General features: G+C 35.3%; 53 protein-coding genes and 2 tRNA genes (1 of these 55 running past the window's edge). 24 read left to right on the top strand and 31 right to left on the bottom strand.

Annotated elements, in window-relative coordinates; genetic code table 11:
• Nucleotides 1-1,145: 1,145 nt before the first annotated feature.
• The 5 genes from ACHRV5_RS08735 to ACHRV5_RS08755 all read left to right on the top strand — a co-directional run bounded on the left by ACHRV5_RS08735 (nt 1,146) and on the right by ACHRV5_RS08755 (nt 6,768).
• A tRNA-Asp gene (locus ACHRV5_RS08735) sits at nt 1,146-1,219 on the top strand.
• 210 nt (nt 1,220-1,429) lie between these two features.
• Complete coding sequence (locus tag ACHRV5_RS08740; RefSeq protein ID WP_047777711.1) at nt 1,430-2,254, top strand: AraC family transcriptional regulator; 825 nt, start codon at nt 1,430-1,432, stop codon at nt 2,252-2,254.
• A gap of 553 nt (nt 2,255-2,807) precedes the next feature.
• Nucleotides 2,808-4,118: a TolC family protein gene (locus ACHRV5_RS08745; protein WP_395426485.1), complete on the top strand. Its 1,311-nt coding sequence runs from the start codon at nt 2,808-2,810 to the stop codon at nt 4,116-4,118.
• 18 nt (nt 4,119-4,136) lie between these two features.
• On the top strand, nt 4,137-5,183 hold the full coding sequence (locus tag ACHRV5_RS08750) for an HlyD family secretion protein (protein ID WP_395426487.1): 1,047 nt from the start codon (nt 4,137-4,139) through the stop codon (nt 5,181-5,183).
• A gap of 1 nt (nt 5,184) precedes the next feature.
• Entirely contained in the window at nt 5,185-6,768 is a 1,584-nt protein-coding gene (locus ACHRV5_RS08755) for an MFS transporter (protein ID WP_395426488.1), read from the top strand.
• Nucleotides 6,769-6,902: 134 nt separating this feature from the next.
• Here the strand turns inward: ACHRV5_RS08755 and ACHRV5_RS08760 are convergent, their stop codons facing one another.
• A complete protein-coding gene (locus ACHRV5_RS08760; RefSeq protein WP_395426489.1) occupies nt 6,903-7,670 on the bottom strand; it encodes a hypothetical protein in 768 nt (255 codons plus the stop codon).
• 350 nt (nt 7,671-8,020) lie between these two features.
• Between ACHRV5_RS08760 and ACHRV5_RS08765 the strand changes: the two genes are divergently transcribed.
• A complete protein-coding gene (locus ACHRV5_RS08765; protein ID WP_395426490.1) occupies nt 8,021-8,242 on the top strand; it encodes a hypothetical protein in 222 nt (73 codons plus the stop codon).
• Between the two features lie 366 nt (nt 8,243-8,608).
• On the opposite strand, the gene ACHRV5_RS08770 is transcribed toward ACHRV5_RS08765, so the two are convergent.
• The 3 genes from ACHRV5_RS08770 to ACHRV5_RS08780 all read right to left on the bottom strand — a co-directional run bounded on the left by ACHRV5_RS08770 (nt 8,609) and on the right by ACHRV5_RS08780 (nt 9,845).
• Entirely contained in the window at nt 8,609-8,779 is a 171-nt protein-coding gene (locus ACHRV5_RS08770; RefSeq protein ID WP_395426491.1) for a hypothetical protein, read from the bottom strand.
• Between the two features lie 60 nt (nt 8,780-8,839).
• Nucleotides 8,840-9,379 carry a DUF6934 family protein gene (locus ACHRV5_RS08775; RefSeq protein WP_047777721.1) on the bottom strand — a complete coding sequence of 180 codons (540 nt, stop codon included), beginning with the start codon at nt 9,377-9,379 and terminating at the stop codon, nt 8,840-8,842.
• A 384-nt stretch (nt 9,380-9,763) separates the two neighbouring features.
• Nucleotides 9,764-9,845: transfer RNA gene (locus ACHRV5_RS08780), tRNA-Leu, on the bottom strand.
• A gap of 109 nt (nt 9,846-9,954) precedes the next feature.
• Between ACHRV5_RS08780 and ACHRV5_RS08785 the strand changes: the two genes are divergently transcribed.
• From ACHRV5_RS08785 to ACHRV5_RS08805, 5 genes are all read left to right on the top strand, one after another.
• Nucleotides 9,955-11,343: a dipeptidase gene (locus ACHRV5_RS08785; RefSeq protein ID WP_395426492.1), complete on the top strand. Its 1,389-nt coding sequence runs from the start codon at nt 9,955-9,957 to the stop codon at nt 11,341-11,343.
• Between the two features lie 283 nt (nt 11,344-11,626).
• A complete protein-coding gene (locus tag ACHRV5_RS08790; RefSeq protein ID WP_395426493.1) occupies nt 11,627-12,052 on the top strand; it encodes a hypothetical protein in 426 nt (141 codons plus the stop codon).
• 11 nt (nt 12,053-12,063) lie between these two features.
• Complete coding sequence (locus ACHRV5_RS08795; RefSeq protein WP_395426495.1) at nt 12,064-13,023, top strand: DUF6624 domain-containing protein; 960 nt, start codon at nt 12,064-12,066, stop codon at nt 13,021-13,023.
• 2 nt (nt 13,024-13,025) lie between these two features.
• Complete coding sequence (locus tag ACHRV5_RS08800; RefSeq protein ID WP_205625362.1) at nt 13,026-13,397, top strand: BlaI/MecI/CopY family transcriptional regulator; 372 nt, start codon at nt 13,026-13,028, stop codon at nt 13,395-13,397.
• Complete coding sequence (locus ACHRV5_RS08805) at nt 13,394-14,869, top strand: M56 family metallopeptidase (RefSeq protein WP_395426496.1); 1,476 nt, start codon at nt 13,394-13,396, stop codon at nt 14,867-14,869. The genes ACHRV5_RS08800 and ACHRV5_RS08805 overlap by 4 nt, the downstream gene beginning before the upstream one ends.
• A gap of 87 nt (nt 14,870-14,956) precedes the next feature.
• Here the strand turns inward: ACHRV5_RS08805 and ACHRV5_RS08810 are convergent, their stop codons facing one another.
• On the bottom strand, nt 14,957-16,321 hold the full coding sequence (locus ACHRV5_RS08810) for a saccharopine dehydrogenase family protein (protein ID WP_395426497.1): 1,365 nt from the start codon (nt 16,319-16,321) through the stop codon (nt 14,957-14,959).
• Between the two features lie 193 nt (nt 16,322-16,514).
• Between ACHRV5_RS08810 and ACHRV5_RS08815 the strand changes: the two genes are divergently transcribed.
• Nucleotides 16,515-16,901: a DUF423 domain-containing protein gene (locus tag ACHRV5_RS08815; RefSeq protein ID WP_047777732.1), complete on the top strand. Its 387-nt coding sequence runs from the start codon at nt 16,515-16,517 to the stop codon at nt 16,899-16,901.
• 209 nt (nt 16,902-17,110) lie between these two features.
• The gene (gene pckA / locus ACHRV5_RS08820) at nt 17,111-18,715 is read left to right on the top strand and encodes a phosphoenolpyruvate carboxykinase (ATP) (protein WP_230004346.1); all 1,605 of its coding nucleotides are present in this window, start codon (nt 17,111-17,113) and stop codon (nt 18,713-18,715) included.
• A gap of 126 nt (nt 18,716-18,841) precedes the next feature.
• On the opposite strand, the gene ACHRV5_RS08825 is transcribed toward pckA, so the two are convergent.
• Complete coding sequence (locus ACHRV5_RS08825; RefSeq protein ID WP_395426498.1) at nt 18,842-19,900, bottom strand: phytase; 1,059 nt, start codon at nt 19,898-19,900, stop codon at nt 18,842-18,844.
• Nucleotides 19,901-19,975: 75 nt separating this feature from the next.
• Entirely contained in the window at nt 19,976-22,786 is a 2,811-nt protein-coding gene (locus ACHRV5_RS08830; protein WP_395426499.1) for a TonB-dependent receptor, read from the bottom strand.
• Between the two features lie 241 nt (nt 22,787-23,027).
• Here ACHRV5_RS08830 and ACHRV5_RS08835 point away from each other — a divergent pair, with 241 nt between their 5' ends.
• Nucleotides 23,028-24,128 carry a DUF4407 domain-containing protein gene (locus tag ACHRV5_RS08835; protein WP_395426500.1) on the top strand — a complete coding sequence of 367 codons (1,101 nt, stop codon included), beginning with the start codon at nt 23,028-23,030 and terminating at the stop codon, nt 24,126-24,128.
• A 306-nt stretch (nt 24,129-24,434) separates the two neighbouring features.
• Here the strand turns inward: ACHRV5_RS08835 and ACHRV5_RS08840 are convergent, their stop codons facing one another.
• The 8 genes from ACHRV5_RS08840 to ruvC form a co-directional block, all read right to left on the bottom strand.
• A complete protein-coding gene (locus ACHRV5_RS08840) occupies nt 24,435-25,139 on the bottom strand; it encodes a PH domain-containing protein (RefSeq protein ID WP_395426501.1) in 705 nt (234 codons plus the stop codon).
• Nucleotides 25,140-25,211: 72 nt separating this feature from the next.
• On the bottom strand, nt 25,212-25,583 hold the full coding sequence (locus ACHRV5_RS08845; RefSeq protein WP_395426502.1) for an MmcQ/YjbR family DNA-binding protein: 372 nt from the start codon (nt 25,581-25,583) through the stop codon (nt 25,212-25,214).
• A 4-nt stretch (nt 25,584-25,587) separates the two neighbouring features.
• Nucleotides 25,588-26,649: a DUF4421 family protein gene (locus ACHRV5_RS08850; protein WP_395426503.1), complete on the bottom strand. Its 1,062-nt coding sequence runs from the start codon at nt 26,647-26,649 to the stop codon at nt 25,588-25,590.
• 93 nt (nt 26,650-26,742) lie between these two features.
• Nucleotides 26,743-27,096, bottom strand: coding sequence for a DUF4260 domain-containing protein (locus ACHRV5_RS08855; RefSeq protein ID WP_395426504.1), 354 nt, complete (start codon nt 27,094-27,096; stop codon nt 26,743-26,745).
• Nucleotides 27,093-27,494, bottom strand: a complete 402-nt coding sequence (locus ACHRV5_RS08860; protein ID WP_395426505.1) for a GNAT family N-acetyltransferase — start codon at nt 27,492-27,494, stop codon at nt 27,093-27,095. Before ACHRV5_RS08860 ends, ACHRV5_RS08855 begins: the two co-directional genes overlap by 4 nt.
• A gap of 49 nt (nt 27,495-27,543) precedes the next feature.
• Nucleotides 27,544-28,326, bottom strand: coding sequence for a cyclase family protein (locus tag ACHRV5_RS08865; protein ID WP_395426506.1), 783 nt, complete (start codon nt 28,324-28,326; stop codon nt 27,544-27,546).
• An 87-nt stretch (nt 28,327-28,413) separates the two neighbouring features.
• On the bottom strand, nt 28,414-29,571 hold the full coding sequence (hemW, locus tag ACHRV5_RS08870) for a radical SAM family heme chaperone HemW (RefSeq protein WP_395426507.1): 1,158 nt from the start codon (nt 29,569-29,571) through the stop codon (nt 28,414-28,416).
• A gap of 62 nt (nt 29,572-29,633) precedes the next feature.
• Nucleotides 29,634-30,188 (bottom strand): crossover junction endodeoxyribonuclease RuvC, encoded by a 555-nt coding sequence (gene ruvC, locus ACHRV5_RS08875; RefSeq protein WP_082210647.1) that lies wholly within the window; start codon nt 30,186-30,188, stop codon nt 29,634-29,636.
• Nucleotides 30,189-30,380: 192 nt separating this feature from the next.
• On the opposite strand from ruvC, the gene ACHRV5_RS08880 reads away from it, so the two are divergent.
• Nucleotides 30,381-31,325, top strand: a complete 945-nt coding sequence (locus ACHRV5_RS08880; protein WP_395426508.1) for a lysylphosphatidylglycerol synthase domain-containing protein — start codon at nt 30,381-30,383, stop codon at nt 31,323-31,325.
• On the top strand, nt 31,322-32,425 hold the full coding sequence (locus ACHRV5_RS08885) for a glycosyltransferase (RefSeq protein ID WP_395426509.1): 1,104 nt from the start codon (nt 31,322-31,324) through the stop codon (nt 32,423-32,425). Before ACHRV5_RS08880 ends, ACHRV5_RS08885 begins: the two co-directional genes overlap by 4 nt.
• Before the next feature lie 124 nt (nt 32,426-32,549).
• Here ACHRV5_RS08885 and ACHRV5_RS08890 read toward each other — a convergent pair whose 3' ends face one another.
• Entirely contained in the window at nt 32,550-33,035 is a 486-nt protein-coding gene (locus tag ACHRV5_RS08890; protein WP_047777755.1) for a hypothetical protein, read from the bottom strand.
• A gap of 48 nt (nt 33,036-33,083) precedes the next feature.
• Nucleotides 33,084-33,422 (bottom strand): hypothetical protein, encoded by a 339-nt coding sequence (locus ACHRV5_RS08895; RefSeq protein ID WP_047777756.1) that lies wholly within the window; start codon nt 33,420-33,422, stop codon nt 33,084-33,086.
• Between the two features lie 93 nt (nt 33,423-33,515).
• Here ACHRV5_RS08895 and ACHRV5_RS08900 point away from each other — a divergent pair, with 93 nt between their 5' ends.
• The gene (locus tag ACHRV5_RS08900; RefSeq protein ID WP_395426510.1) at nt 33,516-34,016 is read left to right on the top strand and encodes a DUF456 domain-containing protein; all 501 of its coding nucleotides are present in this window, start codon (nt 33,516-33,518) and stop codon (nt 34,014-34,016) included.
• A 284-nt stretch (nt 34,017-34,300) separates the two neighbouring features.
• Nucleotides 34,301-34,900 (top strand): DUF937 domain-containing protein, encoded by a 600-nt coding sequence (locus tag ACHRV5_RS08905; RefSeq protein WP_047777760.1) that lies wholly within the window; start codon nt 34,301-34,303, stop codon nt 34,898-34,900.
• An 87-nt stretch (nt 34,901-34,987) separates the two neighbouring features.
• On the opposite strand, the gene ACHRV5_RS08910 is transcribed toward ACHRV5_RS08905, so the two are convergent.
• The 7 genes from ACHRV5_RS08910 to ACHRV5_RS08940 form a co-directional block, all read right to left on the bottom strand.
• Nucleotides 34,988-35,896 carry a pseudouridine synthase gene (locus ACHRV5_RS08910; protein ID WP_047777762.1) on the bottom strand — a complete coding sequence of 303 codons (909 nt, stop codon included), beginning with the start codon at nt 35,894-35,896 and terminating at the stop codon, nt 34,988-34,990.
• Nucleotides 35,897-36,083: 187 nt separating this feature from the next.
• Entirely contained in the window at nt 36,084-37,040 is a 957-nt protein-coding gene (locus ACHRV5_RS08915) for a geranylgeranylglycerol-phosphate geranylgeranyltransferase (RefSeq protein WP_395426511.1), read from the bottom strand.
• 50 nt (nt 37,041-37,090) lie between these two features.
• A complete protein-coding gene (locus tag ACHRV5_RS08920; RefSeq protein WP_230004362.1) occupies nt 37,091-37,681 on the bottom strand; it encodes a DUF502 domain-containing protein in 591 nt (196 codons plus the stop codon).
• A gap of 117 nt (nt 37,682-37,798) precedes the next feature.
• Entirely contained in the window at nt 37,799-38,737 is a 939-nt protein-coding gene (locus tag ACHRV5_RS08925) for a mevalonate kinase (RefSeq protein ID WP_047777768.1), read from the bottom strand.
• A 3-nt stretch (nt 38,738-38,740) separates the two neighbouring features.
• Nucleotides 38,741-39,043: a type II toxin-antitoxin system RelE/ParE family toxin gene (locus ACHRV5_RS08930; protein WP_230004363.1), complete on the bottom strand. Its 303-nt coding sequence runs from the start codon at nt 39,041-39,043 to the stop codon at nt 38,741-38,743.
• Between the two features lie 10 nt (nt 39,044-39,053).
• A complete protein-coding gene (locus ACHRV5_RS08935) occupies nt 39,054-39,272 on the bottom strand; it encodes a hypothetical protein (RefSeq protein ID WP_230004364.1) in 219 nt (72 codons plus the stop codon).
• Between the two features lie 30 nt (nt 39,273-39,302).
• A complete protein-coding gene (locus tag ACHRV5_RS08940; protein ID WP_395426512.1) occupies nt 39,303-40,406 on the bottom strand; it encodes a diphosphomevalonate/mevalonate 3,5-bisphosphate decarboxylase family protein in 1,104 nt (367 codons plus the stop codon).
• A 413-nt stretch (nt 40,407-40,819) separates the two neighbouring features.
• On the opposite strand from ACHRV5_RS08940, the gene ACHRV5_RS08945 reads away from it, so the two are divergent.
• Entirely contained in the window at nt 40,820-41,293 is a 474-nt protein-coding gene (locus tag ACHRV5_RS08945; protein WP_395426513.1) for a TspO/MBR family protein, read from the top strand.
• 194 nt (nt 41,294-41,487) lie between these two features.
• Here the strand turns inward: ACHRV5_RS08945 and ACHRV5_RS08950 are convergent, their stop codons facing one another.
• The gene (locus tag ACHRV5_RS08950) at nt 41,488-42,651 is read right to left on the bottom strand and encodes a substrate-binding domain-containing protein (protein WP_395426514.1); all 1,164 of its coding nucleotides are present in this window, start codon (nt 42,649-42,651) and stop codon (nt 41,488-41,490) included.
• A gap of 372 nt (nt 42,652-43,023) precedes the next feature.
• Here ACHRV5_RS08950 and ACHRV5_RS08955 point away from each other — a divergent pair, with 372 nt between their 5' ends.
• From ACHRV5_RS08955 to ACHRV5_RS08975, 5 genes are all read left to right on the top strand, one after another.
• Nucleotides 43,024-45,636 (top strand): glycosyl hydrolase 2 galactose-binding domain-containing protein, encoded by a 2,613-nt coding sequence (locus ACHRV5_RS08955; RefSeq protein ID WP_395426515.1) that lies wholly within the window; start codon nt 43,024-43,026, stop codon nt 45,634-45,636.
• 136 nt (nt 45,637-45,772) lie between these two features.
• Nucleotides 45,773-47,032, top strand: coding sequence for an MFS transporter (locus tag ACHRV5_RS08960; protein ID WP_395426516.1), 1,260 nt, complete (start codon nt 45,773-45,775; stop codon nt 47,030-47,032).
• Nucleotides 47,033-47,050: 18 nt separating this feature from the next.
• Nucleotides 47,051-47,908: an ROK family protein gene (locus ACHRV5_RS08965; RefSeq protein ID WP_395426517.1), complete on the top strand. Its 858-nt coding sequence runs from the start codon at nt 47,051-47,053 to the stop codon at nt 47,906-47,908.
• A gap of 81 nt (nt 47,909-47,989) precedes the next feature.
• Nucleotides 47,990-51,031: a SusC/RagA family TonB-linked outer membrane protein gene (locus ACHRV5_RS08970; RefSeq protein WP_395426518.1), complete on the top strand. Its 3,042-nt coding sequence runs from the start codon at nt 47,990-47,992 to the stop codon at nt 51,029-51,031.
• 11 nt (nt 51,032-51,042) lie between these two features.
• Nucleotides 51,043-52,602 (top strand): RagB/SusD family nutrient uptake outer membrane protein, encoded by a 1,560-nt coding sequence (locus tag ACHRV5_RS08975; protein WP_395426519.1) that lies wholly within the window; start codon nt 51,043-51,045, stop codon nt 52,600-52,602.
• A gap of 313 nt (nt 52,603-52,915) precedes the next feature.
• Here the strand turns inward: ACHRV5_RS08975 and ACHRV5_RS08980 are convergent, their stop codons facing one another.
• The 6 genes from ACHRV5_RS08980 to ACHRV5_RS09005 form a co-directional block, all read right to left on the bottom strand.
• The gene (locus tag ACHRV5_RS08980) at nt 52,916-53,641 is read right to left on the bottom strand and encodes a hypothetical protein (RefSeq protein ID WP_395426521.1); all 726 of its coding nucleotides are present in this window, start codon (nt 53,639-53,641) and stop codon (nt 52,916-52,918) included.
• Nucleotides 53,642-53,763: 122 nt separating this feature from the next.
• Nucleotides 53,764-54,435, bottom strand: a complete 672-nt coding sequence (locus ACHRV5_RS08985) for an MBL fold metallo-hydrolase (protein ID WP_395426522.1) — start codon at nt 54,433-54,435, stop codon at nt 53,764-53,766.
• Between the two features lie 60 nt (nt 54,436-54,495).
• Complete coding sequence (locus ACHRV5_RS08990; protein WP_395426523.1) at nt 54,496-55,068, bottom strand: Crp/Fnr family transcriptional regulator; 573 nt, start codon at nt 55,066-55,068, stop codon at nt 54,496-54,498.
• Between the two features lie 10 nt (nt 55,069-55,078).
• Complete coding sequence (locus ACHRV5_RS08995; RefSeq protein WP_395426524.1) at nt 55,079-56,287, bottom strand: NAD(P)/FAD-dependent oxidoreductase; 1,209 nt, start codon at nt 56,285-56,287, stop codon at nt 55,079-55,081.
• A 139-nt stretch (nt 56,288-56,426) separates the two neighbouring features.
• A complete protein-coding gene (locus ACHRV5_RS09000) occupies nt 56,427-57,104 on the bottom strand; it encodes a glycerophosphodiester phosphodiesterase (protein ID WP_395426525.1) in 678 nt (225 codons plus the stop codon).
• 316 nt (nt 57,105-57,420) lie between these two features.
• Nucleotides 57,421-57,671, bottom strand: the end of a protein-coding gene (locus ACHRV5_RS09005; protein WP_395426526.1) for a glycoside hydrolase family 13 protein. 1,612 nt of this gene lie beyond the right edge of the window; only the last 251 of its 1,863 coding nucleotides appear in the window; its start codon lies off the right edge, out of view — the gene reads right to left on this strand; the stop codon is at nt 57,421-57,423.

The raw sequence follows: 57,671 nt of genomic DNA on the forward strand, positions 1-57,671 counted from the left end.
TAATTTTTTGCACGCAGATTTAGTTTATCTAAAAAAGACACACACACGGTTTGTCCTTTCGACGAAGGAGAAATCTCCGCAAGAAACTCCGTAAAAACAAGCTCAGCAAACGCAGATTTATTCCTTTGAAGTTTCTATTGCGTAATTTGGATTAAATGAACTTATATCACTTATATGGTGAAGAGAATAATTTGTTTTATAAATTCCAATCTTTTGAAATCCCAAATTCCAAAATTGTGTCGAAATTTTAACCGCTAGGTTCGCAAAGTTTAATTGTAGCAATATGAATCCTTTTAATTTTATGACTAATTTTTTGCACGCAGATTTAGTTTATCTAAAAAAGACACACACACGGTTTGTCCTTTCGACGAAGGAGAAATCTCCGCAAGAAACTCCGTAAAAACAAGCTCAGCAAACGCAGATTTATTCCTTTCAAGTTTCTATTGTGTAATTTGGATTAAATGAACTTACATCACTTATATGGTGAAGAGAATTATTTATCTTAGAAATTCCAATCTTTTAAAATTCCAAAACCCAATATTGTGTCGAAATTTTAACCGCTAGGTTCGCAAAGTTTAATTGTAGCAATATGAATCCTTTTAATTTTATGACTAATTTTTTGCACGCAGATTTAGTTTGTCTAAAAAAAAGACACACACACGGTTTGTCCTTTCGACGAAGGAGAAATCTCCGCAAGAAACTCCGCAAAAACAAGCTCAGCAAACGCAGATTTATTCCTTTCAAGTTTCTATTGCGTAATTTGGATTAAATGAACTTACATCACTTATATGGTGAAGAGAATTATTTGTTTCTATAAATCACAATCTTTTAAAATTCCAAAACCCAAAATTGTGCGGAAATCTTAACCGCCAGTTCCGCAAAGATTGCGCAAAGCACGCAAACAAGAAAATTTTCAAATGAACTTACATCACTTATATGGTAAAAAAAAACATTTACAGCGTAAAAAAGAAGACTTTTCATCCCCAAAATTGGAATTTGGGATTTTAAAAGATTGGGATTTTAATTTCAACGAATCTAATTATCAGGGTGTTCGAAAAATTAACATTTTTATTTGTTTAAAAAACGTGAAAAAGCTTGTGAAATCAGAACTTCTGTCGTAGTTTTGCACCCACAATAACGCAGTTGGTTTGGTAGTTCAGTTGGTTAGAATACATGCCTGTCACGCATGGGGTCGCGGGTTCGAGTCCCGTCCAGACCGCAATATTGGAAGAAGCCTTTCTTAACGGAAAGGCTTTTTTATTTTTAGTACTTTCGATCGTCTCATTTTCTTCCTTATATTTAATAGGTAATAAATTAAACTGCAAAAAGCGTTTGGATTTAAACAAGTTTGTAAAGCTGTAATGGTTGTATTTTGTGAACCTTGCAATTTTTCCTTTGTGCTTCTTGCGGTTGAAATCTTTATTTTTCGATGGAACAAACAAATCATAAAGTAGATAAGTATTACATCAAAAAAGTAGATGCCGATCAAAAAAGCATTTACTGTCATCATGATGTAATGGGCGAATTATTTGTTCCGACGCATAAACATGACAAAGCACAGTTGCTTTATGCCGAAGGTGATGTGGTGTTTGTTACTACCGAAACCAAAACCTATTTTTTACCCGCACGACATTTTATATGGATTCCGGGTGGAGTAGAGCACAGCATTCATCCAAAATCTGAAAATGTGATGATGCGAAATTTATATTTCCCTGTTGAAAAGAACGAAAATGATTTTTATCAAAATGAAGGAATCTATCCCGTAAATAATCTGCTGCTTCAAATGATGCTTTTTACGAATCAATGGAACGGTGATCTTAAGGATGGAAGTCCAAATTTTGTAATTGCCAAAGCGATAAAAGCGATTCTTCCTCAAATCTGTCTGATTAATTTACCTTTAGAATTGCCTTTGCCTAAAGACCCGCGATTGGGTAAAATTCTGCGACACATAGAAAACAATCTGGGAGAAACCATTTTGTTTGCTGAGGTTGCGCACGAATTTGGGTATAGCGAACGCTCTTTGTATCGCTTGTTTCAAAAGGATCTTAAGATGTCATTCATTCAATATTATACAATCAGGAGAATCTTAAAAGCAATTGAGCTTTTATTAGAAAGAAAGCTTTCTGTAAAAGAAGTGGCTCAGGAAGTGGGCTATAATAGTGTTCCCACGTTTAGCAATACTTTTTTTAAGATTTTAGGACAACGCCCGTCCGATTATCTGGGGGGTGAGGAGATTTTGGTACGAACTAGGTAGGGAATGTTTCATGCGGATTTAGCAGATTGGGCGGATTTTTATTGTTTCGATGAAGGGAGAAATCGCATCCAGTATTTGGAAGAGGAAGAATTCTGGTTGGTTACTAATATATCACACCGGAAAGTTCCGCCTTTAGTAAGATTAAAAAAAATCTGCTAAATCTGCGAGAGAAGTTTCACGCAGATTTAGCAGATTGGGCGGATTTTTATTGTTTCGACGAAGGAGAAATCGCATTTGAATATTTGGAAGAGGAAGAATCCTGGTTGGTTACTAACATCTCAGACCGCAAAGTTCCGCCTTTAGTAAGATTAAAAGGATCTGCTTAATCTGCCAAATCTGCGTGAGAGTTTAGCGCATTATTTTTCAATAGTTTAAAAACGGTTTCGCTTAAAATAAGAATTTTTGGAAATGTCCGAAATGAATATGTTATTGACTTTTTAGAAGTATCAGTCATTAAAAAAATGCAGGAACTTTGCACCATAATTTATTTTATGTATTCATGTTCCTTATAAAACCGATTTCCACACCGGAAAAATCCCTTAAAAGATTGACTTTGTTTCTTTTTTTTATAGGATTTACCACTTCATACGCTCAGCAGGTTGCTACGATTTCATTAAAAGAAGCAATTAAAATAGCCAGAGAGCACAACAGAAATATTCTCAAATCCAATCTTGAAGTTACGCTTTCAGAAGAAAATATTAAAGAAAACAAAGAACTTCGTTTACCTGAAGTTGAATTGAACGGAATGTATTCCCGAATCACCAATTTAACAGAATTCAAAGGGGGATTCCTGAAAGACAAAGAAGTTACCAATACAATTCCTGAAATCTATCAGGTTGGTACTGCGGTTAAAATGCCAATTTATGTTGGGAATAAAATCAACAATGCTATTAAGATTGCCAATCAGGAAAGTAAAATCGCCCTTATAAAAAAGGAGAAATCAGAAAATGATATTCAATTAGAAGTCATTGGAACCTATTTGGGGATTTACAAAATGATGCAACTTCAGAAAATCATTGAAGAGAATATCAAAGAAGAATACAACCGACTCAAAGAAGTTCAATCGCTGCAAAAACACGGTACGGTAACTAAAAACGAAGTGATTCGCGCTGAGTTGCAACTCTCGGATCGGGAATTGAATGCGCTGACAAATTCTAAAAATATCAAAATTGCACTTCATGATTTCAAAACGCTGCTTCAAGTATCCGAAGAGCAGGAAATCGCTATTGATACAACGGCGGATATTGATGAAATGAACAGTATTGATCCGTATGACTCTTATATGACTCATGCTTTGCAAAACGAAGAAATGAGGATTTCCAGTCAGGAACTTGCAGTCAAAAAAACAGAATTGAATTTGGTAAAAGGGAATTATTACCCAAGTATTCATTTCTTTGGAAATTACAGTTTAAACTATCCGAATTATAAGTTCTTCCCGCCAGATCCGTATCTGTATTCATTGGGACAGGTTGGTATCGCAGCCAGTTTTGATCTTTCGGGGCTGTATAAAAACAGAACCAAAGTAGAGATCGCGAATACCAAAATTCAGTGGCAGGTCCTGCAATCCGAAATTGTAAAAGACAAGGTAAAAGACGAATTGTATAGAAACCATACCCAATATCAGGAAATCCTCGAAAGATTTAAAGTGGTCGATAAGGCTTTGGAACTGGCTAATGAGAATTACCGAATTGTAAAACTGAAATACTTCAATCAGTTGGTTTTGGTGACCGAAATGGTCGATGCAGATAATGCTTTATTACAAGCTAAATTCAATAAAATTTCAACCCGTATTGACGCGGCAATGAAACATTACGAATTGTTGCGCACGGCAGGAATGCTAAAAGAAGAGTTTAAAATTCAATAAAAATTAGGAATAGAATTTATGGCAAATAAAGGAAAAAAGACCGGTGCGTTTTTTCATGTTTTTGTAAAATTAGTAGCAATTGTGCTTATTGTGAGCGGAATTAGTTTGGGAATTTGGTTTTATGTTTTTACTAAAAGCCACGAAGAAACCAACGATGCACAAATAGAGCAATATGTTACCCCGATTATGTCCCGAATTACAGGTTATGTTCAGGAAGTTCGTTACGAAGAAAATCAGTTGGTACATAAAGGCGATACGCTGGTTGTGGTAGATAACAGAGAATATAAATCAAAGTTGGATGTGGCTTTGGCCGATGTTCAAAATGCGAAACAAAATAGTGTTGTTGCCGAAAAAAATGTGAAAACAACATCTGGGACTTCGGCGATTAGTGAATCGCAATTATTGGCTGCGAAAACCGATTTATGGAAGGCAAAATCAGAGTACGATCGATACAGAGCTTTGGTAAAAGAAGAAGCGGCAACGCAACAACAATTAGAAAAAGTGAAAGCAGATTACGAATTGGCTCAGGCGCATTGTCAGGAGATCAAAAACCGAATTCAATTGGCAAGTTTAAGTACTTCTCAGGCAGCGGCAAATGTTCCTACTGCGACAACTGTGATTCATTCGAAGCAAGCAATCGCAGACAATGCGGCTTTGTATTTGTCTTATACGGTTGTTACTGCGCCTTATGACGGTTGGGTTGGAAAAAGAACAATTCAGCCCGGACAACTGATTAAAGAAGGGCAATCGTTGGTTGCGATTGTGAGTAAAGAAAAATGGGTGACAGCAAATTTTAAAGAAACACAACTGCAATACTTAAAAGTAGGACAGCAAGTCACTGTTAAAGCAGATGCGGTAAAAGGAAGAGATTTTGTTGGGGTGATTACCTCGTTGTCACCTGCAAGTGGCGCGCGATTTTCATTATTGCCACCGGATAACGCTACCGGAAATTTTGTGAAAATTGAACAAAGAATTCCAGTAAAAATAAAACTTCAGGAGAACGATGCGCAAACAGATTTTCTAAGAGCCGGAATGAATACAACCGTTATTGCTCAACACGATTAAAATGAATGACCAAGACATTTTTAAATCCTGGGTTCCCAATTGGGCAATTGTAATTATTCTGTTTGTTTGTTTACTGCATTCAATGATTTTGCTTGGAGTGTATACTTCAAACGTAACCTATGCGGCAAGTTTTCTGGATATTGAACCCGAAGATTTGCAGTTCGCAATGTGTGTGACCTACGGAACCTTGCTGGCAACAATTTTGATTGAAGCCCGATTTTCCAGTTTTTTTCCGACCAAAAACTACCTTATGGCGGTTTATTCCTTGGTGGGAATTACGATAGTTTCGTCAGCATACGTTACTAATTTTACTGTTTTTTTGCTACTCAGGGTCTTCGAAGGAATTCTAATGGCGTTACCCGTAATTACTATTAGACAATTGTTGATAGGACGTTTTAATTCTAAAAATGCAATTGTAATTGGATTCTCCTTTTATTATGGAGCGTTATTATTGTCTACGCCATTTATTATGAATATTGCCGTTTGGTTTCTGGATCATTACGACTGGAAATACATGTTGTACGTTTCGGGAATGCTGCAAGTTTTGAATGTCTTTTTGATTTGGATTACGTTTAAAGGTCATCGGATCACAAAGAAAATTCCGCTATATCAGATCGATTGGATAAGTTATGTTTTGGTGTTGACAGCAATTCTCACAGGAGCTTATTTTTTTGTGTATGCGGAGAAAAAATACTGGTTTGAATCGTCTCAAATGATTCTTATGTTGATGATTGCTTTGATTACGGCGGGTTTGTTTGTTTTTAAAGAGCTTTCGGTAAAACGACCGAGTTTTAACTTCGAAGTTTTTAAATATGCCAATCTTCGAATCGGATTTTTATTGTTTTTCCTTTTTTATATCAGCAGAGCAACGCTTAGTCTTTGTCATGCTGCTATGTTCCAGATTTGGAATTGGGATCCGTCCCGCGTGGCCGGAGTGCAATACATTAACGGACTGGGAAATGTAATCGGATTAATTCTGGCGGCTTTCTTTTTGATAAAATCAATATCCACAAAGTATATTTTTTTAATCGGTTTTTCGCTTATAGCCTTGTTTCATTTTTGGTTCACGTTTCTTTTTGTGCCCGACGTTGCTTTGAGTGATATTATAATTCCGTATGTTTTGCAAGGAATCGGAGTTGGACTTTTGTTTGTGCCTTTGATTTTGTTCACAACATCATCAGTGCCGCCTAAAATGGCTGCGTCATCAGGAATTATTGGGGTTTCAGGACGTTTCTGGGGTAGTACCATTGGTTTTTGTATTATGCAGAATGCGATGGCATTTTTAAGCAAAAAACACTTCTTGAAATTAAGTCAGTTTGTAACCGATAATAGCACCGAAACACAGGAGGTAATTGCCAAAACAACACAGAGTTTTATAGCAAAAGGATATACGGCAGAAAATGCCAATACATTAGCTATAAAAAAGATTTTTGGTACTGTAGCTAAACAATCGACTTTACTGGCAGATATGGAAATTTATACGATTGTGGGTTATGGTTTGTTGGTTTTGATCGTTTTGATTGCGTTCAATCAGCATCTGAAACAGACCGTGAATTTGGTTAAGAGTAAGGTTTGGATCGGATAGGGTTGGGAATTCCAAATTCCAAGATCAGAAGAATGATGAGCGTCTAAGTTGATTAAGTATTTATAGATTATTAATTTGTTTTTTCGGTGTTAGACTTGTGTTTGGGTTACAATAGCTGTGATAGAATGTTATTGTTATTTCTTCCAGCTAATTCTGTAGTAATACCCAATTTCAGGATTCAGTAAATGATATTCGTAACTTTTGGTGGTGCTGTCAAAGGAAATTTCTTTTATTTTTTCGAAAGAAGCATTTATTGCGGAGGTTATTTTTCTTTTTTCTAAAATTGCATTTTTCGAAAATTCTAAAGGTTTGTTTTTGAGGATTATTCTATAATGTATAATGTCAACTTCACTGGTTATTCTTGTCTCAACGTGTGGTAATGAAACTTTGTCTACATCATCCAGTATGGCTTTAAAATGTAGTACACAACTTTGATTATAGTATATTGGTTTTTTAAACTTTAATAAGGCTCTGTCGTACTTTGTTGGGTCGTGTTCATCTACAATGTTGATGACTTCTTGTAGGTCAGATGTTATTTTTGGTAAATGAGTGCCTGTCCATTTAAAATTGTAATCCATTTCAGTGAGCACAGGTTTTTTTACTTGTATTAGTTTGTAGGTTTCGTATGTTATACAATTTCCGTCAAGTGTTTCGTATTTAATAAATGTAGATCTATTCTCGTGGTCAGTCTGTTTTATATCTAAGACTTTGTAAAGTGTGTAGATGAGATAGATTGTAAAAGTTAAAAGCATTAAGCAGAAGAATGCCAATGCAATGAATATTGCCAGTTTGTTGGCAATAAATAAAAAAACAAGCCCTAATATTGATGCCAAAGAAGCAAAAAAGGCAAATTTTCCTGAAAAAATACTACAGATAGTTGTAGTGAAGTTTTTATAACTCATAAATGCAGTTTCTTACAAAACTACAGTTTTTTCTTATATTTAAGCGTCTCCTCCCATGATATTCAGATAATTAATTATTTGATACAAATATAAGATAAATTTGATTTCTAAAGTTTTTTCTTTCTGATTTTCTATTTTTTAACGTTTTGTTGGGGTGTTGTCATGGTGTACTTAGTTTTTTTAAAGAGTTAGATGTGCTTCTGTGTAGTTGAAAGTTTTAGAGGTCAATGATCTTAAAGATGTTTTATACGAAAAAGTAAAATAGAGTTAGACACATATATGTACCCAATTGAAAAATAAATCTTGTGAATTTTGGCGTCTAGATATTATTCAAACTAAAATTTAAAATTATGATTACAAGTAACCTTTCAGAAGTCGAGACCAGACTAACAGATTTTTTTACAAACAAAATAGATCCGAAAGATATGGCAAAGACCATACGACGATTTAAGTATTTAATTGCTTTGAGCGTATTGGAGGAAAGTGAAGTCTTTCCATTTGAAAAAACCAATCTTAAGGACGATTTTTATTGGCTTAATGAATTGACAGAAGTTTTAGATCCTTATTTATAGATTGAGTAAAGTAACAGAGGTTTTACACACCGTGTCATTTCGACGAAGGAGAAATCACACAAGGAATTCCGTATAGTAAGTCGCCAATCTTTGTCGAGTTGCGAACGTGATTTCTCGTTCCTTATATAAAATCATTTCCTCGGTTTTCCAGAAGTAAATCTGACAGGTTTTTGAAACCTGTCAGATTTATTCTTAGAGTATTTTAAAGTATTGGAAGTTTACGAAAAACCAAAACCTGCATAAAACAAAAAAGCTTCTGATTTCTCAGAAGCTTTTTCAGTGCGGATAATTGTCTATGGTAAAACATAAAAAAGTCGATTTAGCTCTCTAAATCGACTTTTTTCTATTTCACTTTGATTGTTTGTATTAAATAGGTAGCGACTTTAAATCGGTTAAGTTTTTCTTTGCTAATTCTATTTTATCCGTAAACAATTCTTTTCCTTTAAGAGTGTTGGCAGTTTCAGTAATTTTTTCTTTAGTTGCAGCAGATGCAACAATAACTTTAGAAGCTTTTAAGGTTGTTTTAATTGTTTTCATGATTGTTTAGTTATTAGTATTTGGTTAAAAAAGAGCACTTTAACTACAGGTAAAATTAGATTATTTTTTCTTATAAACCAAAATGTCGTCGTAATCTTGGTTTGGAATATATTGTACAAATAGGTTTTCTTTGGTTTTGTTACGTCCAAAAAAAGTAAAACTTTCAGAGAGTTCATCGAAATTTTTGTCTACATAGTATCGATATGTTTTTATTCTTCTTTGATGATTTTTGCATTTATCTGTACATTTTTTTGTGCACTTCGGAAGACAATCATTTATAAAATTCTCATGACTGTCACTACCACTTACTATAATTACTGCGTCAGGATTAGTTTCGAAAAAACTTGGAATAGTACTTAAGACCGTATTAAATACAATATAGATATCTCCATTATTGCTATTAATATTGTCAATAATTGTACCCTTGTCTTCATCATAATCTCCGAATCCCAGATTATAAACAGTTTTTGAGTCTATAATAGTTACGGGCGAGTATTCAATTGCTTTAACAATAGTTTTTTCGCCAACACTGGCAAATAAATATCTAATTTTTATTTCAGCTTCAGTTCGTTCAGTGGCATATATTGGAAGAGTATTCAAAGTGTTTAAACCTTTTAAAATGAGTTTTATATAATGGCATAAAGATAGATAGTTCTATTTTTAAAAACATTTTTTACTTGTTAATTTATTTTAAATTCTTACATTTTTAGCAAATAGAAGTAGTCGGTTTTGAATATAGTTGTTTGGTTAAATGAATTGGCAGAAGTTTTAGACCCTTATTTAGAGTTTGAGTAAGATAAACGAGGTCTTAAGTGCCGTGTCATTTCTCCTTTGTCAAAAGGATAAACATTTTCGTGTTGATCCGTTAAATTTTGCGTCTTTGTGACTTTGCGAGATTTTTCGTGTTGATCCATTTTTAGGTTGGCGAAAAACCAAAACCTCCATAAAACAAAAAAGCTTCTGATTTCTCAGAAGCTTTTTCAGTGCGGATAATAGGACTCGAACCTACACGCCTTGCGGCACCAGATCCTAAGTCTGGCATGTCTACCAATTTCACCATATCCGCTCAATTGTGGGTGCAAAGATAGACATAACTTCGAATATTCAAAGCCTTTTTTCAAAAAAAAATAATCTTTTTTTTTTGCTACTTTTGAATTTCTATAAAAATCATTTAAATGGAAAATATTAAGGCTTACGTTCAACAACATAAGGATCGCTTTATCAATGAGTTGATCGAATTATTGAAAATTCCGTCGGTAAGTGCCGACACTGCATATTCGCAAGATGTTATCGATACGGCGGAAGCTGTTAAGGAAAGTTTAACAAAAGCAGGCTGTGATTTAGTCGAAATTTGCGACACTCCGGGTTATCCAATCATTTATGGGGAGAAAATAATCGACCCAAATCTGCCTACAGTTTTAGTGTACGGACATTATGATGTTCAACCACCGGATCCAATCGATTTATGGACATCTCCTCCTTTCGAACCGGTTATTAAAACTACCGAAATTCACCCTGAGGGAGCAATTTTCGCACGTGGAGCTTGTGATGACAAAGGTCAGATGTACATGCACGTAAAAGCGCTTGAATATATGGTACAAACCAATACCTTGCCTTGTAACGTAAAATTCATGATCGAAGGGGAAGAAGAAGTTGGTTCTAAAAGTTTAGGTTGGTTCGTAGAACGCAATCAGGAAAAGCTAAAAAACGATGTGATTCTGATTTCAGACACAGGAATGATTTCTAACCAACAACCATCTATTACTACAGGTTTACGTGGTTTGAGTTATGTAGAAGTTGAAGTTACGGGACCAAACCGTGATTTACACTCCGGATTGTATGGTGGAGCAGTAGCAAACCCAATTAACGTTTTGGCAAAAATGATTGCTTCACTTCATGATGAGAACAATCATATTACCATTCCGGGATTCTATGATAAAGTAGAAGAATTATCTCTTGAAGAAAGAGCCGAAATGGCAAAAGCGCCTTTCAGTTTAGAAAAATATAAAAAAGCATTAGACCTAAATGATGTTTATGGAGAAAAAGGATATGTAACGAATGAACGCAATTCAATTCGTCCGACTTTAGACGTAAACGGAATCTGGGGTGGTTACCAAGGTGAAGGAGCAAAAACGGTTATTGCAAGCAAAGCTTTCGCAAAAATCTCAATGCGTTTAGTTCCAAACCAGGATTGGGAAGAAATCACAGAACTTTTTGCTAAACATTTCACGAACATTGCTCCGGCTGGAGTTACTGTAAAAGTATCGCCGCATCACGGTGGTCAAGGATATGTTACGCCAATCGATAGTATTGGGTATAAAGCAGCAAATATGGCTTACACAGAAACTTTCGGAGTTCCTGCAATTCCGGTTCGCTCAGGAGGAAGTATTCCAATTGTAGCTTTGTTTGAAAAAGAACTAAAAAGCAAAACCATCTTAATGGGATTCGGATTGGATAGTGACGCAATTCACTCGCCAAACGAACATTTTGGAATTTTCAATTACTTGAAAGGAATCGAAACTATTCCATTGTTTTATAAGTATTTTGTAGAGCTGTCTAAGTAATTTTAGATTTCTACTCTTTGTCAAACTTAGATAAAGATAAATTCAATAGAATCCGTTCAGAAATGAGCGGATTTTTTTTGTTGCCTAACCTCAGTTTTGGAATTTGGAATTTGAGTTTTGGAATTTCATTTCGATGGCTTGCCGCAGCAAGAGTTTGTAGGGTCTTACTTAGATCTTAGAATCTCAGGAACTTAGCGCTTCAGTATCTTTTTCAAAAGAAAACTTGCACAATTAAATTTTATTTCTACATTTGTAGAGCAACATCTATAAATGTAGAGCAAAAATGAACAAGAAAACACTTTTTATATTATTCCTGTTTGCATTTCTCGGATGCAAAACCGCACCAATTAATCAGAAAATCGATAAAAAGAAGGAAGGGAAGTGGATGGATATTTATGTTCAGGATAATGTTGAATATAAGTCTATAGAATATTACAAGCATGATGAGCCTGTAAAAAAGTGGAAGACCTATATAAATGGAAAAATTTATAAAACGGAGAAATGCAAAAACGGAATCTGTGTAGTGAAAAACTACTATGAAAACGGAAAACTAGAGTTCAAAGGAAATACAAAATTGGAAATAACGGCTTTGCAATCACATTGGTTTTATTTTGGAGATTGGAAATTCTATTCGGATAAAGGAAAGTTAAAAGGGATTAAAAAGTACGAAAACGGAGAATTAGTATCAGAACAAAAAATTAATAAGTAAGTATTCAGTTTATGAAAAAAAGGTTTGTTTTTATTTTAGTTGTATTCAATAGTATTTTGCTTCAAGCGCAAACTTATAGCGATTTTGTTCGTAAAGGCGATTCGTGTTATGCTGGCGGGGCGTATAAAATTTCGGTAGGGTTTTATGAAAAAGCATTCAAAAAAGAAGCTGTAAAGTCTGCTCATTTGTATAACGGAGCCTGTTCTGCCGCATTGGCAAATGAGTCAAAAAGTGCCTTTAAATGGTTGAATTTGGCAATCGATAACGGTTACGAGAATTTAGGTCATTTAAAAAAGGACAGAGATTTAACGGTATTGCATTCACAAAAAGAATGGAAGGAGCTAATTGAGAAGTTTCAAAAGAAAATGGATGGTATTGAGGCGAATTATGATAAACCGTTACAGAAAGAGCTGCTTGCGATCTATGATGAAGATCAGGATATTCGAAAAGACTTTATGGTTGTTTATAAAGATAAAAAGTCTGACAAGAAAAAGATAGACAGTATTGGTACGATAATGATTTATAAAGATAGTCTGAATTTGATTAAAGTAGCAAAGATTCTGGACGAAAGAGGATGGGTAGGGAAGAACACGGTTGGTGAACAAGCGAATCAAACCTTGTTTTTGGTTATTCAGCACGCACCTTTGAAAACCCAACAAAAATACCTTCCGATGATGCGGGATGCGGTTAAAAAAGGAGATGCAAAAGCCGGCTCATTGGCTTTGCTTGAAGATCGTGTGGCTTTAAGAGAAGGAAGGAAACAAATTTACGGAAGTCAGACTTCAATGGACAGAACAACGAGAAAGCCTCATATTTCGCCAATGATTGATCCGGATAATGTAGATAAGAGACGTGCCGAAGTCGGGCTTGGGACTATGGCGGAATATGCACCAAAAGTCGGTCTCGTTTGGAATTTAGAAGCTTATAAAAAAGAATTACCTGAATTGGAAAAACTAGAAAATCTTAAATAATTATGCAACTATCAAACTCAGAAGAACAATTAATGGAGCATCTTTGGAAGCTCGAAAAAGCTTTCATGAAAGATTTGTTGGAAGCTTATCCGGAACCAAAACCGGCCACAACAACAGTAGCAACTTTGCTGAAGCGAATGATTGATAAAAAATTCATTGCTTATAATGAATTTGGAAATTCGAGAGAATACTACCCGTTGGTTAAAAAAACGGCTTATTTCTCGAAACATGTCAACGGTCTGATTAGTAATTTCTTTAATAATTCGGCCTCGCAATTTGCTTCGTTTTTTACGACAGAAACCGATTTATCGACTTCGGAATTGGAGGAGCTTAAGAAAATAATCGATTCACAAATTCAAAAGAAGAAAAAATGACAGCCTTTCTTATAAAATCGACGATCGCATTATGTGTGCTTCTGGGCGTATATTATTTGCTTTTGGAAAAAGAGAAATTTAATCAGTTTAACAGGTTTTTCTTGTTGGGGAGTCTTTTGATTTCGTTTGTTATTCCGTTTGTAACTATCGAGATAATAGGAGAAGTTTCGAATGTCGCGACCAATAGTGTTGCAGTTTCCGGACAACTGACAGCAGAAATAGTAGAAGAGAAAACGCCTGTTTACGAGATTATAGGTTGGCTTTTGTATGGAATAATTACAGCCGCTTTGTTTTTTCGATTTGTAAAAAACTTGTATAAATTAATTCAAAAGACAAATGCAGTTTCGGTATTAAAATATCAAAATGTAAGATTGGTTTTGTTGAAAGAACAAACACTGCCTTATACTTTTTTGAATACAATTTTTGTGAATGAAGAAGACTATCAAAATAAAAAAATTGAAAGTGAATTGTTTACCCATGAACTGATTCATGTAAATCAAAAACACTCTGTGGATGTTTTGTTGATTGAATTAATTAAAACGATTTTTTGGTTCAACCCTATTTTTATTTTCTACAAAAAAGCAATACAACTCAATCACGAATTTCTTGCTGATAGTAAAGTTGTCAAATCACATAACAATGTTTCGTTTTATCAGCATTTATTACTGTCTAAAGCGAACCAAAGTCCGATATATTACCTGGCCAGTAATTTGAACTATTCTATAACCAAAAAAAGATTAATTATGATGACAACTACAACATCAGTTTCAAGAGGATTGTTTAAAAAGACGCTTCTTTTGCCATTACTAACCGGGCTCGTGTATCTCTTGTGTGCTAAAACAGTGGCACAGGAAGTAAAAGCAAAAACAGCTTCAGGCAAAGAAACCACTAAAAAAGCAAGTCTTTTTGCTACTTATTATGATAATACAACTTTTAAAATTAAAGATGACAAAGGAGTAGTAGTAGCAGAGAAAAAATACAATGACCTTACTCTTGCAGAGAAGAAGGCGGTTCCGAATGTGCTTGCGGATTCGAAATTCCCGCCGAATAATGAGGAATTGGAGAAAAAGCTAGAAAAAGGAGGACCGGAATCTGTTGAAATTGATTTGTACGATCCAAAGAATCAAAAAGTAAAAAAAGAAGAAGGGACTGTTTATAAAACGTCTGATTTAACAGAAAATCCTGTTTATCCTGATGGGGTTGAAGCATTTTATAAATTTGTAGGTCAGAATTATAAAATGCCAACAACGCCGGCAGATGTAAAATTGAAGGGCAGGGTTTATGTCACTTTTGTGGTAGAAAAAGACGGGACTTTGGCTGATTTCAAACTGTTGAGAGATATTGGGTACGGAAGTGGAGAAGAAGCAATAAGAGTGCTTAAATTATGCCCAAAATGGATACCCGGAAAAGTTAATGGGGAGCCGGTAGCGGTAATGTACAGCTTGCCTATTACCGTTCAGGCGGCAGAGTAAGAATAAAAAAATCCGCTTCTTGAAAAAGAGAAGCGGATAAAATTAAAAACTAAAAAAAAAAATCTCGAAAAAAAAATAAACCAGAAACTAGAATAGGTCCGGGTTATATCCAAAATAAGGCATGGTTTGCTCGTTAAAAACGACACCATACTCTTCTAATTCTTTTAAAATTGGCAAATAAACTTCTTTGTTTATAGGAAGTTGTACGCCCGGTGTTGTGATTTTTCCATTCAAAATCAACAAGGTGGCCATAGCTACCGGCAGACCAACTGTTTTTGCCATAGCTGTATAAGTCTGATCGTCTCCAATACAAACCATTTTAGAGTCAATTTGTTTTTTCTCTCCATTAAGTTCGTATCCAAATTTGTGATACATTACAATCATATCTTTATCGTCAGGCTCTAAAGTCCAACTGTCAGAAAGTATTTTTTCTAAGATTTGGGCAGGAGTAGCATTGGGCAGGTTTATTTTTTTGTTCGGATTGAATAAATCCAATTCCAAAAGTTTGTCCCACATGATATCGTCCTGATCAATTTTTAAGATCAGTCGTGTTTTAATTTCAACAGAATCGGTTGGGTGATACGGCAAGAAAGAATTCACAAACTGACGGTAACTCATGTTTTCAGAATCTTCCATCACATAACTGTCATCCGTCATGCCCAGTTGTACAAACATATTCCAGGCTTTAGAAAAACCAACTCTTCTGATGGTTCCTCTGTACAAAGTCAGAATATCATCTAAACCGTAGATAGAGCGGTATTTTAGCGAATCACGGTTGGAGTAAGCTTCAAATTTTCCGTATTCCTCCACTTCCAGAAATTCAGTTCTTCTAAATAAATTACAATACGGAATATATTTATAAGTGCCTTCCTGTACAAATTTGGCGGCGCCACCCTGACCTGCTAAAACGACATTTCTTGGTGCCCAGGTAAATTTATAATTCCACAAATTATTGTCTGATTCGGGTGCTACCAGTCCGCCGCAAAAAGATTCAAAAAGCAGCATATTACCGCCTTTCAATCTGATTTCATCAATTACTTTCATGGCGCTCATGTGGTCGATTCCCGGATCAAGACCAATTTCGTTCATGAAAATTAAATTGTTCTTTTTTGCTTCTTCGTCCAAAGCCTGCATGGCATCGCTGATATAAGAAGCAGTAACAAGATGTTTTTTAAATTGAAGACAATCTTTTGCAATCTCAATATGCAAATGAGCCGGCAACATCGATATTACAATAGATGCCTTTTCTATTGCGGCTTTTCTTTCTGCAGTATTAAATATATCTAAAGCCATTGGAGTGGCATTCGGGTGTTTCTGCGTCTTCTTTTCGGCCAAAGCCAAAGATAAATCGGCTACAATAAGATGTAACTTTTCGCTTTCAGATTTTGCCAGTAAATAACGGATCAGGGAAGAGGCAGATCGACCGGCTCCAATAATTAAAATGCTTCTCATAATTTATATTTATAACACAAATATATTAAAATGTTATAAATATAACAATATAAAGAGTTGAAAAAAATCATTTATTTTTAATTTTAAGAGTAAAACAGCCGAATTCCTTTTATTGAAAAAGATTTTTAAAAAGTGAAAAGCTTTTCAGATTGTTTGCAGTATTTTTGTTTGAATATTGAAAAACATAGAAAAAATGAAAAGAAAAATTGTTTTGACAGGTGCTTTTTTAGGGATGGTGGCTATTATTTTAGGTGCTTTTGGAGCTCATCTGTTAAAAAAATGGTTATCGGTTGATCAATTAAATACGTTTGAAGTTGGAGTTCGTTATCAAATGTATCATGCTTTTTTTCTGTTTTTTCTTTCAACCAGAAAAGAGATTGCCGAGAAGACTTTAAAAACAATCTACAACCTTACTGTCGCTGGTGTCCTACTGTTTAGTGGGTCTATCTATTTATTAGTTACAAAAGACTACACTGTTTTTGACTCGAAAATTATAGTATTCGCAACACCTTTGGGAGGATTTTTATTAATTATAGCCTGGCTGGTGTTATTTGCTACTATTTTGAAGAAAAAATCATAAAATTCAGAATAAAAAATTCTATCTAAAAATTAATCTTTAATTTTGTCTCATAAATAACATATGATATTGCTTATGTGAATTTTTATTGGTTTTTATCTGTATTGGTAAAAAATATAACAATTCGGATTTCAAAAGTATAACTGCTTAAGAATCAAAGTAAAAATTATGTTTGTTCACTAAAAAAAGAAACATACACAACAACAAAATTTATGGACGCTAACACACTTTACACGCAATCGATTTCGTTAAAGGAACTAGGAATTGAAAATGCAAAAGTTCGCTATCAATTATCAGCTGATGAATTGCATGCGATTACTTTGCAGTCAGGCCAAGGTGTTGAGAGCTCTACTGGAGCATTGGCAATTAATACAGGCGAGTTCACAGGTCGATCTCCTCAGGATCGTTTTATCGTAAAGGACAGTATTACCGAAGATCAGGTATGGTGGGGAAAAGTAAATATCCCGTTTTCTTCTGAAGCTTTCGAAAAACTATATAATAAAGTAACACAGTTTTTATCTAATAAAGAAGTTTTTGTTAGAGATTCTTATGTTTGTTCTGATGCAAATTATAGATTAAATGTTCGTGTAGTAACAGAAACGGCTTGGTCTAACTTGTTTTGTTACAATATGTTTTTAAGACCGGAAGAGTCAGAATTAGCTAACTTTAGCCCGGAATGGACTGTAGTTTGTGCGCCAAGTTTTATGGCAGATCCTGCTGTAGACGGAACACGTCAGTCTAATTTTGCTATTTTAGATTTCACTAAAAAAATAGCACTTATTGGTGGTACAGGATACACAGGAGAAATGAAAAAGGGAATCTTCTCTGCTTTAAATTTCATTTTACCGGTTTTCAAAAATACATTACCAATGCACTGTAGCGCCAATGTTGGTGAAGCAGGAGACACAGCAATTTTCTTCGGATTGTCCGGAACAGGAAAAACAACTTTATCAGCAGATCCGCAACGTAAGTTAATCGGAGATGATGAGCACGGTTGGACTGGCGAAAATTCTGTTTTTAACTTTGAAGGAGGTTGTTATGCTAAAGTTATTAATTTAACAGAAGAAAACGAACCGGATATCTTTAGAGCAATCAAAAAAGGAGCGCTTTTAGAAAATGTTGTTTTCAAAGCTGGAACAAATGAAGTAGATTTTGATGATGTTTCAATTACACAAAATACACGTGTAAGTTATCCAATCACACACATCGATAACATTCAACCGGGATCTATAGGACATAATCCTAAAAATATATTCTTTTTGACGGCAGATTCTTTCGGAATTTTGCCTCCAATCTCAAAATTAACTCCAGGTCAGGCTGCTTACCACTTTATTTCAGGATATACGGCTAAAGTTGCCGGAACTGAAGCAGGAGTTACAGAGCCACAACCTAATTTCTCAGCTTGTTTTGGAGCGCCATTTATGCCGTTACACCCAACACGTTACGCAGAAATGTTAACTAAAAAAATGAAAGACGCAGACGTAAAAGTTTGGTTGATCAATACAGGTTGGACAGGTGGAGCATACGGAACAGGAAGCCGTATGAAATTAAAATACACTCGTGCAATGATCACTGCAGCATTAAACGGTGAATTAGACAACGTTGCTTTTGAGAATCATGAGATTTTTGGAATTGCAAAACCGCAAACTTGTCCAAATGTTCCAAATGAAATTCTTAACCCTAGAAACACTTGGGAAGACAAAGATTTATACGATAAAAAAGCAATTGAATTAGCTCAGAAATTCAAAGCTAATTTTGCCAAATTTGAAGAATTTGCCAATGCCGAAATTTTGGCTGGTGCACCGATTACAGAATAAGGAAAATTACTAATTCAAATTTTAAAAAAGCTGTTCGTTATGAACAGCTTTTTTGTTTTTGTCTCAGTTTTCGGTCACAGTTTTCAGTTCCGGGTAAAAACTGAAAACTGCGACTGCGACTGAAAACTATTTTCCGGCTTTATCAATACGTTGTTGCATCAAATCCCAGGTATAGTAATGAAAGGTCATTCCGTTGCTCATGGCTACCAGGAGGCCGTTTTTAAATTTTCCGCCTAAGTTTGCACTAGTGGCATCTGCTCCGTCGCATTCAATTGTTGAGGTTGGGATTTCTGCTAATAAAGGATATTCGTTTGGATTTCCGTTGGCACCTTCTCTTGGATAAACCATAAAAGTATTTGCTTGTTGGTTGGATACTAAGATGTAACCTGTCGAGTCTGTTTTTTTATAAATTGCGATTCCTTCATTATCTGCTTTGAATCCGGTTTTTCCAAAAAGAGTCAGTTCTTTGTTGTCCTTTAAGGCGGGGTCTGCTTTGTACTTTCTGATTCCGAATTGTTCGTCACAGTATAAAATAGTTCCTAATTCGTTGTCAATTGCGATGGCTTCAATTTCTTTTTTTCCACTGTAGGCTCCAAATTTTCGAACTACTTTGGCAGTTGCTGTTTTTCCGGAAGCAGAAAGTTCATATTGCCATAAATAACTTCCTGATGGTCCTGATTTTCTTCCTACAACAGCAAAAATCTTCTTGTCGCTTGGACGTGTGTATAACGCAACTCCCATTGGATCTCTTAAATTTTCGCCTTCAAAAACAGGGATTCCACCATTATCAATTGGCTCTAAATTTGGTAAACTAAAGATTCTTATTTTGTTACTTTCACGTTCTGTAGTAACGGCAATATCTACTTTTTTACCATCAATTAATAAACCGTAAGCGATATCAACATTGTTTGGTCTTTTTAAAGGAATTGATTTTTTTAGAATTTTTCCATTCAAATCAAAAGCATACAAAGCGCCATCAGTGTCTTTATCTGTTCCTATAATAATACTTTTTGAAGAATCTGTCGGGTGAATCCAAATAGAAGGATCATCTGTGTCATGTGGTAAAGCTTCTGTCGTAACGGTTGGTTTTACTGCATTTTTAGCGACAGGCGCTAATTTGTCGTCTTTGCAAGCGATGCATAAAAGTGTAAAAAGTAAAAAAGTCAGTGCTGATATATTTTTCATTTTGTTTGTTTTTTTAAATGCAATTAGACAGAGCGGTTAAACTCTGTCTAATTTAAGAATTATATATATGGATTATTACAAGTCTAACTTCAAACCAAAATTATATCTGGCTTGATAGTATTCTACTTGTTTGGTATGCGCTTCAATTCCTTGATAATAGCGCAATGGTTGGTTAGTTAAATTGTTGGCTTCGGCAAAAAGACGCAGTTTAGGTGTAATTTTGAAAGAAGCATTAGCGTCAACAAAAAGTTGTTTGTCATAATAACTGTCTTTGTACGATTCTGAACCCAGCTCGTCTAAATAATCCGATGTAAAGTTGGTGGAAACTCTGGCAGAAAAACGTTTGTTTTCCCAAGATAATGACCCGTTAAACATATGTGGAGTTGTTCCCGGAAGGCTAATGTTGTTTCTTTCGTTTCCATCTTCGTCAGCAATTCCTTTTGCTTTAGATTTGGTGTAGGTATAGTTCAAATAGATACCAAAACCTTTAAGGAATTTTCCAGGCAAGAAATCTAACTGACGTTGAAAAGCAACTTCAAAACCATAAACATCCACATTGTCTCCGTTTCTAGATTGTACAAATGACCAGTTTTCGCCAACCGGAATTGGGTTTATTTGATTCGGGAAATCATTTGCGAATTTTGCAGCTGTATATTGATTGTCGCTGTAGTTGTAAATGAAATCATTTAGCTTTTTGTAGAAAACACCTCCCGAAATTAATCCCACAGATTTGAAATAATTCTCTGCCATGAAATCATAGTTATAGGAGTAAGTGACATCAAGATCCGGGTTTCCGGCTGTAATTGCTTTGTCTGCTGCAATATTGTTTACATAAGGAGCTAAGGCATAATAATTAGGTCTTGCCAAAGCCGTTGTAGCAGCAGCTCTTAAAACCAAATCTTTAGTGGCATTGTATTGGAAAGAAATACTTGGTAATACGTTTGTGTAGGAATTGGTATTGTTGATTTTGCTTTCTAATTCTTCTTCGTCAAGAACACGATTTCCGGTATAATCGATGTGCGTATTCTCTACACGAAAACCTAAAACCATTGATAATTTATCATTAAAATCCTGATCCCATCTTACGTAAGCTGCATAAATATTTTCTTTAGCATTATAGTTTACTGCCAGATATTCTGCGGCGTCAGCTTCTTTGTCGAATAAAGAAGGATTGTTTAAATCAAGACTTCCTAAAAAGTTTGCCGATGCAAAAGTTCCCGGAACATATTTGCTTCCCGGATTGAAGTTTTTACCATCAAAAGAACTTGTTGGGATTCCGGATAGTAATTCCATTCCGTCACCTGTAGGTTCGTAGGAGAAGAAAATATTATCTCTCTTTTTTTCTTTTAAACGTAGTCGAAGTCCGGTTCTAAGTCTTCCTTTTTGCGAAGGAATAATTGTAAAAGGAAAACGAATGTTTACTTTGGCACCAAATTCACTTTCGCTGGTATCGTCTGTGTTTTCTGTAACCGAATCAAATTTGAATTTATCTAGCGCTTCTCCGCTTGTTGTGATTAAAGGAAATCTCAAATCCGATAAATCTTCGGTCATTTCAAGACCTTTCTGGCGGTATTCGATATAACGTTCACCCGGACGATATTCTCTCGCTTTGGCATAATTGGCAGACCAATCCAAATCTAATTTAGAATTGATTAAATGCTCTCCGCGAATAGAATAATTCTGTACGCGTTGGTCTTCTAATCGTGTGTTTTTGTTTCTGTTGTTGTCAACTCCACCTTTTGTTTGGCGTTTTACACGGCCTTCAAAACCAGTAATTTGTTCCCCATTATAAATAGGTTCAATATCATCGTAAGTAGTTCTGAAACGGTTTTCACGATCGTCTCTCCAGTTGTAAATGGCATTGGCAAAAATGGTGTTGTTTTCATCAAATTTATAATCTAACGCAACAGATCCGCTGCGACGAATGCGTTGTACATCGTACTTTCTAATTTCAGATGCCTGTAAATATTGATTTCCGAAATCATCTTTTACCCATTCGTTTTCGATATTATCAGAACCATAATCTACATTATTATAAGAACCACTAAAAACGAGACCAAGTTTATTATCGAAAAGTCTGTTTCCGTATACTAAACCTGCTGTATAACTTGCGTGCTCGCGTATTGGTAGATAGCCGCCGGCAAGAGTTGCAGAGATTCTTTCACCGTTTGGAGTGGCTCTTGTAATTAAATTTACCGAACCTCCGATAGCATCTGCATCCATATCAGAAGTTAGTGTTTTGTTGACTTCAATCGTAGAAATCATATCAGATGGAATCAAATCCATTTGTACGTTTCTGTTGTCTCCTTCAGCTGATGGAATTCGGTCACCGTTTAATGTTACCGAGTTCAGTGATGGAGCTAGACCTCTAATGATAATATTACGGGCTTCACCCTGATCATTTTGCATGGTGATACCGGGAACACGTTTTAAAGCGTCTCCTACGTTGGCATCGGGAAAACGACCCATTTGATCCGAGGAGATTACGTTTCCTATATTTTTGTTGTTTTTTTGCTGATTTAAAGCTTTGGCCTGACCCTTCAAAATGTCTCCCACAACCACTTCATTCAATTCTGTTCCCGAAGTTTTAAGGGCGAAATCAAGAACGTTGTTTTTTCCTTGTTGTACTGTAATTTCATGAGTAATGGAAGTATATCCAATGTATTTTACTAAAACCTGATAAGTACCTGCATTTATATTAAGTAATTCAAAACGACCATTGTAATCAGAAACGGTGTATTTGTTTTCGCCTACAATTTGAATCATTGCTCCGGGCAAGGGAAGTTTGTCATCAGCATCTAATACCTTTCCGGATATTATCGCTTTCTGAGCATAACCTGCTAGGGTTAATAGAAAGAGTGTTACTACTAAATAGAAGTTTTTCATTGTGTTTTTTTTGGTTTGATTTTAGTTGCGAAACTAAAACCTTAGTATTATTAAACACATGGAAAAAAATTAACATAGTGTTATGATTTCCAGTAAAAAGGAAAAACCTATTAAAGTTAAAATAACATTTCATTTGTAGGATTTACAAGCGAATCAGACAAAAACAAATGGACTATTTACATGAGAATCAAAAAATTGGCGCTAAATTTGCCGTATCAATCACAATCAAAAATCATCAATCATGTTAAAGCAATTTTTTATCCTTTGTTCAGGAGTCGACCGAGACCTTCTGGACGGTTGTTCAGAAGGTGAACAAACCAAATATGTAGGTATTGGAGCTACCGTTTTTTTTACCGCAGTTATGGCTTTTCTGGCCAGTGCTTATGCGCTTTTTACCGTTTTTGACTCTATTTATCCGGCCTTAATTTTTGGATTTGTCTGGAGTTTACTAATTTTCAATTTAGACCGTTTTATTGTTTCGACCATCAAAAAGAGAGATCGTTTTTTAGACGAATTTCTACAGGCGACACCTCGAATTTTGTTGGCGGTCATTATTGCAATTGTAATTTCGAAACCATTGGAGATTAAAATTTTCGAAAAAGAAATCAATACAGTTTTATTGAAAGAAAAAAATGAAATGGAATTAGCCAATAAAAAACAAATTGGAACTTATTTCAAATCAGATTTAGATAAAAATAAAGCAGAGATTGCAGCTTTAAAAGCAGATATTGTAAAGAAAGAGAAGGAAGTAAACGCCTTATATTCAACCTATATTACCGAAGCTGAAGGAACTACAGGAACTAAAAAGTTAGGAAAAGGTCCGGTTTATAAAGAAAAACGAGAAAAACACGATGCCTCTTTAAAAGAATTTGCAGACCTAAAAGCAACAAACGAAGCTAAGATTGCGGAGAAAGAAAAAGCCGGAAAACAACTGCAGGCAGATTTAGATAAAAAGGTTTCACAAACACAGCCAATCATCGAAGGTTTTGATGGTTTAATGGCGCGTATCAACGCTTTGAATAAATTACCTTGGCTACCGTCATTTTTTATAATGTTGCTGTTCCTGGCGATTGAAACTTCTCCGATTATAGCTAAATTATTATCTCCAAAAGGAGAATTTGATTTTAAACAAGAAGAAGCCGAAACAGCGATCAAAGCAACTTTGTCACAGAACAAATACCAACGTGATTTATTGGTTAAAACCAGTGCTCAAATGCACGATAAGGTGTATGCTGACATTGCAGAAGACAAACAACTTTACGACCTGCAAAGAAAAAAAGCCACAGAATTGTTAGAACTGCAAGCGCATAATTTTGTTGAGAAGCAGAAGGCTACATTTTAGGGTGGTTTAACCGCAAGGTTCGCAAAGGTTTATTCAAATCTGTTAAACTAAGTATGACCTTTGTTACTTTGAGCCTTTAAAAAAAAACTAGCTACAATTTTTTGCCACAGATTACAGGATTAACACAGATTAAAAAAATCATTTTAATCCTGTAATCTGTGGCCATTTTTTTTGAGTATTGATCTCACATTAATACGGTATAAATGAAAAATAAAAAGCCCAACATTATATTATGTTGGGCTTTCCTTTTTTTTAACCTTTGCGAGCCTTGCGTAAATCTTTGCGAACCTTGCGGTTAAGCAAATGCTACATATAACTCAAAATTTCTTTCTTAAACGTATCGTATTCCCCTTGCATGATTAATCCGTTGTCTAATAATTTTTTATAATTCTGTAATTTATCGAAAAGTTCTTCCTTAGACAATTCACTTAATTTACGATCTCCCGTTGGTGCCTGAGGCTGAATTGGCTCAAAAGTTTCTGTAAAGGAGGGAGTAGTAGCAGGCATAATTTCTGCAAAACTAGTTACTTCTTCCGTTTCAATTTCTTCGATTTCTTCTTCAATTTCAACTTCTTCTGTTTGAATAGTTTCAACTACAGGAGTTGCAACAGCCGGATTTTTTAGCAGGTCCAATTGCTCTTTAGCGTAAGTGAAGATTTTACGAGCCTGAATTTTAGGAATATAATCGATCGAAACCTGAATATCTGTTTTGGTAGAAAAAGAAAACTCTGAACCCAGAATGTTTTCTTTTACAAAAGTCCCGACAATGTCATCCCAGGTATAATCTGTAAAATCCATAGAAAGACCTAAGTTTTTAGGTTTACAGATAATGATTCTCTTGTTTGTTAATACAATACTATCAGGAAAAACAGTAATTGCCGGTTTTTTCTGAACAGCAATATAACCTACTTCTTCGCCTCTCATCATTAAATCGTTAAGCTTAGAAGTGATTTTTTCAATCGCCTTAGGGTCTTGTTCTTCGTTTAAAAACTTTTTAAATTGTTCTTTCATGTGTTATAAGTTGCTAAGTTACAAAGTAACTGAGTTGCTAAGTTTTTTTTTCTTACGCTGCAAATGTAATGCCTAATTTTCTAATTCAGTAATTTCGTTTTGAATTTTCTTGGTCAAACTTTTGAAAACCAATTCATAGGAATGATCTATTAATTCTTTAACAAAACCCGTTGGTAAATTCCCGTTTAAGGTAACCGTATTCCAATGCACTTTATTCATGTGAAACCCGGGATTTATCTCGTCATATTCCGCTCTTAGCTCCTGTGCGCGCTCAGGATCACATTTTAAATTTGCAGCTGGTTCGTTTTTTTCCCATCGTTGTAAAGAGGTTAAAGCAAATACTTTATCACCTACTTTAAAGACTAAAGTATCTTCATCAAAAGGGAAATGTTCTGTTGCTCCTTTTTTAGAAAGACAATATTCATAATAAGTTTCCAGGTTCATATTTTTATAGTTTTATTTTTTCTTCAATCTTTTTTGCCGGTTTTGCTATAAAATTGGGAGCGTCAAAACGATATCCAAAATACAACAGACCAAATATTTTGTTGTTCTCAATGCTATTTTTTCGATCTTCTTTGTACCAGTTAACATTAAAATTAAAACTGGCTCCAAAAAGAATATGGTTCGAATTATAGCCCATTTTTATGCCACCTTCAAGGAACTGTGTAAAATACGTCTCTTTCTCAATTGTATTTCCGTCTGTATCTGCAGATTTATTTTTCGAAAACCGAACTCCGACTGAAGGAGTTAAATTGGGCGCAATATAAAACTTCTCATGAACTATAAAATTATAAAAATAACTCAATCCCAGTCTTATATTATAGTTGTCTTCTTTGCTTTTATTTCCGTTTTGATCGAATGAAAAACGGTTGTAATCGTATGTTAAAGTAGGAATAAAACTTCCGGCGCTTTGCTTTTGCCATTCTGTAAAGGAAGTAATGCTTTTGAGTGAAAACTTCGGATTAAAAACATAAGAAGTTGACATGCCAAAAGTTTCATTTTTGAGATTTGGAAATTGCAGATACGGATCTTTTCCTTCTGTCCAATCCGGCACGAAGTCGGCTGTATTCTCTACATAGTACCCTCGGACTTTACTGTATTGAAAGTTTTGCAGCCAATGTCCTAGAAACAAACGGAAGTTGTAATCAGAAAAGGAAGATTTGCCTTTTAGACTATTGTCATTATTTACTCCGAAAAACTTCGGGAAAAATCCATAACTGAAACCAATAAACTTATAATCGACAGTAAGGAATAATTTGTAGTCATTATTAGGAACAATTTTGAGATTCTGACTTTCTTTGGCGGTATAAAAATACGTATCGGTTTGCGTACTCAAATTGGCACGGACCATTATTTTGTCAGGATAATAAATGAAATTTGTAGTGTCCTTTTTAGAATTATTTTGTGCAAACCCGAAGTTGAAGAGGAAAAAAATAAATAACAGACTGCCGTAAGATTGGAATAAACTTAAAGGATTAATTTTAGTATTTAATTTTTTAGCTATTCTCATTTCGGAAAAATGATGTATTAAAGAACAGTCTAAATATAGTATTTTATTACCAAAAGACAATTCGATAGAAGAAAGTTAATAGGTTTTTAAAGTTTAGTTTTTACCAATTTCTCCTAAATGAGTGTTTTTAAAACCGGTCTCGTACTTTAAACCGTAACCAAAAAAGCGATCCATTGCAGCGTGAGAAAATAGAATTACTCCGATTAGCTGGGCCATTTCAATCTTTAGGTAACAACCTGAAATATAAAACAAAACAGCAATTCCACGATGATGAAATAAATTGTAGAAAAACGCTCCCGTTTTAGCATTAACGGTATAACCCAACATGGATAAGTCGGGTGCTAAAATCAGTACTAAAAACCACCACCATTCATAACTCAGAAGGCTGAATAAATAGATACCGAGGATAAATAAACCTAATTCTTCTAATTTGATAACTGTTTTCATTTGATCACTTTTTCCATCATTTTTTCGGGATGGTCTAATGCTTTAAATCCAAATTTCTCGTATAAAAAATGGGCATCGGTTGTGGCCAATCTCCAGATTTTAATTTCGTTCAGTAACGGTTCATTCATCATATTCTCAATTAAAATGGACGAATAACCTTTCCCCTGATGTTCTTCAGTAATAAAAACATCCATGACATAGGCAAAAACCACGTAATCGGTTATCACACGTGCAAAACCAATCTGCTTGTCGTCAAGATAAATTCCAAAACAAACAGAAGCATCAATAGTTCGTTGTACTTCGTCCATTGTGCGCCCCGCAGCCCAATAAATGTCTTTTAAAAAGTGCTGAATAAACGGAACGTCAAGTTTGCTTTTATCGGTTGAAACTGTAATCATAATTAATTGTTGATTTTAGATTTTAGACTTCAGATTTGAAATTAGCAATCTAAAGTCTAAAACCTGAAATCTGAAATAAAATTGGTTTAGACGGACTTGCGTCATTCTCAAACGAAGCGATTTGTAAATTTAGTATATAATCTCCGTCCTTAACTTCATCAGAAACATAAATCATTTCTGTAATGGTAGCTTTTAGTCGGGCATCAGGATTTAAATGAAGCGTGTCTTTTACATTCCAAAATGCTTTATGGGCTAACAATTTTCCTTCGTCATGCTCTCTGTCAACACTTGGTAAATCAATTAATAAATGCTGGATTTCGCTTTCACGAATAAAAACAGCAGCGTCTTCAGCTAAATAAGGCGGATTGGTATTCGAATATTTTCTTGATTTTTTATCCTTTTGATTGGGTAGTGTTCTAATAATTAAAGCCTCCGTGGTCAAATGGAGTGAAGTCGAAAGGCTCATTGCTTTTTGGACTTGCTCTTTAGTAATTACCAAATCTTCTCCAATTGTTTCAGGTTCAATAGTGATCAATTTTGCCGAAAAGAAAAATTGGGTCAGGGATTGATTGATGCTGTAAAAATCAGTTGTAATGTGTCCCAAACATTCGGTGTGTGTACCGTGTCCGTGTGGGTTGAAGAAAATATTATTGAAATTAGTTGACGATTTTCCTTCTGAAACTTTGCCAATCCAGTCTCCAAAAACTACGGGTTCAATAGTTGGTTTTTCGATGTACCAGGCAATTGGGTTTTCATCGGTATTTGTTAATGGAATTGAGATGTCTATGGGTTTAGATAAGTCAATTTCGAAGTTGTTTATTTTAGCTAACACAGTTGTTTTTTTATGCCGCAAAGGCGCAAAGGCGCAAAATGAATTTACAATTTACTTTGCGCCTTTGTGTCTTCGTGGCTAATTTTCTCATTTCAAATTTAAGAAAAATAGATCCGATGCTATCCCATCCGTCAAAAATTTTCCTTTTGGGGTTGGTCTTAAAATGTTGCCAGTAATATAAAGCAATTCGTCATTTAAGAATTTTTGTGCTTGTTGATTCAGATAATCTAAATATTCAGTGCCAAATTCATCTTTAATTCTTTCGAGAGAAACACCCCAAATGGTTCGTAATCCCGTCATGATGTATTCGTTGTAGCGATCTGATTTTGAAAGAATTTCAGTTTCTATCGGCAGAATATTATCTTGAATAGATTTGATATACAGTGCATTATTCGCTACATTCCAGCCTCTCTTTTCGCCATCATAACTATGTGCCGAGGGTCCGACGCCAATATATTTTTTACCCAGCCAATAAGCCGAATTGTTTTTGGAGAAGTAATTTTCTTTCCCAAAATTGGATAATTCGTAATGAATGAAATTGTTTTTCTGAAGCATTTCTACCAAAATCATAAAGTGATTGGAAGCGACTTCATCTTGTGGTTCTGCAATTTTTCCGGTATCGATAAGTTTCTTCAAGGCAGTTTTGGGTTCTACCGTAAGAGCATAACTTGAAATATGCGGAATGCCGAAACTTAAAGCAGTTTCAATATTCTGTTTCCACATTTCGTCCGTCATTCCCGGAATACCATAAATTAAATCGAGGGAAATGTTATCGAAATATTTAGTTGCCTCGGTTAAACAATTCTTGGCTTCCGCCGAATTATGAGCACGATTCATTAGTTTTAAATCCTCTTCAAAAAAAGACTGAATACCAATGCTAAGGCGGTTTATAGGGCTTTTAGATAACTCAAAAATTCGTTCTTTAGACAAGTCATCCGGATTAGCTTCGAGAGTGATTTCCGGATTTTCAGCAACTCTATAGTTTTCATAAACCGTATCAATCAAAAGTTGTAGTTCTGAATTCTCTAAAACAGACGGAGTTCCGCCACCGAAATAAATAGTTTCTACAATTTCATTGTCACTTCGAGCGGAGTCGAGAAGATTAAACTCATTTTTACGCATCCGGATTTCTTTGGCAATAGCCAAAACCATTTCCTCTTTCTTCTTCATCGAAGTCGAAAAATGAAAATCGCAATAATGGCAAGCCTGTTTGCAGAAAGGTATGTGGATGTAGATGCCGCTCATTTTTTTAGTTTGCAGTCCCAGTCTCAGTTTTCAGTTCTGAGACTGAAAACTGAGACTGAAAACTATTTCTTAACTCGTTCCTCATTCTGTTTCACAAAAGCATCCCAACCCGAATAGCTTTGTCCGGCAACAATTTTGCCGGAATTGAAAAAATGACAGACCGCAGCCGCCAAACCATCGGTTGAATCGAGGTTTTTTGGAAGTTCTTTCAAGCCTAAAAGCTGTTGGAGCATTTTGGCAACTTGTTCTTTGCTGGCATTTCCGTTTCCGGTAATTGCCATTTTTATCTTTTTGGGTTCGTATTCTGTAATCGGAATATCCCTTGAAAGTCCCGCCGCCATTGCAACGCCTTGCGCACGACCTAATTTTAGCATCGATTGTACGTTTTTGCCAAAGAAAGGTGCTTCGATCGCAATTTCGTCCGGATTATGTGTTTCGATTAATTCTATGGTACGCTCAAAAATGATTTTAAGTTTCTGGTAATGATTGTCATATTTGGAAAGTTGCAATTCGTTAAGCTGCAGGAATTCCATTTTTTTATTAATGACTTTAATCAATCCAAAACCCATAATCGTTGTTCCGGGGTCAATACCTAATATGATGCGTTCTTTTGTCAAGAGAGTTTTTGTTTCAAGTTTTTTGTTTGTTTCGCCAATTTGACTTCTAGTCTCATGTCACGTTTCAAGTTTCAAGTTTCACGTTTCAAGTTGAAAACGGATAAGGACATATTTCCTCATTGTCTCATTTTCAAATTGACACATTTTCTAATTTTCAAATGGTCACATTCTCTAATTGCTTACTTTTGCGCTATGATTTCAATTCCCCACAAAGCTAAACAATTCCTCGTTCTTCTGGCCAAACTTTTGATTGTAGGCGGTGCATTTTATTTTATTTACGATCAGTTGGCGCACAACGACAAACTCGATTGGCAGAAGTTTATTACTTTATTTCGTAAAAACCAATCCGTTTTAGGAATAGCTTTTATTTTGCTTTTGAGTGTTCTGAATCGTTATTTCGAGATTCTAAAATGGCAGAACCTGGCTAAAGTATTGCATGAAATTTCGATAGGACAAGCCACCAAAGAAGTTTTGGCAGCCTTAACCGCCGGAATTTTTACGCCAAACGGGGTAGGGGAATATGCCGGAAAAGCATTGTTTTACTCGAAATCGGAAGCCAAAAAAGTGGTTTTTCTGAATCTGATCTGTAATGGAATTCAAATGGTTCTGACCGTGATTTTTGGCGTTTTTGGCTTGTTGTATTTCAATGCCAAATACAATGTAATTACGACCAAAACGGTGGCAATACTGTTTGCGGTTTTCTTTTTCTTTTTTATTGTTTTGTTTTCGTTGAAGAAAATAAAAATCAAAGGATACTCCATCGAGAAATTGCTTCATAAGATTAACGAGCTTCCGAAGTCCGTTCATCAAAAAAATATACTTTTGGGGATTTGTCGTTATTTGGTTTTCTCGCATCAGTATTATTTTTTATTTCTGGCTTTTGATGTCGAACTGCCTTATTTCACGCTCATTGCAACCATTGCAGTGGTTTACTTTTTAGCTTCTTCTTTACCCACTTTTCAGTTTTTGGATTTTGCGGTAAAAGGAAGTGTTGCCATTTATTTCTTCGGAATTTTAGGCGTAAATGAATGGATTGTTGTTTTTATCTCGACCTTAATGTGGTTTTTAAATGTGGTTTTGCCGGTTATTTTAGGCAGCTATTATGTGTTGAATTTTAAAACTAAAATCGCAGAATGAGTCTGGCTTTGTTGGTCATATTAGCAATTTATGTGCTAACAATTGGGTGGCTTATTTATGGTTATACCAAAGTAAAGAAGTACAAAGAGAATAATTTAAAGCCTCAAACGGGTTTTACAATTATAGTACCTTTTAGAAACGAAGCAGATAATTTGCCGCATCTTTTAGCAAGCTTTTCTAAGCTCAATTACCCAACTGATTTGTTTGAGGTTATTTTGGTGGATGATCAGTCCAGTGATCATTTTGAGGTTTCAAGTTTCAGGTTTCAGGTTTCGGTGATCGACACGATCAGGGTTTCGGAATCTCCTAAAAAGGACGCTATTTCTACGGCAATGCAACATGTAAAAACCGATTGGGTTATTACTACCGATGCAGATTGTATCGTTTCGGAAAACTGGTTGCTGACTTTCGATAATTATATTCAGGAGAATAGGGTTTCGATGTTAGCGGGCGCTGTTACCTACGATTGTGAGGATTCATTTTTGCACCATTTTCAGCAGTTGGATCTTACCAGTTTGCAAGGAGCAACCATTGGGAGTTTTGGACTAGAAAGAGCCTTTATGTGTAACGGTGCTAATTTTGCATACACAAAAGTTTTGTTTGAAAAATTAAATGGTTTTGATGGTAATAATAAAATTGCGAGTGGCGATGATGTTTTTTTACTTCAAAAAGGGGTAGAATTATGTCAAAAAGAAGTTCATTATTTAAAAGCGGAAGCTGCAATTGTACACACGCAACCAACGCAGGACTGGAAATCATTGTTTTATCAGAGAGTACGCTGGGCAGCCAAAACAAGTTCGTATCAGAGTGTTTTTGGAAAGGCGCTGGGATTGATTGTTTTCTTCGGAAATCTGAGTTTTGTAATCGGAACTGTACTTTTTGTCTTTGGAGTCTGGCCGTGGAAGCTTTTTGTTTTGTTTGTCTTTTCAAAGTTTACAATTGATTTTGTATTGCTTTATAGCACAAATCAGTTTTTAAGAAAGACCAGAATAAAAAATCTGATTCTGAGCAGTATCCTATATCCCTTTTTTAGCTCGACGGTAGCTTTGTACAGTTTATTCGGTTCTTACGAATGGAAAGAGAGACGGTTTAAAGTGTAGCATTTAAAGGACAAACATTTAAATCTTAAATCAAGCTGTGTGTAATTTGAACCATGTAAGTAATATAAGTTCATTTTAAAGCAAACTTATATTTTCTTACATAACTTATATGGTTTAAACCAATTTACTTAGCGTCTTTTGCTTTAATAATTACAGGTAGGATAAACTGGGTTTTTACCGGAATTCCGCGTTTGATGGCAGGATTTACTTTAGGGAAATCGACTAAACGCGCGTGCAGGATACTGTCAATCTTGATTGTGTCGTAAGCAACAGAATCTTTTGGGAATTGAGGCTCAAATTGCATTGTAGCATTAGGAAAAACGGTCACTTTTACTTCAATCGTATCAAGCTCGGGATAAAGGATAGAAAGGGAATCGATATCTAATTTTTCCTGAATAAGCTGTGCCATTTTTTCGAAGAAACATTGTTGACGCAGTTTTTTATCCGCTATTTTTTCGCAATCTACTACAGAGGGGAATTCATCTACTTCTTTCCAGTTAATAGACTTTAGTTCTTTTTGCAGTAATTCTTTTTCAGACGGAACCTGCTTCTCAAAATATTGACAAGAATTAAAAAGTAAAACGACTATAAAAAGAAGAAGTTGTCTCAAGATTTTGATGTTGAATGAAACTGATTTGATTCGGTTGTAAAAATACGATTATTTTTTTTGGGATGCTTTGTATTGGAGATATTCTTCATAGCTTTTTGAAAGCCATTCTTCTTTGTTTTGTGCTGCAACTTCTTTCTGTTCAGGATATAAAGCCGAAAGTCGATCTGAAAAAGTGGCAATCTGAACGGTATAGTTATAAAATTCTGTTTTGCTTAATACAATATTTGGATCACTCCTGCGATTAAAATACTCGAGGAAAAGAGCATTAAAATCTTTCATAGAAAAATTTAATACTTTTTTCTTATTACTTTTATAAATACTGTCTTGAATTAATTGGTCATCTATTGAAAGTTTTTTGGCCTGTGCGTGTATATTTACATTGCTCATAAAGATCAAAAAACAAAATAAAGATAAGGACAAAAGTCTTGACATTGTTATAGTTGATTAAATTGCTTGTAAGAACGAATTTACAAAAAAAATATGGATTTAATATTGGTGTTACTTGGTTTTGTATGTGTAATTGTTGGTATTTTTGGTAGTTTTTTACCGGTTTTACCCGGATTATCCAGTTGTTGGGTGGGTTTGTTGTTGTTGTACTTAACCAAGGCTGTCGAAAATAATTATTGGCTCTTGGGAATTACACTTTTGATAACCGTAATTATTACCATTTTGGATTATGTTATTCCTGCCAAGGGAACAAAGAAGTTTGGCGGAAGCTCCTACGGAATTTGGGGTACTAATATTGGATTAATAGTCGGGATTCTCTCTCCAATTCCTTTTGGAGTAATTTTAGGACCTTTTTTTGGTGCTTTAATCGGGGAGCTTATTTATGATTCCAAAAACCATCGTCGCGCCTTAAAAGCGGCAACAGGATCCTTGTTGGGGTTCCTTGCTTCGGGATTTATTAACTTCTTGTTTTGCATCATTTTTACAGGGATTTTCATAAGTATAGTATGGCAGAATCGAAGTTTATTGTTTTAAATCTTCATTCAAGATTTAAGCTTTTTCTTATTTTTTTGATTTCCTCAAAAAATATTTTAATTTTCTTTCCTTCTTTTTTTCCTTTGTTTTGATAACGAAAGGGTTATGTTTATTGAGGCTTTTTGCTTTCGATGTTAAATAAGCAGTAAATCCTTTAGTGAATTTTAAACATATTTTTTGAAAATGTTAAAATATTTTATATTTTTATCCAGATAAACGATTAAAAGCCCCACTTTGTCGATTATTTTGAATGGATTTAAATAATTCTAAAAATAATAAATAGTATGACTCCGAACCTACAAATTGAACTTAGACGTTTCATATCTTCTAATGTTGTCTCAAAGTTGAATAAGTTTTATTTTGAAAATGATGCTCTTTTAATAAAGGGAATTGATGTTTCAATAGGTACAGTTCTGATGGGATTGTATAATAAAGCGGAGGATTCGGGTTTCTATAAGCAAATAGTGTCATCGATAGAGGAGGATTCAACATTTTACGGAGAGGTTGATTTTGCCTCCGGTAGAATTTTATCAGTTGACGATTGTTATCGCTTAGAAGGAAATGGTTTATTGAAAGAGATTTTCGCTAACAAAAAAGGAAGGATCTCTGAAATGATTTCTAATGAAGTCGGAATCAAAAGTGAAACCGCCAGAGAAATTCTTAATTTTTCAGCACTACTGGTCGTTTCGTATCTTAAGAATAATGTTCAGCTTTTAGATAGTTTAAAATTATTGCTGGAAGAGCAGAAAAGAGATATCTTAAACAGTATTCATCCCGGAATCAAAATAATACTTGGATTCTCCTGTTACGAAACGGTAGACGATAAAAACCAAGCAAGCTTAGGAAGGTCCATTTTTACCCTTTTCGGACATAACTTCTTTTAATATTTCCCTTAGTCAGAATTGTTATAAAATAAAAAATCCCATTTTACAGAAGCAAAATAGGATTTGTATTTTTATTTGAGACGTTAATTAAACGTTTTTCAAATTAATGATTTCTTGATCCGTCAGAAAACGCCAGTTACCTCTTGGTAAATTCTTTTTGGTAAGACCTGCAAATGAAACACGATCGATACGTAAAACGTCATAATCAAAATGTTCAAAAACGGCACGAACCACTTTTACATTTGAAGAACGTAATTTAAGTCCAATTTCGCTTTTAGGCTCATTGTCGATATAACTCACTTCTTCTACAAAAACGCGGTGTCCGTCAAGAACTAAACCTTTACTGATTTTTTCTAAATCTTCATATTTCAGGTTTTTATCTAAAGAAACCTGATAGATTTTAGATGATTTCTGACTTGGTAAAGTAAATTTACGAATCATATCAGTATCATTTGTAAACAACAACAAACCGGTTGTGTTTTTGTCCATTCTTCCAATTGGAGCAATTTTAGCTGTAGTAGAACCACGAACTAATTCTAAAACATTACGGTATTCCTGACCTTCGTCAAGAGCAGTGGTAAAGTTTTTAGGTTTATTCAACAAGATGTATTCTTTCTTCTCAGGAGTAAGTGTAACACCGTCAAAGTTTACAACATCATTTAATTTTACTAAATATCCCATTTCAGTAACCGGAACGCCATTTACTTTTACGTTTCCAGACTGAATGTATATGTCGGCATCACGACGTGAGCAAACTCCTGAATTCGAAATATATTTATTCAAACGGATTTCGTCAGCAGCTTTTTGTCTTTTAGGTGCCTGATTTTGTTTTTTAAGTTTTTGTGCCGCTTCTTCCTCCGCTGCTTTCACGGCAGGTTTTACTTTTTTCGGCCCTTGAGCACGCTTTTGCATGGCAGGTTTTGGCTTGTTAGAGTTTGATCTGGAGCTATTTGGTCTAGAACCACCTCTTTTATTATTGCCTTCCTTATTGTTCATAAATTCTGTAATTTGTGCAAAGATAGTTTATTCTTGCTAAATAATCCTAAGTTCAATGTTCTTAGATTGATAGCCTTGTTTTTTTGTTGATTTACCGAGTGTTGTGATTTAGTTTTCAGTCTCTGTCTCCGTTTACAGTTTCATCTTAGATCTTACACGTGACATTTTACATCTTCATATATAGAAATCAAATCTTAAGCAGCAAACTCTTTCCATGCCATAAAACGCTTGGGTTTATCAAAACAATGCAGAAAACCCCTGATACAATTAAGAATTTTAGCGTGTTGTGAAGCAGTAAAAATTGCTCTTTTGTATTTGATTTCCAGAGATAAAGCAGGAAAAAAAGCAAAAATATGTAACAGACATAGAAGTAAATGTCCATGTAACCCACATCGTAAATATTGATTAAAATATAAACGGGTAGTATAGTCAAAAACGTCAGGGCCGTTATGATTTGTTTTGAAACCTTTTCATTGTATATGATTGGAATAGTTTTGTAATTGTTAGCCAGATCTCCTTTCAGATTTTCTAAATCTTTTATCATTTCGCGAATCAATAACAATAAAAACAGAAACATGGCGTGGGCAGAAATTACCGCAAAGTGACTCATGTGGTTTTCAATCTCTTCAAATGATATAGAGTTGTAGAAATAGAGTAAGATGGCAAAAAAAGGAATAACAGCCAGTAAAGCGGCAGTTAAATTCCCGACAATAGGGTATTTTTTTATTTTATGGGAGTAAAACCAAATGAGGAAAATGTAACCCGAAAAGAAGAAAAAAGCCCTCCAGGAAACAATTAGAGCCATTAATGCAGCAATAAAATTCAAAGTAAAATAAACCGATAATTTGGTCTTCTGACTTACCAGTCTGTCCAACATCGATTTATTGGGTCTGTTGATTAAATCTTTCTGACTGTCGTAAAAATTATTGATAATATAACCTGAAGCAATGGTAATAGCGGAAGCAAAAACGATTAAAAATAAGCGAAAATCAAGTAAGATATCTAAAGCCCTTTTTTCGGGAGCCAAAATAAAAATGGCAGATAAATACTGTGCTAAAACAATGATCGGAATGTTGTAACCTCTCACTACAGAGAACAAACTAATAACTTTCATCGCCAAAATTTTATTCTTTCTGCTTAACATTTTTTTGTTAGAGGTTATTGTTTTTTAATTAGCATTAATGGATTTAAATGCTAAAGTACATCTTTTAATAGAGCTGCAGAACCAAATCCAAGTTTTCTTATGCATTGCAGCGCTTCTCTTTGTGAAACCGGTACTTCTTTGATTCGTTCTTTTTCCATAAAATAAACGCCTCCACCCATTGGATTTGGTGCATCCGGAATAAAAACGGTAAAATGATCTTCATTAATTTGTTCGATCAAAAAAGCAAACTGCCAACCATCATCTACACGAGCCAAAATTACCTTTAAATTCTCTTCATCATTAGTTCCGAATATGTTTTCATTTATGCCTTTCATAAACGAATATCCCGGAATCAGGCTTAAAATTTTATCTTCAAGTTTAGTAACCAGATTTTTTGCCGTTTTTGTTTTGGCAACTATACCTGCTAAAAAACAGATAACGATGATGATTACTAATCCGATTATTTCCTGTAGCGCCAATCCTAATATCTTTACTTTAGGCAAATGACTCGATAGAGGAAGTGTTATTTTTTGTACAATATGATAGGCTTTCTCAAGGAGAATAAAAAATATGGCAAGCGGAACCAAAAAAAGAATTCCTCCCACAAGAGTAGTCCTTATAATTCTTAAGATACTTTTCATATTGACATGTTTAGTTTAAATTTTTATAAAAAAATCAGACAAAGCAACAAAATCAAAAAAGGCAAATAGAATTGAATTCTACTTATTGGAACGGTAAAATTTTGGAGAAATTATAAATTAGAATTGATAAACAACTTCTAATTTATAATCCTTTAGCGAAACTTTAGCGCGTTCTAAATCTTCAGTAAAACCTAGAATATAACCACCACCGCCAGAACCACAAAGTTTTAAGTAATAATCATTTGTGTCAATTCCGTGTTGCCAGATTCCGTGAAATTGTTCCGGAATCATTGGTTTGAAGTTATTCAAAACAACTTTAGAAAGTTTCTTGGTGTTGGTGAATAACGATTTCATGTCGCCATGTAAAAAGTTTTCTACGCAGGCATCGGTATATTTTACAAACTGGTTTTTAAGCATGGTACGGAAACCTTTGTCTTTTAGGTTTTCCATAAAAATATTTACCATTGGAGCCGTTTCGCCTACAATTCCGGAGTCTAATAAGAACACAGCGCCTTTTCCGTCAAAACTTTGAGTCGGAATACCGGTTGCTTCAATATTGTCTTTAGAATTGATTAAGATTGGAATGCTTAGATAACTGTTTAAAGGATCTAAACCGGAGCTTTTTCCGTGGAAAAAACTCTCCATTTGAGAAAATATATTTTTAAGCTGTAACAGTTTTTCGCGAGTTAGATTTTCTAAAACGGTAATTTTATTTGTAGCATATTTATCGTAGATCGCCGCTACAAGAGCACCGCTGCTTCCAACTCCGTATCCTTGTGGAATACTGGAATCGAAATACATACCTGTTTCAACATCATTTTTTAATGTAGTCAAATCAAAAGTAACCAATTCCGGTTGTTCTGTTTGTAAAGTTTCAAGATAGTCTACGAAACGTTTCAGGCTTGCGTTTGATGCAATAGCTTCTGCCGAAGGTTCTTCGGTTTTCTTTAAAGCACCATTGTAAAAGTTATAAGGAATAGAAAGTCCTTTGGAATCGCGGATAATTCCGTATTCTCCAAAAAGTAATATTTTCGAGTAAAATAATGGTCCTTTCATAATTTATTTAATGTCTTTCTTTATTTTATTTGGGTCTTGTCTGGTGTCAAAAACAGCAATTATCTCAACTCTTTTAATATTGAATTTATAATAAATTGTTGTCTGTTTTGTAATAACACATTTGTGCGTTTTTTTATTGCTTTCAGATTTTGGAAAAGCCTCAGGGTTTTCTCGAATAACTTTTAGGCAATAGTATAATTTTTGAGCAAATTTTTGACGAACACTTTCTGACCATTTATTCTCTATATGTTCTAAAATATCCTTGATTTTAGTTTTAGCAAAATCTGAAATTACAATTTGCCTCATTACTTAAATCTTAGATGTATTTTTGAATGAAAGTTTCAAAATCAGAGTATTCTCCACGTTCAATTTGTCTTTCCCCTTCTTTAATCTCTTCTTTTTGCTCCTCCGTCAACTCCTCCCACCAATCTTTTTTTTCTTTCTTAAAAATTTTGCGGATGGACTGAATGATAGCCGGATCTTCTGTATCTGCTAACATTTTGATCAACTCGAGTTTTTCTAATTGAATGTCCATAATCTGAATTTTTAATTAAAGATACAAAAATTATAATGCAATTGCACCATCTCCAATTTTGTCGCAAATGTACTGACCATTCTGACAAAATACAACTAATTCGTCCTGAATAAATTGTAACACTTTTTCGCTAACGTTTTCGGGATACAGAACGTGAACATTTGCCCCGGCATCAAGCGTAAAACAAACCGGAATCTGAGTCTCATTTCTGAATTTCCAAATCGCATTGATGATCTGCAAAGTGTTCGGTTTCATCAAAATATAGTAGGGCATAGAAGTCATCATCATGGCATGTAATGTTAAGGCTTCGCTTTCTACTACTTTTATGAATTCGTCCAGATTACCGCTTTCGAAAATAGCAATTAACTGATCGAGATTTTCATGCGCCTGAGCAAAACGTCTTTCGGCATACGGATGGTTGTGCATTAAATCATGTCCAACGGTACTGGAAACCTGTTTTTCGCCTTTATCTACCAATAAAATGGTGTCCTGATAATTCTTGAAATTGTCATGAATGGTGTACGGAAATTCAACCCCAAATAAGTCAGAACTTCCTTCAATATTGGCTTGATTTCCCCAAACAACCACTTTTCCTTTTACACTTCTGCAGGCGCTTCCCGAACCTAAACGTGCCAGAAAAGAAGCTTTTTGAAAGAAATAATCGTCTGTCATTTCAGGATTCAGTGCTTTTTCGAGACTCATAAAGTTCATTGCCAAAGCCGCCATTCCAGATGCCGAAGAAGCAATTCCTGAACTGTGTGGAAAGGTGTTCTGAGTGTCAATCGTAAAATGATAGTGTTTCAAAAAAGGAAGATATACTTCGATTCTTTCTAAAAACTTCTGAATTTTAGGTTTAAAATCTTCTTTTGGCTTTCCTTCAAAAAGCAAATCAAAGGAAAAAACTTTAGCAGTAGTACTGAGCGAAGTCGAAGTGTCTTTCTTCTCAAAAGCCAGTTTAGTAATCGTTTTACAATTGTTAAGTGTAAAACTCACAGATGGATTCGCCGGAATCTGATTGTCTTTTTTGCCCCAGTATTTTACTAATGCAATATTGCTGGGAGCGCTCCACTCAAAATTACCTTTTTCGATATCCGAAGTATATTTATTTGGAATAAAATCAGTTGCTGTAAACATGAAATATAAAATTTTGACAAAGATACTTTTTCTTATTTATTTGGCGCTAAAAGGGGAATATTTAAACCATATAAGTGATGTGAGAAAATATAAGGCAGCGCTTGGATTTTACTTTGCTTGTTTGGTTTATAGGGTTCAAAGCTCATTTCTTAATTTGTTTGATGCTAAAAGGGGAATATTTAAACCATATAAGTGATGTAAGAAAATATAAGGCAGCGCTTGGATTTTACTTTGCTTGTTTGGTTTATAGGGTTCAAAGCTCATTTCTTATTTGTTTGATGCTAAAAGTGGCATATTTAAACCATATAAGTGATGTGAGACAATATGAGGTAGCGCATAGACTTTCCTGAACTTACATCACTTATATGGTTTAAAGTCCATTTTTGTCTATTTTTGGCTTAAAATTAAATATAATGAATAAAATAGTCCGAATTGTAATTGCTTTAATGGTTTGTTTGTTAGTGGGTTATTCTGCCAGTACGGTTACAAGACCCAGTATTGAGACTTGGTATGTTACGCTTGTAAAACCAGCTTTTAATCCGCCCAATTGGATTTTCATGCCGGTTTGGACGTTTCTTTATGTTTTAATGGCGGTAGCAGCAGGATTGGTTTGGGATAAAATAAAAGAACAAAATCAAGAGGTGAAAACGGCTTTGGGTTTCTTTTTGATTCAATTGACGTTAAATGCGATTTGGTCGTATCTTTTCTTTGGATTGAAAAACCCAATGTTGGCTCTGATTGAGATTGCAGTTTTAGAATTGATGATTTATGAAACGTATTTGAAATTTATTAAAATCAACAAAACAGCGGGGTATTTATTAATTCCGTATATGGTTTGGGTTGCTTTTGCTGCGATTCTGAATGTCAGTATTTGGTGGTTGAATTGATGTTGTTTTTTGGTTCCTGTTTTTTTGTTTCAAGTTTCAGGTTTAATTTATTGTTCCCTTGATTAGTGTTTCAATAGTGTCTTTGCTTTTATTGATTTGCTCGATTGTATTTTTTATAAAATGGAAGCGTTTGAAAAAAGATGTTTTAGGTTCTTAAACTTTATACTATTAAGGTTTAGAAGACACTTTATTAATTATTTCAATTGCTTCAATTTTCGAAATTCTAAAGGATTAACCCCTTCGTGTCGGCTAAAATATCTCGAAAGATTTTTAATGTCCGTGTAGCCACAAACATCTGAAATCTCTGTGACAGACAGATCTGTTTCGATCAAAAGTTGTTTGACCTGTTTGATTCTTAGAGTATTGATTTCGTCCAGTATACTTCGTTTTAAAACCAATTGAAACCTTTTTTCTAAAACTCTTCTCGACAATGCGGTGGCTTTCACAACATCATCTACGGCAATTCTTTCTTTATAATTGTAATAGATAAAATGCAGCGCTTTGCTTATTTCTTTATCGTTTACCGCCAGAAAATCGGTTGATCTGCGGGTAATTATTTGTAAATGTTCTACCTGAATATCGTTGTAAATTCCTTCTTTATTTTGCATCATTTTACTAAGAAGCTGTGCTGTTTCGAAACCGGCTTTTTCAGTATTTAAAGAAATGCTCGACAAAGGAGGATCAGACAGATTGCAAATACTCAGATCATTGTCGACCCCAAGCACAGAGACTTGTTCGGGAACGTTGATACCAATGGCTTTACAGGCTTCGGTGACATGTTGCCCCTGATTATCATCGCAGGTCATGATGGCGATTGGTTTTGGTAAAGCTTTAAGCCAATCGGCAAGTTGTGATTCTTTGTAGCTCCATAGTGGCGGAGTTTCTTCTTTTTGATGTTGGTAGATGTGAACGTTACAATTGACTTCTTTCACTTTTTCGCAGAAACCTTCACATCGTTCACGTGACCAGACTATATTATCAAAGCCATAAAAAGCAAAATTCTTAAAGCCTTTTTCGATAAAATAAGAAGCGGCCATGTGTCCCGTTTCTTTATAAAGTCCGGTAATGTTTGGAATGCCGGCAAAACGTTCGTTAGTATCCTGCGCAATGATCGGAATGTTTAACGAAAGCAATTTTTCAAATACCTGTTCATTCTCAATTTGCGCTATAATGCCATTAGCACCCCAGGTTCTGGCCCACGAAATGGCATTTTTTAAATCCTTTTTATTTCCGCTTACAATTGGAATCCGGCAAAAGTTAAGCGGGCCAAATAGTCTGGAATATTTCGCAATTCCGTTTAAAAGCCCTCGGCCATATTCTTCAGAAAAGTTAACTAACAATAATACTTTGGGTGTCATTTTTATTAGATGTTAATTGGGATACAGTGCTTTACATTAAAATGAAATCTGAAAATAAGGACTAGTTTGCTTCGAATTTTGGAATAGTAAATATTCGCAAAATGAAGATTAATTATCGCAAATATACCATTATCAATTCAATTACAAGACTACTTTTGTTTTGTGGTTTTTAATTAAATGCTTAAAAATGTTTTAATTATTAGTTTTTTTAACCTTTTTTAGAAGCATTTAATTTGTTTTAGTGAAATATATCCTTTTTTGTTTTGTAGTAAAAAAATGATGAATTTAAATGACTAAGTCAGAAGACCAAAATGTTTCAAACTCTAAATGTTAACCAATAGTAATCTCCCTAATTAGATTAAAAGAAAAATTATGAAGAATATAAATTATACTAATGCTACTTTAATTTCATTTCTTTTTTGGGTAATGAGCAGCATGATGGCTGTAAATGCTCAAAATGTAAAATTCGAGCAACAATTAAAAGAAGGCTGGACTATAGCATCATCTGCCAAAATAAACAATTCGGGAGATAAGATTTCTGTAGCCGATTTTGATGTTTCAAAATGGTATACAACCACAGTTCCGTCAACGGTGATGGCTTCTTTAATTGCCAATAAAGAATACGCTGATATTTTTATGGGAGAAAACATCAGTAAAGTAGATACGACACGATTTAGAGTGCCTTGGTGGTATAGAAATGAATTTGTTATTGAAGACGCCTCAAAAAATACAGAATTGCAATTTGAAGGGATTAATTATCGGGCCAATGTTTGGCTGAATGGCAGTAAGATTGCTGCTGCAGACAGTTTGTTCGGAGGTTTCAGAATATTTACTTTAAACATTTCAAAACAGATAAAAAAGGGAAAGAATGTGCTTGCTGTTGAAGTTTTTCATCAAAAGCCGGATGAGCCCTCAATTGGTTTTGTCGATTGGGCACCTATGGCACCGGATCGCGAATTGGGACTTTGGAGACCTGTAAAGCTTAAAATTTCAGACAAAACAAGTCTGAATAACATCTTTGTGACCTCAAAAATTGATAAAAAAGAATACAAGAATGCAACATTGGAAATTTCGGCTGAGGCTGTAAACCATACCAACGAAGCGGTAGAAACACTTTTAAAAGGAAAAATTGAAAACATCACTTTCGAAAAGAAAGTAACACTTCAGCCTTATGAGAAGCGAATCATTGTTTTTAAATCTTCGGAATTTAAACAGTTGAATATTAAAAATCCACGTTTGTGGTGGACGTACGAATTAGGAAAACCAAACTTGTACACGTTGACGCTGTCTATTGAAACGAATAAAAAAGTTTCCTATTCAAAAGCTACTTCTTTCGGAATCCGTGAAGTGGAGGATTATATCACTGCAAAAGGGTACAGAGGTTATAAATTAAATGGTGTTGAAGTTCTGATTAAAGGCGGAGGCTGGGTCGATGGAATGTTCTTAAACGATACCGAAGAAAAAGTAAAAGCCCAATTAGAATACGTAAAACAAACTAACATGAACACGGTTAGGATGGAAGGTTTTTGGGGAAATAGCGAAAGAATTTACGAAATGGCCGATGAAATGGGACTTTTGATGATGGTAGGTTGGAGCTGTCAATGGGAATGGAAAGGGTACCTGGATAAACCGGAAGATGATTTTATGTCGATCAAAACTCCCGAAGACATGAATCTCATTATCAACTATACCCGCGATCACGTGAATTGGCTGCGAAACCATCCGAGTATTTTTGTCTGGGTAATGGGAAGTGATAAATTACCTCGTCCGGAATTGGAAGAAAAATACAACATTTTGTTTAAAGAAATTGATACTTCAAGGCCTCTTTTAATGTCTTGCAAAGGAATGGAAAGTACAATTTCGGGAAAAACGGGGGTAAAAATGAATGGTCCTTATGAATATGTAGCGCCCAATTATTGGTTTGTGGACACAGAGAACGGTGGTGCTTTTGGCTTTAACACCGAGACAGGGCCCGGGCCTCAGGTTCCTTCCCTTGAAGTTGTAAAAAGCATGATTCCCGAAGATAAATTATGGCCTATAAATACAACTTGGGATTTTCATTGTGGAAGAAATGAATTTCAAACCCTTGAGCGTTTCACAACGGCTTTCAATAACAGATACGGAATTCAAAATAATGTTGAAGATTTTACTTTTAAAAGTCAGGCCTCAAATTTAGAATCGATGCGTTCGATGTACGAAGCTTTTGCAATAAACAGAAGCAATACGACAGGAATCGTACAATGGATGTTTAACTCGCCGTGGCCAAAACTAATCTGGCAGTTTTGGGATTACAATCTCTTGCCAAATGCCGCTTTTTATGGAGCAAGATTAGGCGCGCGTCAGATAAATATTGCCTATAATTATGGTGATAACGCGGTTTATGTGAGCAATTTAAATCCGCAGAAAACTAAAAAATTGAAAGCTCAGGTCAAGGTATTTGATTTTGACGGAAAAGTAATTTTCGAAAAGGAAGAAACGGTTTCGGTTAATGGAAATGCTTCGCACAAAACGATCGCTTTACCGGATGATAAAGCATATTCAAAAATCTATTTTCTGAAAATGAATTTATCAGATGAGAATGGAAAATCAATTGCGGATAATTTTTATTGGTTGTCGACTAAAAAAGATGTATTCGATTTTAAAAAATCAGACTGGATACACACGCCCTTAATGGAATATGCTGACTTTAAAGATTTGGATAAATTGCCTAAAGTAAAAATAGCCGCTCAGCATACCATTAAAAAAGAAAAAGATAATTATGAGGTTACGGTGGAACTTAAAAACCCGTCAGCTGCTATCGCGTTTTTAATTGAGTTAAATATCGTTGGTGACCTTTCAGGGAAATCAATAGTTCCGGTTTTGTGGGACGATAACTATATCTCATTAGTACCAAAAGAAAGCAGGACAATAAAAGTCACTTTTCCGGTGGCTGCTTTAAAAGGCGAAAAACCCGTTTTTAGATACAAAGGCTGGAATGTAGACTAAAAACAGCAAGATCATTTCTGTAAATAGTGAAGTACAGCTATTTAAAATAAAGCGAATAAGAAATCCAAAATAAGGCTTTTTTATTCAAAGGGAAGACGCATGCCTAAATCTAACTTTTTAATTAATAAACAAACAAATGAAAACGAGTAAGTTAACAGTAGGATTGGTGTTTTTGACCTTTTTTGTTATTTCTTTTCTGACTAACATTATGGGGCCATTGATTCCTGATATTATCAATAGTTATCATTTATCATTGGGTATGGTTGGTTTTCTTCCGTTTTCGTTTTTTGCGGCTTATGGTGTAATGTCAACCTCAGCAGGTGTTTTGCTTGAGAAATACCGAGAGAAAAAAGTAATGGCGTTTTCCTTTTTGATAGCCGCAGTAGGTTCACTCTTGTTCGGATTGTTTCCTTATTATGCTATGGCTTTGGTTTCGTTGTTTTTAATAGGGATTGGGATGGCCGCTTTGCAAGTAGCCATTAATCCCTTGTTAAGAGTCTCAGGAGGTGAAGAACATTTTGCTTTCAATTCGGTAATGGCGCAATTGTTTTTTGGATTGGCTTCCTTTTTAAGTCCGCTGGTTTACAGTTATCTGGTGACCAACATCAAACATGACCGAACAAATGCAAACGAGTTTCTGGAAATGCTCTCAAAACTGGTTCCCAATACTCTGAATTGGGTTTCCTTATACTGGATTTTTGCTTTAACAGCACTCACTATGGCCGTTATTATTTTGCTTTTTAAATTCCCGAAAGTTGAGTTAGAGGAAGACGAAAAAGCAGGAACCTGGAGCGTTTACAAAGATTTGCTTAAAAACAAAACAGTGCTTCTTTTCTTCTTTGGAACTTTTGCTTACGTAGGCACAGAACAGGGAATCGCCAATTGGATGTCAAAATTTCTAAGCGATTATCATCAATATTCCCCTCAGACGATTGGTGCCGAAGCGGTGGCTTATTTCTGGGGACTTTTAACGGCAGGCTGTATTCTGGGATTGCTTTTGCTAAAATTCTTAGACAGTCGTAAAGTGCTTATTTTGTTTGCCACAGGCGCTATTATAAGTCTGACTCTTGCGCTGTTTGGTACCGCACAGGTTTCACTTTACGCATTTCCACTCTCCGGTTTTGCCCTTTCGGTAATGTGGTCAGTCGTTTTTTCATTGGCATTAAACTCTCTTAAAAATAATCATGGAGCCTTCTCGGGTATTTTATGTACCGGTATTGTAGGCGGAGCAGTTATGTCGTTACTAATCGGGAAACTGGGCGATATAATTGGGTTGCGTTATGCCATGACGGTTTTGTATGGTACGCTCGGATATATTCTCAGTATTGGTTTTTGGGCTAAACCATTGGTAAATAATGCTATAATAAATGTAAAGAAAACAAAAGAAAATCAATAATTATATAAAGTTGTAAAAATGTCGGAAAGAAAAATTATAGGCGTTGACATGGGAGGAACAAAAATTCACACCAGCCTTATTTTAGGGAATGAAATAATTTCCGAATGTCTGTTAAATACACCCGCCAAAGAATCTGAACAAATAGTTTTAGACCGATTAATAGAAGCCATAGAACAAGTTTATCAGCCCGATTGTGAAGGCATTGGTATTGGAGTGCCAAGTGTAGTAGACTGGAAAGAAGGTATTGTATACGATGTAGTTGCAATACCATCCTGGAAAGAAGTTCACTTGAAAAAAATACTCGAGAATCATTTTAAAATTCCGGTGTATGTGAATAATGATTCGAATTGTTTTGCCTTAGGCGAAAATTTCTTCGGAAAAGGAAGGAACGCTACAAACTTTGTCGGAGTGACTATCGGAACGGGGCTTGGCAGCGGAATCATTATCGAAAACAAACTGTATCAAGGAGTAAACACCGGAGCCGGAGAAATAGGAAGCATCTCTTATAAGGATGGAATTATCGAGCAATATTGCGCCAGCGGGTTTTTTACTTCCCGCGGATTAGATGGAGAAAAACTCTATTTGGAAGCCAAAAATGGCGATCAAAAAGCATTGGAAGTTTTTAAGGATTACGGAAAAAACCTGGCTGAGGTTATCAAAATAGTTTTATACGCCTACGATCCTGAAACCATAATTCTGGGTGGATCCATAAGTAATTCATATGAGTTTTTTATTGATGCCGTTTGGCAGGGACTTGAGGATTTTATGTTTCCTGTTGAATTAAAGAAACTCAAAATAGAAAAATCACAACTTAAAAACAGTGCCGTTTTAGGGGCTGCTGCACTGGTTTACAATTTTAATAGTGTAACAGCATAAGGACTGCACAAAAACAGTTGAAAACCATTTGAATAGAACTAACAAACAAAGACCAAAATTATTAACTAAAACAGTATTACAATGAAAAATAGTCTACAAAAAGGCTTACTGGTTATTTTAACCATGCTATGTACTAGCTTGATGTATTCGCAGGAAGTGTCAGGGCTGGTTTCGGATTCAAATGGGCCGCTCCCTGGTGTTTCGATTATAGTAAAAGGAAGCAAAAATGAAGCTCAAACCGATTTTGATGGAAGATTTACAATTAAAAACGTAGGGAAAGGTGCAGTCTTAATCTTTAGTTACATAGGTCTTAAAAACCAAGAAGTAAACGTAGGGGACAAAACCAAGATAAATGTAACGATGGCGCAAGACCGCAGCGAGTTAAATGAAGTGGTGGTAGTGGGTTACGGAACCGCAAAAAAGAAAGATTTAACAGGGGCGGTGGACGTACTTTCGTCTAAGGATTTTGATGGAGTTTCAAATACTTCACCGGCTTTATTGTTAAGAGGTAAAGTAGCGGGCGTACAAGTTACACAAACCAGCGGAGAGCCGGGTTCTGCCGTAACCATTCGGGTGCGAGGTTCTTCTTCTGTACGTTCGGGTAACGGACCTTTGATTGTGGTAGACGGTGTTCCGTTAAGCGGTGGAGACGTATCGGCAGAAGGGGCTGATTTACTGGGAACCTCTTCGGCGAAAAATCCTTTAAATTTTATAAATGAAGCAGATATCGAGTCTATTTCGGTCTTAAAAGATGCTTCGTCTACCGCCATATACGGTGCTCGTGGCGCAAATGGTGTGATTGTAATTACGACCAAAAAAGGAAAATCTAATGTTCCTGAATTCAACTTTAGTACCTCAACTCAGTTTAGTACAAAAGCAGGGAATTTTGGTGTCATGAATGCGAATCAGTTTGTGGCAGCCAGTAAAGCAGCCGGAGCACCTTCTATACCGGCAGATCCTGTGACAGGGACTCCACAAATTAATAATCAGGATTTTGGAGGAAGAAATTACAATTGGCAAGACGCTGTATTGCAGAAAGGAATAGCAATAAACAATACTTTATCTTTCAATTCGGCAAGCGAAAATTCGAGTACGAGAGTTTCTTTTTCTACAAGCAATAATAAAGGAATTGTAAAAAACACCGGTTTGGATAAGTACACCGTTTCGTTTTTCAACTCCAATAATTTTTTCGATAAAATACTAAAAGTAGATACAAAATTGCTTTATGCGAGCATAAACGACGAAACGACTTTAATTACAAACAACGCGAGTTACATTGGGAATGTTATTGGTGCAGCTTTATATTGGAATCCGACGCGACCAATTTACAATGCCGATGGACATTATAATGTGGTAAGCGAAACCTACCTGAATCCGGTACAATTATTAGACTCTTATAAAGATTATACAAACACCAATAAATTATTAGGAAGCATTAATGCGGTACTTCGATTAGGAAGTCACTTTAAATACAATTTCCTATTCGGGGTTGAAACTTCGGGCTCTACCAGAAAAAGTCAAATTTTGCCAACCATGCAAATTCAGGGAGATGCATTCTTCGGAACCGTTCCGGGATCAGATCCTGTTATTACGAAATACGGTACAGCCTCGATTCAGGGAATCACCAATTTCAATAAAACTTTTGAGAACAACTTAAATTATACCAATAAATTTAGTGACAATTTTAATGTGAATGCCTTAGTCGGCTATTCGTATTATTACTACCTCGCCAGTGGTTTTGTAACTTCCGGGAAAGGATATGATTTGGCCCAAACCAATTTAATAGATAATATTGAAGGCGGACTACAGAATGAGTTTAGATCGAGTTCTTTTAAAAATGTTTCGGAGTTACAATCCTTTTATGCCAGAGCTGATGCTACTTTCTTTAAACAATATGTGCTTACTGCCACAGTTCGTACAGACGGTTCTACCAAATTGGGTGCCAACAACAAATACGGAACATTTCCGTCGATTGGTTTTGCCGATAATTTATTCGAAAATAAAGAAGGACTGCTTAATAATTTAAAAATCAGAGCCAACTGGGGGATTACAGGAAATCAGGAGTTTGCTCCAAATTCAGCAATCGGAAGAGCCAGTTACGGGAATAACGGAAATTTAAATATCGATTCGAATGCCAACGATGATCTAAAATGGGAAACGACAGAATCATGGGGTATCGGAACTGATTTTACTTTGCTAAAAAATAGATTAACAGGTAGTCTGGATTACTTTTACAGAGATACTAAAGATTTAATTTTCCCTGTTCCGCAAGCCTCAACACAACCGGGGCCCAATACACCACGTAACAAAAATTTACCCGGAAATCTAATCAATCAGGGAGTTGAAATTAGTCTGGATTACAAAATAATTGAGACGGAAAATATCTCTTGGGAAATTTCAGCCAATGCTTCATTCCTGAAAAACGAAATGAAAAACTTCAGAGGTACTGTGGGAACCGGTGGTTTAAATGGCCAGGGATTAGACGGTGCTTATACACAAGTAATCACCAATAATAAACCGCTTTATTCTTATTATCTGTACGATTTTAAAGGATATGATGCTACGGGCAATTCTATTTATACCAATGCCGCAGGACAGCCAGTCGGACTTGGAGAGGCTTCTAAACAATTATTAGACAAACAACCTTTACCAAAATTAAATTATGGTTTCTCTTCTACCTTCAGATACAAAGGATTTGATGCCGTAGTTTCCTTTTACGGGGTAGCAGGAAATTATATTTACGACAATACACAAAATGCTTATTTCTTTAAAGGCGCCTTTTTAGGAGGTCGAAATGTTACCGAGAAAGCCGCTTATTCGGAGCAAGCGCAAGGAGATCCAAACTCCCCTTCGACGAAATTTTTGCAAAAAGGAGATTTTTTGAGAATGGGTGAATTAACATTTGGATACACTTTTACCGGAGCTTTAATTGAACGAATGAAATGTAAAAATGTACGCATTTATGCAAACGGTTCCAACTTATTATTGTTTACCAATTACACAGGATTTGATCCCGAAGTAGATATCAATAAACAAGTTAACGGAGTTCCTTCTGCTGGTATGGATTATCTGGCCTACCCAAGATCAAAAGGCATCGCTTTTGGACTTAACGTAACATTTTAATTTTAAAAATTATGAAAACTAAAAATATTATAAAAAGTATCTTTTTCGCCAGTACATTGTTTTTAGGTGTTAGCTGTACGAATTTGAATGAAGAAGTTTTAGACGGAACCCTCACCGGAGGAGATAATACTCCTGTTAATACCGCCGCTTTGTTGCGAACCGCTTATCAGGGATTAAGAAATTTTCAGGTACAAGAGCAAATGCATACCCTTAACGAAATGTCTACTGATGCCTTAGTCGGTCCCACAAGAGGAGGAGACTGGGATGATAATGGTACCTGGAGACAATTTCATGCACTTACATGGACGCCCGATAATGTCGAAATCAGAAATGCCTGGAACAGTTTGTTGGCAAGTGTGTACGATTGTAATACGATAATCGAAAAGTCTAAGAATCCTTCCGAAATTGTTCAGGCGCGTTTTTTAAGAGCCTTCTTTTATTACAATGTTTTGGATTTATACGGACAAACTCCGTACAGAGAACCGGGATCTCCGCTAACAAATGACCCTAAAGTATGGACCAGAGCACAGGCAACCGATTTTGTAATTACCGAATTAGAGGCTATTTTAAATGATTTACCGGAACGTGTTGCGGGAGATGCAAGTATAGTCAATAGTGATGCAGGTCATTTTTTATTGGCTAAAATTTATTTGAATATCGGGGTTTTCAAAGCAGCAAATCCAGCTGGTCCATATATTTTTGAAGCCGCAAATATGAATAAGGTTATTGCTCATGTAGAAGCCATAAAAAGTAGTTTAGCCGCTTCGTATTGGGATAATTTTGTTCCGGAAAATAACACTTCGCCTGAGATTTTATTCTCTTCAAAAAATGTATTGGGTGATGGAGGAGCGCTTGGTGATTACTGGCGATACGGGATGCATTACAATCAAACACCGGACGGCTACAATGGTTTTTGTACAGTAGGAGAATATTACGATCGATTTAATGCCGCAGACGAACGTCGCCAGCATTCGACTCCTGAAATTATCGCGCATTTCGGGAACCCAATCGGATTTCAATTTGGACAAATGTATGCTCCTGAGACAACCGATGAGGTTACAGGAGTAATTACACCGGGAGGAACAATTCCTTTAAAAGACAGAAACGGAAACCTTTTGTTTTTTACCAAAGAAGTACAACTAATTCTCTCGGGACCAACGATTGAAACTGCCGGAATCAGAACTCAAAAATACCAACCCGATGTTAATAATTTAGACAATCCTGAAAATGACTTTATCTTAATGCGTTATGCCGATGCTTTGTTAATGGAAGCCGAAGCCGTTCTTAGAGGCGGTTCCGCATCAGGCAATGGTTCTGCTCAGGATATTTTGGATAAGTTGGCTGTTCGTACAGGAGTTCCGGCCCCAACAGCAACACTCCAAAATGTCTATTTTGAAAGAGGAAGAGAATTATGGTGGGAAGGATGGAGAAGAAATGATATGATTCGTTTTGGAACTTTTCTCGGTGCCAGAGAATTGAAAAAGAATACGTCTTCAGAGAAATATCTGTTGTATTGTCTCCCGTCAGATGCCCTGTTTAATTTGAATTTAAAGCAAAATCCAGGGTATTAAACGTATATTTTCATGTTTAGCAAATTCGGTATGCAGAACCTTCTGGTTAAAAGGTTTTGTATATCGAATTTGTGTTTTAATCTATTGGCTGCAATTCATTTTAACACCTAGAGACATAGCCAACAAAGCTTGAAAAAGACCTTGCAGGAAAACCACAATGCATCAATCAGTACTTAAAAATCGAATTCAGGTCTTAAATTAATAGGTGAAAAATTTATGATTTTTCTTGAAATTTCTCCAATTGAAAAATAAAAATCTATGTCTCTATGTGTTAAAAAAAATTTAGCTAAATTACGCCCATCACGTGGTTTTATTAATTTTTAACGCCAGACTTTAGTTTTTTAAATTCTTCGTTTTTAGCATACAAAAAATCCATTGTGGTTAAGATATTGCTGTGTTCTAAAAGGGTTTTAGACTTTGGGTCAGCATCACAAAACTCGAGATATAAAGGAACTTCTTCGGCGTTTAATTTCAGCTCTTTAGTAAAAAAATCAGGAGGGCAGGTTTTGGTAATTAGTTTCTTAAAATCATTTTGATTTCGATTGTCTTTTTTTGGTTTTCCATTTCCAAACGGAATTGCCAAGGACATTCCGTTGGCTATTGTTCCGTCTTTATAACCGGGAATGGTTCGGGTTAGATCGTTGGCTCTTTTAAAAATATCTATTTTGTTGATAGCATCCGGATCGTATTTGATTTTATCAAACTTTATGTTGGTGATGACTATTTCGTTTAACTCTTCCGGTTTGACAACCATATTGACAAGAAGATTGTTTTCAGCAATAGTTGCCTTAGTTATCTTTAGTCTTGTAAAAAAGTAAGCACTGGAAAAAAACAATAAACTATCTCTCACTTTTACAGCAATAGAAAACTCTCCCAAATCATTTGTCGTTGTACTGGTCTTCGCCGTTTTATTAATGACTTCTACTTTTCCGAGCGGTTTATTGTTAGAAAGAACTTTTCCATGAAGTAACTTATCAGATTGAGAAATGGAAAGTTGATAGGTGAAAAAAGAAATTGTGGTAAGTAATTTTACTTTCATAAAAGGTTAGTTTGATGAAAGTAAAATTATTAGAATTGTCTTAATGAAAACTTATGAAAGACGTAAAGTCTTGTTAATTGATCTGGAAATCAAGAGTGACATCTTTTCCCTGTTTCATAAATTTAAAGGAATGTTTTTTCTGTAAACTTTTCTAGTTCTCCATTATTTATTAAAACCGGTCCATGACCAAAACAGAGTGTTTTAGGTTTTAAAGCGGCTAATTTTAGAATAGACTTTCTGTTTAGTTCTTGATCAGTCGTAAATAAACCGAGAGGTTCATGTAACCCAACTATTGTGGTTAATAAATTCATATTCGTCAAAACATCTCCAACGATCAGCAGACCATCTTTTTCTCTGAAAAAAGAAAGATGTCCGCTAGAATGCCCCGGAGTTTCAATTACTGTAAATCCGGCAATAGAATCTCCTTCTTTTAAGGTTTGCGATATGGAATGCCCTTCTCCCGCCCAGAATTTTTGTTGAAATTTCGGAATCAAATGTTTGGGATTTGGATATTCAAAAGTAACATTTCCGTTTTCTGCGGCTGTTTTTTCTAATTCGCTGCACCAAAGTGGAATGCTTAACGTTTCACAAATCGTTTTACTGCTTCCCTGATGGTCGGCATGAGCATGCGTCAGTACATGTTTGGTTACCGTGTGGTTTTTTAGAGCGTTTAAAATAATTCCGGCAGAGCTTTTAATTCCGGCATCAACAAGAACGTCTCCTATCAGATAACAATTAATCGCATTTCGTGGAAATAGGGGAATCTGGTAAACGTCTTTGGCTATAGTCTTCATCTTTTCAAATTTTATAGAAGCAAAGATTTGAATTCAGCCCTTAAATTCTCTTGACAAATGTTAAGAAATGCTTTGCCTGATCCGGCTTAAAGATTCCGCCGTGATTCCTAAAAAAGAAGCAACATGAATTAAAGGTGTTCTTTGAATGATTTTGGGGTGAGCGGTTTCAAGAAAAGTCAGGTATTTTTCTTTTGCAGGAATCATTTGAAGTTTTAGTATTCGATCGGCCATACAGAGATAGTTTTGCTCCGCGAGAATTCTGCCGACACGTTCCCAATTTGGAATTGCAGCATATAAATACTGCATTTTTTCATAATTTATAGAAAGAACTTCACATTCTTCAAGGCAATGAATATTCTCGTAAGACGGAGTCTGGTTGATGAAACTGGAGTAAGAAGAAATAAAACCATTATCGCAGCTTAAATAAGTAGTGATCTCTTTTCCATCTTTTAAATAATAGGTACGGGCTAATCCGTTACTAATGAAGAAAATTCTGTTGCTGATTTTTCCAATAGAAGAGAGATATGTTTTAGCATCAAATTTTTCATATTCAAAACAAGAAAGAATCTTTTCTATTTCCTTTTCTGTAAAGGAAGCAATCGAAAGAATTTGTTCTTTTAAGGAAGATTCCATAGCTCTAAAACTAAATACTATTAGCTAAAATAAACCCGCTTGTCCAGGCATTCTGAAAGTTAAATCCACCTGTAATGGCATCGATATTTACGATCTCTCCGGCAAAATAAAGATTCTGATGTAACTTACTTTCCATAGTTTTAAAGTTGATTTCTTTTAAGTCAATTCCACCCGCGGTTACAAACTCTTCTTTAAAAGTACTTTTTCCGTTGACTTGAAATTTTGCTTTGGTAAGTTGTGAAGCTAAATTTTGCAATTGAATTTTAGATAAATCCGCCCATTTGGTTTCCGCGTCAATTGCTGAGGCTAAGACGAAACTTTCCCATAAACGATTTGGAAAATCAAAGGGTGATTTTTTAGAAACGGCTTTTTTAGCGTGCTCTTGTTTTAAGTCTTTTAGTATTTTTTCCGCATCTTCAGTGTCCACGTCATTAAGCCAATTGACAAAAATGGTGAACTGATAATTTTTATCGAACAAAGTTCTCGCTCCCCAAGCAGAAAGTTTCAGGATTGCAGGGCCGCTCATTCCCCAATGGGTAATTAACAAAGGACCAGTTGATTCGAGTTTGGTATCTTTTACGGTTACGGTTACCTGAGCTGCCACTCCGGGTAATTCTTTGATACGGGAATCTTTAATATTAAAAGTAAATAGGGAAGGTACCGGACTCACGATCGCGTGACCTTGTGTTTGCAACATTTCCCATATTTTTGGATTGCTGCCGGTGGCAAGAATTAATTTTTCTGCGGCGTAATTTTCGTTCTGTGTATCAATTTTCCAATGCTTTTCACTTTTAAAAATGGATTGTACGCTCTGACCAATTAATACTTTTATGCCTAATTTTTCGGTTGCTTTTAAGAAACAATCGATAATAGTTTGCGAAGAATTTGAAACGGGAAACATCCTGCCATCGTCTTCGATTTTTAATTCAACACCATGTTTTTCGAACCATTCAATGGTGTCTCCCGAGCAAAATTGATGAAAAGGGCCACGTAGTTCTTTTTCACCACGCGGGTAAAATTTAACTAATTCATTCGGTTCAAAACAAGCGTGCGTCACATTGCATCTTCCGCCACCGGAAACGCGAACTTTAGAGAGTACTTCTTTTCCTCTTTCTAAAATAGCAATTTTTAGTTTTGGGTTTTTCTCTGCGATATTAATAGCGGTAAAAAATCCTGCTGCACCTCCGCCAACGATTATTATGTCGAAATTTTTGATCATATTATTTTTTTTGCCACGAATTGCTCGAATTAGCACGAATTTTTGATTTTGTGGGTTCTTTTTTTGCCACAGATTAAAAGGATTAACACAGATTTTGAAATCCTTCCAATCCTTATTAATCTGTGGCAAAATTAAAGCATTATATTTTATCAGGGAAATCGCTGATGATTCCGTCTACATGGTAACTTTTTATTTTTTGAATGTCTTTTGCCTCATTGACTGTCCACGGTAAAACCCAAAAACCTTTTTCTTGTATTTGTCTTGTGTTTTCCTGATTTAGCAGCTGGTAATCCGGATGAATGGCGCATGCTTTTATGGATTCGGCGAAAGTCAAAGCGGTATCAAGATCAGTTTCGGTTAGAACTCCAATAAGGATTTTTGAATCTAAATGATGCACTTCCTGTAAGGCATTCCAATCAAAACTCGAAACAATAAAGTGTTCGTAATTCCAGCTTTTTTCAGAAATGTATTGGTGAATTAAAGCGACCACTTTAGCTGATGTATCCGCATTTTTTAATTCTATATTAATCAGACATTTTTTGTCGATCAGATCAAAAACCTCGTTTAAGGTTGGGATTTCGTATTGGTCAGCGATCAAAAAAGACTTTAATTCGGATAAAGATAGGGTGTTTACAAAACCTTTCCCGTTGGTCATTTTGTCGATGGTTTCGTCATGCATGACTATTAAATGGCCATCAAGGCTGAGGTGAACGTCGAGTTCAATTCCGTCTGCCTTTAGGTCTAATGCTTTCTGAAATGCTTTTAAAGTGTTTTCGGGTTCGTAGCCTTTGGCACCGCGATGGGCTATTTTTAGCATCTTTTTTAGTTTAACCGCAAAGTTCGTGATTTTTGAGTTCGTAATCTTTGTGTAAAGTAAAAAATTAACCGCAAGGTTCGCAAAGTTTAATTATAGCATTACGACGGTTCTCTTTTAATTTTATGCCTAATTTTTTTGCACGCAGATTTAGCAGATTGCACAGATTTTTTATAAAAGGTAAATAAGATCAGCCTAATCTGCTAAATCTGCGTGCAAAAGAAAATCTTTGCGAACCTTATGTCTAATTTTTTAATCGCAAAGTAAAGACAAGGGGCGCAAAGAAAAAAAACTTTGCGCCCCTTGTGGTTAAGGTAAGTTACTCTAACTCTAAAACAACAGCCGATTTAGGCTCTAAAGTAATTTCAGAAGTTAAATCAAATGTTTTTTCGGTAATAACATCTTTTCCGGACTTATAGTTTTTGATGTTTTCTTTAAAACGATCGGTTTTAATAGTCTGTGGTTTCGCATTGTTATTAAAAACAACCATTACCGTTTTAGTAGCTGTATATCTAAAGTAAACATAGATATTATTCTCCGGAATATAATGGGTCATTTTTCCGAAATGAA

Source organism: Flavobacterium sp. FlaQc-52 (assembly GCF_044007495.1).
GTDB lineage: Bacteria > Bacteroidota > Bacteroidia > Flavobacteriales > Flavobacteriaceae > Flavobacterium > Flavobacterium cupriresistens.

Coding starts and splice junctions, on each gene's coding strand:
- ACHRV5_RS08740 (WP_047777711.1), top strand. CDS start 1,430: ATGGAACAAACAAATCATAAAGTAGATAAGTATTACATCAAAAAAGTA.
- ACHRV5_RS08750 (WP_395426487.1), top strand. CDS start 4,137: ATGGCAAATAAAGGAAAAAAGACCGGTGCGTTTTTTCATGTTTTTGTA.
- ACHRV5_RS08755 (WP_395426488.1), top strand. CDS start 5,185: ATGAATGACCAAGACATTTTTAAATCCTGGGTTCCCAATTGGGCAATT.
- ACHRV5_RS08760 (WP_395426489.1), bottom strand. CDS start 7,670: ATGAGTTATAAAAACTTCACTACAACTATCTGTAGTATTTTTTCAGGA.
- ACHRV5_RS08765 (WP_395426490.1), top strand. CDS start 8,021: ATGATTACAAGTAACCTTTCAGAAGTCGAGACCAGACTAACAGATTTT.
- ACHRV5_RS08770 (WP_395426491.1), bottom strand. CDS start 8,779: ATGAAAACAATTAAAACAACCTTAAAAGCTTCTAAAGTTATTGTTGCA.
- ACHRV5_RS08785 (WP_395426492.1), top strand. CDS start 9,955: ATGGAAAATATTAAGGCTTACGTTCAACAACATAAGGATCGCTTTATC.
- ACHRV5_RS08790 (WP_395426493.1), top strand. CDS start 11,627: ATGAACAAGAAAACACTTTTTATATTATTCCTGTTTGCATTTCTCGGA.
- ACHRV5_RS08795 (WP_395426495.1), top strand. CDS start 12,064: ATGAAAAAAAGGTTTGTTTTTATTTTAGTTGTATTCAATAGTATTTTG.
- ACHRV5_RS08800 (WP_205625362.1), top strand. CDS start 13,026: ATGCAACTATCAAACTCAGAAGAACAATTAATGGAGCATCTTTGGAAG.
- ACHRV5_RS08805 (WP_395426496.1), top strand. CDS start 13,394: ATGACAGCCTTTCTTATAAAATCGACGATCGCATTATGTGTGCTTCTG.
- ACHRV5_RS08810 (WP_395426497.1), bottom strand. CDS start 16,321: ATGAGAAGCATTTTAATTATTGGAGCCGGTCGATCTGCCTCTTCCCTG.
- ACHRV5_RS08815 (WP_047777732.1), top strand. CDS start 16,515: ATGAAAAGAAAAATTGTTTTGACAGGTGCTTTTTTAGGGATGGTGGCT.
- pckA (WP_230004346.1), top strand. CDS start 17,111: ATGGACGCTAACACACTTTACACGCAATCGATTTCGTTAAAGGAACTA.
- ACHRV5_RS08825 (WP_395426498.1), bottom strand. CDS start 19,900: ATGAAAAATATATCAGCACTGACTTTTTTACTTTTTACACTTTTATGC.
- ACHRV5_RS08830 (WP_395426499.1), bottom strand. CDS start 22,786: ATGAAAAACTTCTATTTAGTAGTAACACTCTTTCTATTAACCCTAGCA.
- ACHRV5_RS08835 (WP_395426500.1), top strand. CDS start 23,028: ATGTTAAAGCAATTTTTTATCCTTTGTTCAGGAGTCGACCGAGACCTT.
- ACHRV5_RS08840 (WP_395426501.1), bottom strand. CDS start 25,139: ATGAAAGAACAATTTAAAAAGTTTTTAAACGAAGAACAAGACCCTAAG.
- ACHRV5_RS08845 (WP_395426502.1), bottom strand. CDS start 25,583: ATGAACCTGGAAACTTATTATGAATATTGTCTTTCTAAAAAAGGAGCA.
- ACHRV5_RS08850 (WP_395426503.1), bottom strand. CDS start 26,649: ATGAGAATAGCTAAAAAATTAAATACTAAAATTAATCCTTTAAGTTTA.
- ACHRV5_RS08855 (WP_395426504.1), bottom strand. CDS start 27,096: ATGAAAACAGTTATCAAATTAGAAGAATTAGGTTTATTTATCCTCGGT.
- ACHRV5_RS08860 (WP_395426505.1), bottom strand. CDS start 27,494: ATGATTACAGTTTCAACCGATAAAAGCAAACTTGACGTTCCGTTTATT.
- hemW (WP_395426507.1), bottom strand. CDS start 29,571: ATGAGCGGCATCTACATCCACATACCTTTCTGCAAACAGGCTTGCCAT.
- ACHRV5_RS08880 (WP_395426508.1), top strand. CDS start 30,381: ATGATTTCAATTCCCCACAAAGCTAAACAATTCCTCGTTCTTCTGGCC.
- ACHRV5_RS08885 (WP_395426509.1), top strand. CDS start 31,322: ATGAGTCTGGCTTTGTTGGTCATATTAGCAATTTATGTGCTAACAATT.
- ACHRV5_RS08895 (WP_047777756.1), bottom strand. CDS start 33,422: ATGAGCAATGTAAATATACACGCACAGGCCAAAAAACTTTCAATAGAT.
- ACHRV5_RS08900 (WP_395426510.1), top strand. CDS start 33,516: ATGGATTTAATATTGGTGTTACTTGGTTTTGTATGTGTAATTGTTGGT.
- ACHRV5_RS08905 (WP_047777760.1), top strand. CDS start 34,301: ATGACTCCGAACCTACAAATTGAACTTAGACGTTTCATATCTTCTAAT.
- ACHRV5_RS08910 (WP_047777762.1), bottom strand. CDS start 35,896: ATGAACAATAAGGAAGGCAATAATAAAAGAGGTGGTTCTAGACCAAAT.
- ACHRV5_RS08915 (WP_395426511.1), bottom strand. CDS start 37,040: ATGTTAAGCAGAAAGAATAAAATTTTGGCGATGAAAGTTATTAGTTTG.
- ACHRV5_RS08920 (WP_230004362.1), bottom strand. CDS start 37,681: ATGAAAAGTATCTTAAGAATTATAAGGACTACTCTTGTGGGAGGAATT.
- ACHRV5_RS08925 (WP_047777768.1), bottom strand. CDS start 38,737: ATGAAAGGACCATTATTTTACTCGAAAATATTACTTTTTGGAGAATAC.
- ACHRV5_RS08930 (WP_230004363.1), bottom strand. CDS start 39,043: ATGAGGCAAATTGTAATTTCAGATTTTGCTAAAACTAAAATCAAGGAT.
- ACHRV5_RS08935 (WP_230004364.1), bottom strand. CDS start 39,272: ATGGACATTCAATTAGAAAAACTCGAGTTGATCAAAATGTTAGCAGAT.
- ACHRV5_RS08940 (WP_395426512.1), bottom strand. CDS start 40,406: ATGTTTACAGCAACTGATTTTATTCCAAATAAATATACTTCGGATATC.
- ACHRV5_RS08945 (WP_395426513.1), top strand. CDS start 40,820: ATGAATAAAATAGTCCGAATTGTAATTGCTTTAATGGTTTGTTTGTTA.
- ACHRV5_RS08950 (WP_395426514.1), bottom strand. CDS start 42,651: ATGACACCCAAAGTATTATTGTTAGTTAACTTTTCTGAAGAATATGGC.
- ACHRV5_RS08955 (WP_395426515.1), top strand. CDS start 43,024: ATGAAGAATATAAATTATACTAATGCTACTTTAATTTCATTTCTTTTT.
- ACHRV5_RS08960 (WP_395426516.1), top strand. CDS start 45,773: ATGAAAACGAGTAAGTTAACAGTAGGATTGGTGTTTTTGACCTTTTTT.
- ACHRV5_RS08965 (WP_395426517.1), top strand. CDS start 47,051: ATGTCGGAAAGAAAAATTATAGGCGTTGACATGGGAGGAACAAAAATT.
- ACHRV5_RS08970 (WP_395426518.1), top strand. CDS start 47,990: ATGAAAAATAGTCTACAAAAAGGCTTACTGGTTATTTTAACCATGCTA.
- ACHRV5_RS08975 (WP_395426519.1), top strand. CDS start 51,043: ATGAAAACTAAAAATATTATAAAAAGTATCTTTTTCGCCAGTACATTG.
- ACHRV5_RS08980 (WP_395426521.1), bottom strand. CDS start 53,641: ATGAAAGTAAAATTACTTACCACAATTTCTTTTTTCACCTATCAACTT.
- ACHRV5_RS08985 (WP_395426522.1), bottom strand. CDS start 54,435: ATGAAGACTATAGCCAAAGACGTTTACCAGATTCCCCTATTTCCACGA.
- ACHRV5_RS08990 (WP_395426523.1), bottom strand. CDS start 55,068: ATGGAATCTTCCTTAAAAGAACAAATTCTTTCGATTGCTTCCTTTACA.
- ACHRV5_RS08995 (WP_395426524.1), bottom strand. CDS start 56,287: ATGATCAAAAATTTCGACATAATAATCGTTGGCGGAGGTGCAGCAGGA.
- ACHRV5_RS09000 (WP_395426525.1), bottom strand. CDS start 57,104: ATGCTAAAAATAGCCCATCGCGGTGCCAAAGGCTACGAACCCGAAAAC.